General features: G+C 44.0%; 46 protein-coding genes, 1 tRNA gene and 2 pseudogenes (2 of these 49 cut by a window edge). 20 read left to right on the forward strand and 29 right to left on the reverse strand.

Features of this window, described 5'->3' with window-relative positions; translation table 11 throughout:
• Window positions 1-504, forward strand: the 3' portion of a protein-coding gene (locus KVT36_RS15735; protein WP_217604432.1) for an MBL fold metallo-hydrolase. Its footprint begins 375 nt before the window's first position; only the last 504 of its 879 coding nucleotides appear in the window; its start codon lies off the left edge, out of view; the stop codon is at window positions 502-504.
• An 11-nt stretch (window positions 505-515) separates the two neighbouring features.
• On the opposite strand, the gene KVT36_RS15740 is transcribed toward KVT36_RS15735, so the two are convergent.
• The 7 genes from KVT36_RS15740 to KVT36_RS15770 all read right to left on the reverse strand — a co-directional run bounded on the left by KVT36_RS15740 (window position 516) and on the right by KVT36_RS15770 (window position 12,040).
• Window positions 516-3,077, reverse strand: coding sequence for a GH116 family glycosyl hydrolase (locus KVT36_RS15740; protein WP_217604433.1), 2,562 nt, complete (start codon window positions 3,075-3,077; stop codon window positions 516-518).
• Window positions 3,078-3,229: 152 nt separating this feature from the next.
• Complete coding sequence (locus KVT36_RS15745) at window positions 3,230-3,895, reverse strand: SDR family NAD(P)-dependent oxidoreductase (RefSeq protein WP_217604434.1); 666 nt, start codon at window positions 3,893-3,895, stop codon at window positions 3,230-3,232.
• Window positions 3,896-3,909: 14 nt separating this feature from the next.
• Window positions 3,910-4,377 carry an ester cyclase gene (locus KVT36_RS15750; RefSeq protein WP_217604435.1) on the reverse strand — a complete coding sequence of 156 codons (468 nt, stop codon included), beginning with the start codon at window positions 4,375-4,377 and terminating at the stop codon, window positions 3,910-3,912.
• A gap of 144 nt (window positions 4,378-4,521) precedes the next feature.
• A complete protein-coding gene (locus KVT36_RS15755; protein WP_217604436.1) occupies window positions 4,522-5,691 on the reverse strand; it encodes a TlpA disulfide reductase family protein in 1,170 nt (389 codons plus the stop codon).
• Window positions 5,692-5,704: 13 nt separating this feature from the next.
• The gene (locus KVT36_RS15760; RefSeq protein ID WP_217604437.1) at window positions 5,705-7,117 is read right to left on the reverse strand and encodes a RagB/SusD family nutrient uptake outer membrane protein; all 1,413 of its coding nucleotides are present in this window, start codon (window positions 7,115-7,117) and stop codon (window positions 5,705-5,707) included.
• A 27-nt stretch (window positions 7,118-7,144) separates the two neighbouring features.
• Window positions 7,145-10,654: a SusC/RagA family TonB-linked outer membrane protein gene (locus tag KVT36_RS15765; protein WP_217604438.1), complete on the reverse strand. Its 3,510-nt coding sequence runs from the start codon at window positions 10,652-10,654 to the stop codon at window positions 7,145-7,147.
• A 213-nt stretch (window positions 10,655-10,867) separates the two neighbouring features.
• Entirely contained in the window at window positions 10,868-12,040 is a 1,173-nt protein-coding gene (locus tag KVT36_RS15770; protein WP_217604439.1) for a FecR family protein, read from the reverse strand.
• 162 nt (window positions 12,041-12,202) lie between these two features.
• On the opposite strand from KVT36_RS15770, the gene KVT36_RS15775 reads away from it, so the two are divergent.
• Entirely contained in the window at window positions 12,203-12,859 is a 657-nt protein-coding gene (locus tag KVT36_RS15775; protein WP_256449967.1) for an RNA polymerase sigma factor, read from the forward strand.
• 114 nt (window positions 12,860-12,973) lie between these two features.
• On the opposite strand, the gene KVT36_RS15780 is transcribed toward KVT36_RS15775, so the two are convergent.
• The gene (locus KVT36_RS15780; protein ID WP_217604441.1) at window positions 12,974-13,399 is read right to left on the reverse strand and encodes an SRPBCC family protein; all 426 of its coding nucleotides are present in this window, start codon (window positions 13,397-13,399) and stop codon (window positions 12,974-12,976) included.
• Between the two features lie 166 nt (window positions 13,400-13,565).
• On the opposite strand from KVT36_RS15780, the gene KVT36_RS15785 reads away from it, so the two are divergent.
• Window positions 13,566-14,132, forward strand: coding sequence for a chloramphenicol phosphotransferase CPT family protein (locus KVT36_RS15785; RefSeq protein ID WP_217604442.1), 567 nt, complete (start codon window positions 13,566-13,568; stop codon window positions 14,130-14,132).
• 70 nt (window positions 14,133-14,202) lie between these two features.
• A tRNA-Pro gene (locus KVT36_RS15790) sits at window positions 14,203-14,276 on the forward strand.
• Between the two features lie 196 nt (window positions 14,277-14,472).
• On the opposite strand, the gene KVT36_RS15795 is transcribed toward KVT36_RS15790, so the two are convergent.
• The 8 genes from KVT36_RS15795 to KVT36_RS15830 all read right to left on the reverse strand — a co-directional run bounded on the left by KVT36_RS15795 (window position 14,473) and on the right by KVT36_RS15830 (window position 19,651).
• Window positions 14,473-14,649 carry a hypothetical protein gene (locus tag KVT36_RS15795; protein ID WP_217604443.1) on the reverse strand — a complete coding sequence of 59 codons (177 nt, stop codon included), beginning with the start codon at window positions 14,647-14,649 and terminating at the stop codon, window positions 14,473-14,475.
• Window positions 14,646-15,047, reverse strand: coding sequence for a DUF6036 family nucleotidyltransferase (locus tag KVT36_RS33195; RefSeq protein ID WP_217604444.1), 402 nt, complete (start codon window positions 15,045-15,047; stop codon window positions 14,646-14,648). Before KVT36_RS33195 ends, KVT36_RS15795 begins: the two co-directional genes overlap by 4 nt.
• Window positions 15,048-15,097: 50 nt before the next feature.
• On the reverse strand, window positions 15,098-15,979 hold the full coding sequence (locus KVT36_RS15805; RefSeq protein WP_217604445.1) for an AraC family transcriptional regulator: 882 nt from the start codon (window positions 15,977-15,979) through the stop codon (window positions 15,098-15,100).
• A gap of 5 nt (window positions 15,980-15,984) precedes the next feature.
• Window positions 15,985-16,497 (reverse strand): nucleoside deaminase, encoded by a 513-nt coding sequence (locus tag KVT36_RS15810; protein ID WP_217604446.1) that lies wholly within the window; start codon window positions 16,495-16,497, stop codon window positions 15,985-15,987.
• A gap of 56 nt (window positions 16,498-16,553) precedes the next feature.
• Window positions 16,554-16,919, reverse strand: a complete 366-nt coding sequence (locus tag KVT36_RS15815; RefSeq protein WP_217604447.1) for a DsrE family protein — start codon at window positions 16,917-16,919, stop codon at window positions 16,554-16,556.
• Window positions 16,920-17,019: 100 nt separating this feature from the next.
• Entirely contained in the window at window positions 17,020-18,108 is a 1,089-nt protein-coding gene (locus KVT36_RS15820) for an NADH:flavin oxidoreductase (protein ID WP_217604448.1), read from the reverse strand.
• A 99-nt stretch (window positions 18,109-18,207) separates the two neighbouring features.
• Window positions 18,208-18,468 carry a carboxymuconolactone decarboxylase family protein gene (locus KVT36_RS15825; protein ID WP_217604449.1) on the reverse strand — a complete coding sequence of 87 codons (261 nt, stop codon included), beginning with the start codon at window positions 18,466-18,468 and terminating at the stop codon, window positions 18,208-18,210.
• Window positions 18,469-18,748: 280 nt separating this feature from the next.
• Window positions 18,749-19,651, reverse strand: a complete 903-nt coding sequence (locus KVT36_RS15830; RefSeq protein ID WP_217604450.1) for a helix-turn-helix transcriptional regulator — start codon at window positions 19,649-19,651, stop codon at window positions 18,749-18,751.
• A 260-nt stretch (window positions 19,652-19,911) separates the two neighbouring features.
• Between KVT36_RS15830 and KVT36_RS15835 the strand changes: the two genes are divergently transcribed.
• From KVT36_RS15835 to KVT36_RS15860, 6 genes and pseudogenes are all read left to right on the forward strand, one after another.
• The gene (locus KVT36_RS15835) at window positions 19,912-20,583 is read left to right on the forward strand and encodes a DsbA family protein (protein ID WP_217604451.1); all 672 of its coding nucleotides are present in this window, start codon (window positions 19,912-19,914) and stop codon (window positions 20,581-20,583) included.
• A gap of 335 nt (window positions 20,584-20,918) precedes the next feature.
• A complete protein-coding gene (locus tag KVT36_RS15840; RefSeq protein ID WP_217604452.1) occupies window positions 20,919-22,007 on the forward strand; it encodes an NADH:flavin oxidoreductase in 1,089 nt (362 codons plus the stop codon).
• Window positions 22,008-22,161: 154 nt separating this feature from the next.
• Window positions 22,162-22,767, forward strand: coding sequence for a TetR/AcrR family transcriptional regulator (locus KVT36_RS15845; protein ID WP_217604453.1), 606 nt, complete (start codon window positions 22,162-22,164; stop codon window positions 22,765-22,767).
• A gap of 79 nt (window positions 22,768-22,846) precedes the next feature.
• Window positions 22,847-24,046 (forward strand): efflux RND transporter periplasmic adaptor subunit, encoded by a 1,200-nt coding sequence (locus KVT36_RS15850; RefSeq protein WP_254640031.1) that lies wholly within the window; start codon window positions 22,847-22,849, stop codon window positions 24,044-24,046.
• A gap of 11 nt (window positions 24,047-24,057) precedes the next feature.
• Window positions 24,058-27,255: pseudogene (locus KVT36_RS15855) on the forward strand (efflux RND transporter permease subunit).
• Window positions 27,256-27,318: 63 nt separating this feature from the next.
• Entirely contained in the window at window positions 27,319-28,725 is a 1,407-nt protein-coding gene (locus KVT36_RS15860; protein ID WP_217604454.1) for an efflux transporter outer membrane subunit, read from the forward strand.
• A 1,402-nt stretch (window positions 28,726-30,127) separates the two neighbouring features.
• On the opposite strand, the gene KVT36_RS15865 is transcribed toward KVT36_RS15860, so the two are convergent.
• A complete protein-coding gene (locus KVT36_RS15865; RefSeq protein ID WP_217604455.1) occupies window positions 30,128-30,454 on the reverse strand; it encodes a winged helix-turn-helix domain-containing protein in 327 nt (108 codons plus the stop codon).
• A 201-nt stretch (window positions 30,455-30,655) separates the two neighbouring features.
• Window positions 30,656-31,048 (reverse strand): hypothetical protein, encoded by a 393-nt coding sequence (locus KVT36_RS15870; RefSeq protein WP_217604456.1) that lies wholly within the window; start codon window positions 31,046-31,048, stop codon window positions 30,656-30,658.
• Window positions 31,049-31,224: 176 nt separating this feature from the next.
• On the opposite strand from KVT36_RS15870, the gene KVT36_RS15875 reads away from it, so the two are divergent.
• The 6 genes and pseudogenes from KVT36_RS15875 to KVT36_RS33210 all read left to right on the forward strand — a co-directional run bounded on the left by KVT36_RS15875 (window position 31,225) and on the right by KVT36_RS33210 (window position 34,716).
• Complete coding sequence (locus KVT36_RS15875) at window positions 31,225-31,755, forward strand: hypothetical protein (RefSeq protein ID WP_217604457.1); 531 nt, start codon at window positions 31,225-31,227, stop codon at window positions 31,753-31,755.
• An 11-nt stretch (window positions 31,756-31,766) separates the two neighbouring features.
• Complete coding sequence (locus tag KVT36_RS15880) at window positions 31,767-32,096, forward strand: hypothetical protein (RefSeq protein ID WP_217604458.1); 330 nt, start codon at window positions 31,767-31,769, stop codon at window positions 32,094-32,096.
• A 315-nt stretch (window positions 32,097-32,411) separates the two neighbouring features.
• Entirely contained in the window at window positions 32,412-33,059 is a 648-nt protein-coding gene (locus tag KVT36_RS15885; protein WP_217604459.1) for a YceI family protein, read from the forward strand.
• 172 nt (window positions 33,060-33,231) lie between these two features.
• On the forward strand, window positions 33,232-33,546 hold the full coding sequence (locus tag KVT36_RS33200) for a serine hydrolase (RefSeq protein ID WP_217604460.1): 315 nt from the start codon (window positions 33,232-33,234) through the stop codon (window positions 33,544-33,546).
• A 12-nt stretch (window positions 33,547-33,558) separates the two neighbouring features.
• A pseudogene (locus KVT36_RS33205) lies at window positions 33,559-34,353 on the forward strand (serine hydrolase domain-containing protein); the annotation flags it as partial.
• The gene (locus tag KVT36_RS33210; protein ID WP_368670028.1) at window positions 34,345-34,716 is read left to right on the forward strand and encodes a DUF3471 domain-containing protein; all 372 of its coding nucleotides are present in this window, start codon (window positions 34,345-34,347) and stop codon (window positions 34,714-34,716) included. The pseudogene KVT36_RS33205 and the gene KVT36_RS33210, both read left to right, overlap by 9 nt.
• A gap of 147 nt (window positions 34,717-34,863) precedes the next feature.
• Here KVT36_RS33210 and KVT36_RS15900 read toward each other — a convergent pair whose 3' ends face one another.
• The 3 genes from KVT36_RS15900 to KVT36_RS15910 form a co-directional block, all read right to left on the reverse strand.
• Entirely contained in the window at window positions 34,864-35,451 is a 588-nt protein-coding gene (locus tag KVT36_RS15900; RefSeq protein ID WP_217604462.1) for a class I SAM-dependent methyltransferase, read from the reverse strand.
• A 184-nt stretch (window positions 35,452-35,635) separates the two neighbouring features.
• Window positions 35,636-36,532: an alpha/beta fold hydrolase gene (locus tag KVT36_RS15905; protein WP_217604463.1), complete on the reverse strand. Its 897-nt coding sequence runs from the start codon at window positions 36,530-36,532 to the stop codon at window positions 35,636-35,638.
• A 358-nt stretch (window positions 36,533-36,890) separates the two neighbouring features.
• A complete protein-coding gene (locus tag KVT36_RS15910; RefSeq protein WP_217604464.1) occupies window positions 36,891-38,042 on the reverse strand; it encodes a class I SAM-dependent methyltransferase in 1,152 nt (383 codons plus the stop codon).
• Window positions 38,043-38,258: 216 nt separating this feature from the next.
• Between KVT36_RS15910 and KVT36_RS15915 the strand changes: the two genes are divergently transcribed.
• Both KVT36_RS15915 and KVT36_RS15920 read left to right on the forward strand, forming a co-directional pair.
• Window positions 38,259-41,447: a two-component regulator propeller domain-containing protein gene (locus KVT36_RS15915; protein ID WP_254640032.1), complete on the forward strand. Its 3,189-nt coding sequence runs from the start codon at window positions 38,259-38,261 to the stop codon at window positions 41,445-41,447.
• Between the two features lies 1 nt (window position 41,448).
• Entirely contained in the window at window positions 41,449-42,213 is a 765-nt protein-coding gene (locus tag KVT36_RS15920) for a response regulator (protein WP_217604465.1), read from the forward strand.
• 230 nt (window positions 42,214-42,443) lie between these two features.
• Here the strand turns inward: KVT36_RS15920 and KVT36_RS15925 are convergent, their stop codons facing one another.
• From KVT36_RS15925 to KVT36_RS15935, 3 genes are all read right to left on the reverse strand, one after another.
• Window positions 42,444-44,366 carry a RagB/SusD family nutrient uptake outer membrane protein gene (locus tag KVT36_RS15925; protein WP_217604466.1) on the reverse strand — a complete coding sequence of 641 codons (1,923 nt, stop codon included), beginning with the start codon at window positions 44,364-44,366 and terminating at the stop codon, window positions 42,444-42,446.
• Window positions 44,367-44,406: 40 nt separating this feature from the next.
• A complete protein-coding gene (locus KVT36_RS15930) occupies window positions 44,407-47,697 on the reverse strand; it encodes a SusC/RagA family TonB-linked outer membrane protein (protein WP_217604467.1) in 3,291 nt (1,096 codons plus the stop codon).
• A 430-nt stretch (window positions 47,698-48,127) separates the two neighbouring features.
• Window positions 48,128-49,306, reverse strand: coding sequence for a glycoside hydrolase family 105 protein (locus KVT36_RS15935; protein WP_254640033.1), 1,179 nt, complete (start codon window positions 49,304-49,306; stop codon window positions 48,128-48,130).
• Window positions 49,307-49,724: 418 nt separating this feature from the next.
• On the opposite strand from KVT36_RS15935, the gene KVT36_RS15940 reads away from it, so the two are divergent.
• Entirely contained in the window at window positions 49,725-50,642 is a 918-nt protein-coding gene (locus tag KVT36_RS15940) for an alpha/beta fold hydrolase (protein WP_217604468.1), read from the forward strand.
• A gap of 105 nt (window positions 50,643-50,747) precedes the next feature.
• Here the strand turns inward: KVT36_RS15940 and KVT36_RS15945 are convergent, their stop codons facing one another.
• Entirely contained in the window at window positions 50,748-51,689 is a 942-nt protein-coding gene (locus tag KVT36_RS15945; protein ID WP_217604469.1) for an NAD(P)-dependent oxidoreductase, read from the reverse strand.
• A 115-nt stretch (window positions 51,690-51,804) separates the two neighbouring features.
• On the opposite strand from KVT36_RS15945, the gene KVT36_RS15950 reads away from it, so the two are divergent.
• Window positions 51,805-52,947 (forward strand): serine hydrolase, encoded by a 1,143-nt coding sequence (locus tag KVT36_RS15950; protein WP_217604470.1) that lies wholly within the window; start codon window positions 51,805-51,807, stop codon window positions 52,945-52,947.
• Window positions 52,948-52,959: 12 nt separating this feature from the next.
• Here KVT36_RS15950 and KVT36_RS15955 read toward each other — a convergent pair whose 3' ends face one another.
• The 4 genes from KVT36_RS15955 to KVT36_RS15970 all read right to left on the reverse strand — a co-directional run.
• Entirely contained in the window at window positions 52,960-53,598 is a 639-nt protein-coding gene (locus tag KVT36_RS15955; protein WP_217604471.1) for a class I SAM-dependent methyltransferase, read from the reverse strand.
• 1 nt (window position 53,599) lies between these two features.
• Window positions 53,600-54,607, reverse strand: a complete 1,008-nt coding sequence (locus KVT36_RS15960; protein WP_217604472.1) for an NAD(P)-dependent alcohol dehydrogenase — start codon at window positions 54,605-54,607, stop codon at window positions 53,600-53,602.
• A gap of 250 nt (window positions 54,608-54,857) precedes the next feature.
• Entirely contained in the window at window positions 54,858-56,642 is a 1,785-nt protein-coding gene (locus tag KVT36_RS15965; RefSeq protein WP_217604473.1) for a RagB/SusD family nutrient uptake outer membrane protein, read from the reverse strand.
• 25 nt (window positions 56,643-56,667) lie between these two features.
• Window positions 56,668-57,671 carry the 3' portion of a TonB-dependent receptor gene (locus KVT36_RS15970; RefSeq protein ID WP_254640034.1) on the reverse strand. It continues 2,359 nt past the right edge of the window, so only the last 1,004 of its 3,363 coding nucleotides appear in the window; its start codon lies off the right edge, out of view — the gene reads right to left on this strand; the stop codon is at window positions 56,668-56,670.

The raw sequence follows: 57,671 nt of genomic DNA on the forward strand, positions 1-57,671 counted from the left end.
CATGTGCCGGCAGAAAAAGATGTTTTTAAAAGTTTCGGTTACCAGGTTTACCAGGTAAAAAATAAATTGAAAAAAGAATACGCCGGTTTATCACAGGAAGAGATCTTACAGCAGATCGCAGAAATTGGCAAGGAGCGCATGACAGAGCAGATCAGAACCAATATACTAACCTATTCAGGTGATACGCCGGTGGATGATCCTGAACGATGGAACAACACAAAAATACTGATCCATGAAGCTACTTTTTTAGGAGAACAAGAGCTGAACCATGCAAACACCCACCGGAATAAACACAGTAATTTAGAGCAGGTTTTAACAATGGTTTCCCGGCTGAATATTGAAACCCTGATCGTGGGACATTTCTCATCCCGCTATTCAAATGAAGAAATTGACAAGAGCATAAAAACGTTATGCGATCAGCTAAAAATAAAAATACCTGTTTACCGTGTGCTGCCTGGTGAGGTGCACAGGAATATACTGGCAGGAGAGCCGATTAATAAATAACGTAGATAACTCTATGCCGTTTGCTCTTTGCCTGATACCACGATCCTTTTTATATCCAGCTTACCGCTTACTGCATTAAACCGCACCTTTCCATTCTTCTGGCTTACATTCCCGAAACCGCTTTCTGTGCTCAGGAAGCTGGTAAAGTCGCCCACCTTTGAATCCACATACAATGTTCTTTCAACTGCATCATAACGTACGCCGGTTAAAGCCTGCAGCAACCCGTAGCTGGACATTGCCCTTGCATACCAATGCCCGCATTCATATTCATTGAACGGGTTACGCACTTTGCCATTATACCGGTCCCGGCAGGTTCTTACAATATCCAGTCCTTTTTCCACCTCGCCCATAAAGATCAGGTGCGATGCTACCTGGTATTCTATACCCGTCCATACTTCATTGCTGTAAACAAAAGGCAGTGACAGCTTTCCTCCTTTAGGCCAGGAGCACAGCAGCAGGCCACCCTCTTTTCCCAGCGCATACGTAGGCCTTTGCGGGTTAGCATGTGCGGAAAGATCCTGCCGCAGGTTGTATTTATGCACCGCGTTTAAGTGGCTTTTAATTTTACCCGCATCCATAATATTATCCAGCCCGCAAACCCGTGCTATCCAGGCTCCCAGCACGCCATCAGATAAACAGCCGGTGCCATACTGATATTTAGGACCTTCTTTTTTTAACAGCTCCAGGGCTTCCGGTGAATAACCCGTGCTGAATGATTGCGCCTTTACCGGATCAGGCGCATTCAACCCTGTCCACTGGATCTTCTGAATAAAAAATTCACCGTTATAAAGCTCCGTTTCCAGTTGCTGCCGGCCTTTATTATACAGGTCTTTATAGGCTGCTGCATCCTGTTGCAGGTGTTCCGACATTTCAGTAAACGCGTGTAATGCGCCCAGGTAAAAGCTGGTGCACATGCCGGTAGCGCCCCAGAACTCTATATCATAGGTGTTATGATGTGGCTCTTCTATTACGCCTTTTTTCCGAGGGTCCCAGGTTTTGATACAATAGTCCAGGCTTTTTTTCACAGCAGGGTACATGGTTTGCAGCCACTGGTCATCGCCCATGATCCTCCATTCCCGGTACACTTTCATAATGCCTCCCAGCTGCCCGTCTGCAGCGGAATGAAAAGTGTGTTTCACTTTTGTAATGGGCATATTTGCGCGGAACACCTGGTGCCCTGCTTCATTCTGATCTTCATTAAACTCTGTTTCCCGCAGGCTTCTTTCCAATACCGGGAACAAATGGGGTACTGCCTGTGCATAGTTCCATACATGTGTGCAGGACCCATGGCAGCTTCCCCAGCTGTCGCCGGAACCTTCCCAGGCCCAGAACCGGCCTTCATAGGGCCGCATCACCGTAGTAGATTTTAAAATGGTAAGGTTGGCTGCTATTGCTTCTAAAACCTCCGGCGGCAATGTTGAATTATAAAATGCTTTTTGAAACAGTAACGACTTTTGCTGCAGTGTTTCGTAATTCTTCTTCCAGTAATCCGCAATGTTTTGCACACTATCGAAACGGTTGCTATACCAGGGGCGGTAATACCTTGCATCTGTGTGATCTGCTTCAGCCTGTTCGTCAAACTCACCCACTCTTAACGTGGAATGCGGCACATACCAGGCCATCATTAAGCGGATGGTTTTCTGCTGCCCCGGGGCCAGTGTAAAAGGCACATACAGGGACGCGCCGGGTGCATCTGCATTCACGGGCGGTGTGTTCCTCAGCTGCCCATCGCTTATGGTGTTCCATACCATAGAAAGCGGATCAAACCAGGCGCCCCTGAACCAGCAATGATCTACTACTGTTGCCCCCTCATTGGTGAAGATGGCAAAATGGCCTTCTTTTGAAGGCGCCTGCTGTGTACCTGCAGAAGATAGTATAAAACCATTGCTGATAGCGCCTATACTATTGGCAGCACCCTGCTGCTGCATAAAGTTGCGGGAGTGGTAAGAGAAGATCAGCTCCTGCGCGCTGCTGCCGGTATTTTTGAAAGTATATTCCAGCCCGCCTACCGGCAATCCTGAATGATTTTCGTCATTGGGTATAAAAGGATTCCAGGCCTGCATGCTTACGGAAAGCGGTAAACTTTCATCTTTCATGCTTACTTTTCCGAAAGGAAATCTTGCTTCAAATTCAGCGGCTGCAAATCTTGGCAATCCCCAGGTAGCCCCGCCCCTGCCGCCTAAACCGGAATCATGCTGCCCGAATTTTTTCCAGTCCGGCACCTTCCCTTCCAGCACCCGGGGTGCATGGCCTTTTATTTTTATTGCTGCAAACATGGCCGGCTCATGATAAATTTCCGGCACATGCCTTACGGACATATGAGAAATGGCGCCTGTACCTTCCATGCAAAACATGCCGGTACCAATACCACCTACCGGAAAGGCGATCATATTATTGAACGCACCGGTGTAAGCGCTGTTATACCTGCGCTGCGGTGAAGGGTTCTCTTTTTTTGTTTGTTCCCGTTCTGTTCTATGGCTTTCAGCATGCAGGGTTAAGGGTGCAAGCCCGGCGCCAAGGCCGCCAAGCGCAATATTCTTCAGGAAGTCGCGGCGCCTGTTGGGTCTTTTCATAACGCAATGTTTTAGTTCCTGAACTAAACTTATGCAATAATGATGTGAACTGCAATTGCGCAAACAGGTAAAGCCAACATCTTATCAGAATTTGTATTTTTTTTACTGGTTCCGGGAAAATTGCCGGTAGTGCGGCGGATAATAGCGGCCCATTAGTTAGCGGCCGCCGTTATATCCCAAAGCTTACCGCTTTGCGTGCTTGTTAAAATGCCCTGGTAAATGCCTGCAGCCGATTGCTCCGGGGTTAAGGGGGCCTGGTCTCCGCCCAGTTTAGTTTGTACCCAGCCCGGGTGAACCGGCATTACGCGGATGCTGCTATCAGCCAGGCGGGTGGCCAGCATGGCTGCGTACATATTAATAGCTGCTTTTGATAAGCGGTAACCAGGACCGTTGGGCGCTGCATTTTCCGGCAGGCCCATATTGCTGGAAATAAAAATTACCTGTCCGCCTTCATTGATATGCTCCAGTAACGGTTCTGTAAAAAACACAACGCCGGTAATGTTGGTGTTGAGTGTTTGTGTAAAGGCATGGTACTCCGGCTCCACGGCAAATACATCCGGCGCAGCGCCGGCATTGTTGATCAGCAGATCAATACCGCCTGTTAATGTAAGGATACGTTCAACAGCCTGCTGACTGCTTTGCCGGTCGGTGACTTCTAAGGCAATGATCTGCAGACTGGGGTGTGAGAGCTCTTTTAATACCCCGGACCTCGTAGTGCCGATAACGTTATAACCTTCGTTCAAGAGCTTTTTAGTCAGCGCTAAACCTATTCCGCTGCTGATACCCGTAACTACTGCTGTTTTATTTAACTTATTCATGATGCTGTTATTTTTTAATTACCGCCTAAACATTTTGCTGACCAAACACCGCTTTGCATCAGTAGCCCGAACCAATCTTCCAGGTGCCAGGTATGCGTAAGCCTGCCATCCTTCAAGTGGTGGAACTCATGCAGGGCCAGGGCTACTTTTTTCCCGGTAGCCGGAATGCCCATTAACTCGCTGTTGTGCGTAAATACAAAGGAGGCACGCACACCGGCGCGCTCATAAGTGCCGTAAATTTCATGGATCACAATTTCCACATCCGGGAAGGTGGTTGAAAAACCGCTGATGATATCCTGTAACCCTTTAGGACCTGCTGCCTGCCCGGGTCCTAAGGGAATGTCCTGCCAGTCAGGGGTGCATACTTCATCCAGCAGCTCCGGCTGTTTTTTCTTCCAGGCGCTGTAAAAAACTGTTATAGCGTTACGTTCTGCTGCCGTTAGTGCTTTAACCATTTCCGGCCCTTCATGTTGTACTGTCATAATTCATTTGTTTATGCGTACAAAGGTCGTCCGCCGGTGAGGTATAGCTATGGTGAGGTTTTCAGTTTATAAAAATTCCCCTGAAACCTTCCTTTACATTCAGAAAGACTTCAGGGGAATATAATTCCTGGTGTATGACCGTATTTAGTTTTCTTTCATTTTTGCCTGGATCTCTTCCAGGGTTAAATTCTCTCCTACTACAATTCCTTTTTCATCCAGTAAGAACATGGCGGGGATGGCCCGGATCTTCCAGGCATTGGCAGTTTTACCTTTATCCAGGAAGCTGGGCCAGGGCAGCTGTTCTTCTTTCTGCGCCTTCAGCCAGTCTGCCTCTTTTTTGTCGATAGATACACTCACGATCTGCACGCCTTTAGCCTGCAATTCTGCATAGGAATTTTTCATAGCAGGAATGGCTCTGCGGCAAGGGCCACACCAGGAAGCCCAAAAATCAACCAGCACATATTTATGGCCTTTGGTCAGTGAGGCAATATCCGTAGGTATGCTGGTGCTTGCCTTTAGATCCAGCAAGGGAGCGGGTTGCCCTGCAAAACCTTTTGGGTTCAGCTGCTCGTCCAGCAGCTTACCATAATAACTATCTTTTGCTTCCTGGGAGAATTGCTCGTACATCGGCTTATCCTTTGGGGTAAAGTAGTTGTACAGGTCCAGTGCCATGAAAGGCCCCCACCAGGTATCTTTATTATCGTGGATAATTTTTTCAAACGTAACTGTAACCTGCTTAAAGAACGCGGATTCCCTTTCTTCCATTTGTTTATAGGCTGCTGTTTCCTTCAAAGACGTCAATAATACGGTGTCTTTGTTTTTGGCAGCTGCGTTTAACTTTTCCGAAATTTCCTTACTGGCATTCGTGTTAGCCATGTAAACGGAATCCAGCATTTCCCGCGGCGCTTTTATCTGAAGGAATTTTGTATGGGCATCACTTCCCTTTACTACTACATGCTCAAATTCATAAAATTTATTGCCGCCGTTTCCTGAGAGCCGGGCTTCACCTGTCAGGGTGATCTCCCCGCTTTGTACCATCAATGAATAATAACCACGGGGCTCAGTTAAACGTATATAAAAAAGGCGGGGCTCAGGCAGCTCTCCTTTTAATTCAAATTTACCCTGGCTCACCGTTGCTGTTGCCACGGGTGCTTCATCCTGATGGGTGGCTCCGGGAACCAGCTCTACTTTGGCCCCATCCGGCAATCCTTTTATAAGACCGTTAATGGTAAAGGGTTTTGACTGGGCATATCCGCTGTATGTAAATACTAACAGCAATAATATTAACGGGGCGATTCTGAGATTGAATTTCATATGTTTTGAAGTTTTACTTGTTTACGTTTTGTGTGATGGTTCCATTTCCGGCGTTCTTAATAGCGCCCTGGGGAAACGGCATGGTCCATAAATGAGAGGCTGGCGAAAGCGAAAGGCTGGTGCCATTTTCTTTCTTGGTTAATGTGCGTGCATAATCCGGATCTTTATTCAGGCGGCGCATGTCTGCAAAAGGCATAATACCCAGGATCAGCTCATTACCCTTGGTGCGCTGGATCAGCTTTACTGCATCCTGCACCGTGGCGGCAGAAAGCGCTGTATAATACTGCGGCAGGATCCGTTTTACCCTAACTGCATTTAAGGTATTCATAGCGCCTGAAATATCATCCTGGCGGGCCTGGCATTCTGCTTTGATCAGGTATACTTCTGTGGTGGTAAGCCCGCCATAATTATAAAAACCTATGGTAATGCTTTTGTAATACGTATCTGCGCCCACGGTCCTTAACTTCCAGCGCGAGTTAAACCGGGCATCTCCCTGTTCAAAACGTGTTGCACGGTCGGTACGGATGTTTACTTCTGTGCTGGCATACTCCCTTACGCCGTGGCGGAAGCTGTAGTTCTCCACAAAATCATATCCCATTGGGGAGGGCGCATTGATATACTGGTCCGGCGCTTCAATCTGTGTTTTGTATTTGTTGTAGAACTCCGTCCAGTCGTAGAGCTTATCATTTTGCTTCAGCGCTTCATTAGCTGCACTGAGGGCCTGGGCGTATTGTCCCATTTGCAGATGGATACGGGCAGCAAGCGCATAGGCACTGCCCAGGTTTGCATGTAGGATGGTGGCGCCCTGTGCGCGCAGATCCGGGAGGGCTTCTTCAATATCTTTCAGCATAAAGGCATATAGCTCTTTAATGCTCACCTGCGTGTAGGCGGCGCCGATATCTGCACTTAAGATCAGCGGCACAGATAATTTGCTGGCTGCTGTAGCTTCCTCATAGGTATCAGCATAATAGTTAGCCAGCACAAAGTAGTTCAGCGCTCTCAGGATCTTAGCCTGTGCAATCAGCTGCTTCCGGTCGGCATCACTGCTTTCTGTGGCGGTTCCTGCGTTGGTAATGATCAGGTTACTGGTAGAGATGGCGGCGTATGCATTATAATATGTGCCTTCATCGCTATTATTAAAAGCAATACGGTCTGCACTTTCATCCCAGTTATAATTGGCATTATACAGCTTGTAGTAGCTTAGGTTTGAGGAAGTCTCAAATTTATCATTCAGCAAAAGAATAGCCTGGGTAATATCCATGCGCTGGTTGCCATATTCATCCCGCAGCAGGGCGTCAAAGTCGGCCAGGGTGGCCGGGATCTTCTTCCCCTTGGGCACAATGTCCAGGTATTTTTCACAGCTGCTCAGACCTATTACCAGCAGCAGTGCAGCAATCTTGATCGTATTTAACAGTATACTTTTCATCGATAATATTTTTAACGGCCAGTTTTTTTAAAAATTCAGATAAGCACCCATCACATAATTGGGCGGATAGTAACCTCCCAATAAATATTTGGCAGTTTTATTTGCGGCGATCATAAACAGGTTTTCCGCATTAAACTGCAGTCTTACATGTTCCACACCGGCTTTCCGGCTTACCCTTTCCGGCAGGTTATACGCCAGGGAAATGTTGCGCAAGCGCATGTTAGACGCATTCAACACATTAATGTCCGCGTTCTTATAAATATCATAGCTCTGGCTGTTGTAATCCGGGTCTTCTGCAAATACGGCCCGGGGCACCTGGGTATGGTTCTCATCGCCGGGGTTGCGCCACCTGTTCTCAATATCTTTATTAACCACACCTATGACTGATACATAACCAAAAAGGGCTGAATTGTAGGCATTGCCCAGCATGGGCAGGAAAGTATTCCTTATTTTATGGCCTCCTTCAAAAGTCAGTAAAAAGGACAGCACAAAATTTTTGTACGCTACTGAGCTGTTAAATGAACCGCTGTATTCAGGTACGGTAGATCCGCTGTATACAATAGATTCCAGTGTGGCAGGGGAATTAGGCACTTTTCCGCCTTTTTCATCATATACCTGCGGCAATCCTTTTTCACTGAGCCCTGCCCAGCGGTAGCTGTAAATGGCATTATAGGGATTACCGATCCGCGGGTAAGCCTGGGGATAATCCAGCTGCAGGAAATAAACCGGCGCCTCCACATTCACATAGGTAACCTTGTTCTTATTACGGGCGTACTGCATCGTAACATTCCAGGTAAGGTCCTTGTTGCGGATCACATCTGCAGAAAGGGATAATTCAATACCCTGGTTAAGCATGGCGCCATTATTAATGGAATAGGTTGAATAACCAAAACCTTCCGTTGGTACACCCATGGTGTTGGCCAGCAGGTCGTTGCCCTGTTTATGATAGTAATCTACTGTTCCGCTCAGGCGGTTATCAAAAATAGCGTAGTCCAAGCCCACATTAGTAGTGGTGGTTTTTTCCCAGGATAATAACGGATTAGGACGGGAAGCAATCGTGCCCTGCAAGCCGCCTACCGTGTTATTGGTAGAGTAGTATGCCGTCATGTAAGGAGCGGCGTCTTTGGCAATGTTACCGCTGATACCATAGGATGCACGCACCTTCAGCAGGTTCACCCAATTCACATTAAAGAATGATTCCTTATAGATGTTCCAGCCCGCACCTGCCGACCAAAGCGGTTTATTCTGGTACTTGGAATTGGTGCCCCAGAGGTTAGAACGGTCCCAGCGTATACTCCCGGTGAGCAGGTACTTATTATCGTAGGCATAACCGGCATTGGAATAGATGGATATAAAGCGGTTAATGATCTCATGCTGTGTGGCCACATCACTTGCGCTGAAACTACCTCCGCCCAGTATAGCGCCCTGCACGTTGGTCAGCGACCTGGCATCAATGAGGTCATAGGTCAAAACCTCCGGGTCATAATTATACAGGTACCGTGTATTGTATTCCAGCTTGGTTTGCCGGGTTTCCGTGCCTACTATGGCGGTAAGGTTATGTTTATCTGAGAAGGTTTTATCTATATTCAGCTGCTGGCGGAAGTTATAGGCTACGTTTCGCTGGTTTACTGAATAATTAATATTGCCGTATGGTAAATTAAAAACCGTTGCGCCCCCTCCTGTGCTCCCGGCAAAGCTATTCACTTTACTGCGTACATAATAGGAGTTCTTGTCGTACAGCTGATCTAACTGGTCATTTGCGTATTCATACTGGAAAGTAGATTTATAAGATAACCAGCTGGTAATATCCGCATTCAGCTTTATATAGGAGCGGTTGCTGAAACCCCTGTCCTTTCCCAGGTTCATGGCCTGCTCATCCAACGGGGTAATGTCCATATTGTAAAGATGATAGTTATTGATCAGCGACATGGTATTCTTACTCAGGCGGGAAGCAGCAGCGGAAGTAAAATGGCTGCCATCTGCATTTACCAGGCGGTCGTAAGGCTGAAAGGCGTATCCCGGCGACAAGGGCGTATTCTGCTGCGTGCTTGCATCACTATACTGCAGGTAATTGCTCAGCTCAAGGCTCAGCCATTTATTTACTTTGAAAGTATTATTGATGTTCAGGCCCAGCACCTGATCCTTCGCAAATTTATTTTCATAATTGTTATGACGATAGGTAACCGAAGCATAAAATGAATTTCTCTCAGTAGAGTTGCCCACGCTCAGATTATGCTGCTGGTAAAAGGGATTACGCTTAGCGTATTTTTTAACATCATCATAATACTGGTACCCGCCGGATGCCAGCTGGTTCAGCTTTGTATTAAGATCTGCTTCTGAAAGCGTGCCGGCATAATAACGCAGCAGCGCATTAATGCCCTGGCTGGGATAAGCCATATTATCCAGCAGGGAGCTGGCATAACCGGCGGCACCCGGTCCTTTTAAATTCGGGTTAGCTGTAGCCCATTCCTTTTCCAGGTCAACGATATCTGCGGAGTTGGTAAGGTTACCAGTATACAGGTATGGTTTGGAAAAAGTGAACGTAGTGGATGCAGAGATCTGCGGTTTCCCTTTTTTACCTTTACGGGTAACGATCACCACCACTCCGTTAGCAGCTCTGGCGCCGTAGATGGATGCTGCGGCGGCATCTTTCAGCACGGTAATGCTTTCTATATCTTCCAGGTTTAAGCCGGGCACCGCTTCTGTAAGCGATCCCGTTTCTGTGTAGCGTGTATTCTCTACCGGGAAACCATCTACCACATATAATGGAGTAGTTACGCCATTCATGGAGGTGGTGCCCCTGATCAATCCATTATTATAACCCGGTATACGGCCTTCCAGCAGGGAGCCTAAGCTGCTTAAACGCTGCTGCTGCAGCTTACCGGCCGATATGCTGGAAAAGGAACCTGTTACCCGTTCTTTGGAAAGTGTTTGATAACCGGTAGAAACGGTGATTTCTTTCAGCTCGCCTGTTTGCACGTTCAGGGCTACACTGCCTAATTCCGCGGCGGCGTTTATGGCGATGGTTCTATAACCTACAAAGGAAACCAGCAGCACCGCATTTTCCGGCACATCCGGCAAATAAAAATCCCCGTTCTCATTGGCAAAAGTTTGCTTTGGGCTGCCCTTTATCCTTACGGTGGCTCCCGGAAGCGGGGCGCCGTCCCCTCCTACTACCTTTCCCTTTACATCAAAATTAACCGTTGCTGTTACGCCATTCCCCGGATCTGTTAATTGTGCCTGTTCCTTTTGTTTTACCAGCACTGTTTTATTCCTGATGGTAAATTCAAGCGGCTGGCCTTTAAAGATCAGTTCCAGCACATCTTTGAGGGCGGCATCCTTCACCTGGATATTTACTTTGGATGCTTTTTTAAGAATAGAGCTGGTTACCATAAAGTCATAACCGCTCTGATCACTGATCTGGTCAAAAACATTAATAAGCTCCTCATTTTTGGCTGATAATGTAATTTTTTGCGCATAGGTACTGGCGCTTACCTGCATGAGCCCTGCAAGTAAAAGCAAAGTGATTAGCTTCATAATTCTACTTCGTTTGTATTGTTCCTGTAAAATGCACCGCATTGGGCTGCATGATCTGATCATTATTTGGTTGATTATTTGTTCCTCCGTTTGTCATGCTAAACAACCAGCCTGAATGCAATCAGGCCGGTTGTTCTATTGGCGTAGATTAATGGTTGGTGGTGATCCTACGACCAATTTCTCCTTCTTAGATTAGATCCCTGTCAATAACTTTTAAGGCATTACAGTTACTATCCTGCCTTCTACTTTAAACTTTACGGCATTTGAATAACTAAGCATATCCAGTACTTCGCTGATATTCTTATTCCGGGAAATGTTACCGCTAAACCGTTCTTCTGATAACTTTCCTTCGTATCTCACTTCAATATTATACCATCTGCCAAGCTGCAGCATGATCTCATTTATAGATCCATTGTTGAAACGGAAATAACCATTCTTCCAGGCCATGGCTGCCTTAATGTTTGCCGGCATGATCATGATCCGGCTGTTTTCTTTCACAATGGCCTGTTGCCCCGGTTTAAGGATCTCACCTTTGTTGGGAAGTGCATCTGCTACCCGTACGGATCCATCCAGCAAAGTGGTAACCGTAACATCTGCATCCTTGTAGCTATTGATATTAAAGCGGGTACCCAATACCTGTACCTCCTGCTGGTCTGTTTTAACAATAAACGGATGTGCTGCATCCGGGGCGATCTCAAAGTAAGCTTCTCCGCTCAATTCTATTCTGCGTTGTTTTAACGATGCAAAAGATGCGGGGAACCTGATGGAAGATGCTGCATTCAACCATACTTCGCTCTGATCCGGTAAGCGCAAACGATATGTTTCCCCATTGGCAGTAGTGAGCGTATTCATTACATTCATACCGGCCGTTTGCTGGTCTTTTATTTCATACACCAGCTGGCCGCTATCGGTTTTACTAATGTTTACCCCTGCCTGTTCTGCTAATTTACCATTGGCTGCATCAGACAATACGATCTTTGTTCCATTGGCCAGGGTGAGTGTGGCAGAATTTTTTCCCGGCGCTATATCATTGGCATACCTGGCTACGGACTTATGCCGGCCTGTTTGCAGGAACAGGTAGTATGTGCTGCCCAGCATCATTACTATTGCGGCAGCAGCTGCAATACGTTTCCAGCTGATCTTTCCGCGTAATTTATGCACTGCTTTCTTCTGCCGGATCTGTTGTGTTACTTTGCTATAAACGTTTGCCAGCCTTTGATCCACATCAGGTACCGGAACGCTAAGCTCCTGCTGTTGCAGCAGCTCCTGCAGGATCAGCTCCTTTAAAGCCATTTCATTGCCCGGAACTTCAAAATACTCCAGGAGGTTTTTTATTTCCTCCGCGGAACATTGATCCCGGAGATATTTTTCAAATAATTCTTTCATGAACGGTGGTTAATAGCTAATACACCGCTGCGTGAAATTCCAATGACTCCGGCTCTAAGAAAATTCATATTAATTATTTTATTATACATATATTTATTACTGGCAAAAGATTGCAAATCTACTGACAGGCGATAATTTAAGCAAGCCCCTGCTGCGCCCCATATGAAAATTGGAGCGAATTGTTTTAAATTTGGTTATAACTTGCTGCTGTTGGTGAAAATTGTAGAGGAAACATATCAGAAAAAATTACTTCTCCGGCTCAACCAAGGTGATGAATCAGCATTTAACGAGCTTTACCAGGCCTATAGCAAGCCATTGTATTTGCGCATATTAAGGATGGTAAAAAGTGCTGACATTGCGGATGAGCTGTTACAGGAACTTTTCATTAAGCTCTGGAATGCACGTACGACTGTTGACAGCGAAAAGTCTTTCCAGTCTTACCTGTATACTATTGCTCAAAACCTGGTATATAACTATTTCCGGAAAGCAGCGCACGACCAGGCGCTGATAGAATCCCTGATCATAAATGCCGCCAACTATTACCTGAACGGACAGGAATTACTTGAAAATAAGGAAACCGCTGCTATCTTAAAGCAGGCCATAGAGCAGCTGCCGCCGCAAAGAAAAAGAGTTTTCCAGCTTTGTAAGATCGAAGGTAAGAGCTATGAGGAAGCCGGCCGTATTATGGGTATTTCACCGGCCACGGTGAACAGCCATATGACAAAATCTATTCAGGCCATAAAAGATTATATTCTCAGGAACCGGGATATGGCGATACTGATTATGACTACGTATGCGGTTTCAGGGATAATGAAATAATGCTGAATGCTTAACGCTGAATGCTTAATGCGTTGTGAGTGCAGCAGTACACCAACATAAGGCTTCTGAACAAAAGGGCTTCAGCGTTAAGCATTCAGCGTTCAGCGTTCGGCATTAATTAGCTTCCGTGTATTTCTTAAAATTATCCAGTATAGCCTGCCAGCCCCCACGTTGCATTTCTACAGGATTAGTGCTCTCTGCTTCAAATGTTTCTGTTATCTGTGTGCTGCTGCCCTGGGTAGTAAACATTACCTCTACGGTTCTGCCATCGCCCATGGTGTAGCGGATAAGCTCATGATCTTTAACCTCATCATATACACCTCCGAAGTCGAAACCAAAGCTGCCATCCTTTGCTTCCATCCTTGAGTTAAAGGTGCCGCCTGTACGAAGATCGTTTTCAGCACGGGGTGTGTGCCAGTCGTCTGATGCAGCACTCCAGCGGATAATGTGTTCCGGCTTTGCCCAGTATTCCCAGATCTTTTCAATGGGTGCATTTACGTTGGCTTCTACAGTAATAAGTGTTTTTTGTTGCGTTTCCATTTTTATAGGTTTGTTTTGTTAATACGTTTGTTTTACAATGCAAACATCCGGCATTTAGCCAATATAGATGATGGGTAATTACGACTTTGAAGAGGGGGGATTTTGCGGCTGCTTTTTTGATCCCGGAAAAACCTGAAATAATATACGCTATTCTTTATTTTTAAACATGGCCATACAGAATTTTCCCGGAAAAATAATCCTGCTCAATGGCGCTTCCAGTGCAGGCAAGTCCACGCTTTGCGAAGCATTACAAGCTGAGTTAACAGTTCCCTTTTTACAATTTTCATTGGACTTCTTTATGTTCAACTCAAAGGTTTTGCCCAAACGCCGTGATCAAACAGGCCCGTTTTCATGGCCGGCCATCCGTCCTAAACTCTTCGAGGGATATTTTAATTGTCTGGCAGGGCTGGCCAATGCAGGCAATAATGTGCTTACGGATTATATTATTGAATCGCAGGAACAGCTGCAGCAGCTGATCCAAAAACTAAGGCACCTGGACGTATTCCTGGTGGGGGTGCATTGCCCGTTGCCGGAACTGGAACGGCGGGAAAAAATCCGTGGCAACCGGGGAATTGGCGATGCAAAAAGGGACCTGGAAACGGTTCATACCTTTACCAGATATGACTTTGAAGTTGATAGTACTAGGCCGCCGGATGAAAATGCCAAAGCCATTGCAGGGGCCTGGGAGTTAAGGCAAGGGCAGGGAGCTTTCGGGAGTAACGCATTGTCATAAAATAATATATGAATGAAAGTTGGTAATAAATAAAAAAGCTTCTTACATTTGCGTTCCCAATTGGGGACCTCGGGATGTAGCGCAGCCCGGAAGCGCGCGTCGTTCGGGACGACGTGGTCGCAGGTTCGAATCCTGTCATCCCGACTTAGAATACAAAATGGGAATAAATGGACAGAGATAGTCACATTTGTTCCCATTTTTGTTTAAATGGAATAATCTTTAAGCCAATACAACATTAGCTAAACTCCTTCCTAGTGGGGTATATATTTTTCCTTCTTGCTTAAACATTTCAACTTGGAAAATCTACCAGATGAATACGACTAGTGTTGGTTATTCTTATCTATTGATTTAACCGATGGACAGGGATGGAAATTGGCTCTTTTTGTTTTTTAGCCGCTGCCCAAAAAGAATTTAAGGCAGTATTATCTTCCATCATCTGTTTTAGCCTTTCTATTGGGGATTTGGAAAGCCAGATTTTTAGTTGCAGTTGTTTTATGTGAACAGGAGTATCTGTCATATTTCAAGAAGATTAAAAGTACTTAGATTAAGTTTGCTAATCCAGGTTTTAATATAGTTCCAATCCAGGTTTTCGAGCGAAGCCAGATTTTTGATATCCTCCATTTGTATCGGAGATTGATAAGTTTGAATCCATATAAGTTTAGAAATAAGCAGATCTTCAACCGAAACGACATAGACAACTTGACCGTAAAAATCTATTTGTACTTTTCTGCTGAACTCCATTTGTCTGAACGGATCAGACTTCAAAACAACAAAGTCTGCTTTAAAGCCAGAGGCATGATCAATAATATTAAACATGCTTCGGCGATTTATTGCATCTTGTATGGCATCTTTATCACAGTAATACCCAACTTCAAAATTTACAATAAAGCGACCGATATCTTTAGATTCAAACACTTTACAACTGCTGTTATTCCATCTTCAACATCCATTTTGAACAGAATTATTTACGATGCTCCCTTGTTAAAACCTATCGTCTCTCTGTAAATCTGCGGCGAAATCTCTGTTTTGACCTTAAATACTCTGCTGAAGTAGTACTCGTCGTCGTAGCCAAGTTCATAGGCGATTTCCTTAACTGTTTTATCTGTAAGGTATAATTCCCTTTTTGCTTCAACGATGATCCGTTCGGTAATCAGGTCCGAAAGTGTTTTATTGAAATGATTTTTAGTAACCCTGGCAAGGGCAACTGGTGTTACGTGCAGCATATCCGCGTAATCACTGGCAGAATGCATCATCCGGAAATTTTCCTCAATAGCATTTCTTAAATTTTGTACAATGGCCTGTTGTTTGCCGCTAAGCGCCTTTGTCTCCTGGATAGACTGCTGCTGGACTTTTATCCTGGTGGCAAGCACTAACATTATCTTCAGATAAGAAACAAGGACTTCATCTCTTCTTAAAGCGTCTGTTTTCAGCTCAGCTACGATTTCTCTGACGATATTTAACAAAGCTATCTTTGCATTTTCATCCAGGATGATGAATGGTTGCTCATAAACATTGTTAAATAATATACCATTGGCCGCGATCTCTTTATGGTGCCTGTATATGCAAAAGAAATCATGATGGAACTGAATGGAAATCCCAACTAATGGTCTTTTTGAAATCAGCATGAATGGCTGATAAGGGTAAAAAGCGAACAGGGTATTTTCCTTAAACGGATACTCACAAAGATCTACTTTGGCCAATCCCTCACCTGAGGTAATAATGATCAGGGTGAAATAATTGTTTCGCTGAATATGATCAAAATAACTGCTGTTGTCAAACTCAAAAACTTTGAACGACAAGTTACCATTCTGTTTATTGACAAGCGTGTAAACGGATTGTGACAACATCGTGTTTAGGTTTTATTTAACGTTTTTAAAAATTGATCGCTAAGTGCATTGCACTCCTCAAGACAGATGCCACTGATCACTTTGGGTTTGTTTCCCCATTTCGGTACCGCTTCAGTTGCAAGAACACTAAACTGCGAGGTCAATCCACCAATATACGGCACGGATGTGCCAAAAATGATTTCAGGTATCCTGTGGTGCCGGATCATATAGGAACACATGATACAAGGTTCATGTGTAGTATACATTTTCGACATTGCTAACTGTTCTGCATATCCGTTTCTGATCGCTGAGCGGACCGCCAAAATTTCTGCATGATTGGTGATATCACCAGTTGACTTACCAGCCTCCTGTCCTGTGCCAATCACCTTGTCTTCAAAAACAACAATAGCACCCACAGGAGGGTTACCCGCTGCCAGTGCAGCTTTAGCGATTTCCAGACACTGGCCCATATAATATTGATATTCTGCCTGCATAACTTCCCTTAATGATCCTGTTAATTTACTCAAAAAATTCACCATAGTCCTGGAATTAAAAACTGTCCTTCGCGGAAGCAAAGGACAGTTCAGACACCTATTTATAAAATCAAAAGATCGTAACCTTCGTTTCTCAGGTTCAGGAAACTCGGCAAGCCGGCAGTACCTGGTACTTCGTTATCGTTCAACAAATCATAACCGGAAACTTCAGTACCAAACACCGCAACGCAGCCTTTAGAAAGACCATGAACATGATCTTTAACTTCCGAATAAAGTCCATGAACCGGGTGTTCAGATTTCTCCAATTGTTCAGGCCATCTTACACCTGCTCCCTGAAAAATGATCTTTACATCTTCACCTGCATGTTTGAATTCATATGCCGATGCCAAAGCGTTAAATACGCGTCCAAGTGCTTCTTCTGAACCAGCCTTGGGGTCAGAAAGAATAATAATCGCTGTTTTTTTCATATCAACCATTTTTTATAGTGCAAAGTTGTGGCAATAATGATGCTTAGAGAATGGATGATCTTTACTATATCATGGAGACTTTTTATACTAAGGACATACCTTAAAGAGAACCCGGACGAACGAAGGTCTGCCATCCCCGCATGGTTTCGATAAAACGCTCGCTTAATCCCCCCTGGCGCAGGTATTCGGCCGTCACCGGCATCTTGGGGCTTTCGTAGATCGGGTTCGCTTTTACCTGAAGTGGGAAGTCCCGCTGCAAAATGCCAGCCCGCGCGATCAGCACAAAATCGCAACCTTCATTCAATAGCTCCGCGGCACGCTGTCCACTGTAGATCTTTCCGGCTGCCCCTAAACGAACACCCTTACGGGTGAGTTCTGTAAAAACACTGAGCAGGGTCTTCCCCTTGAATGTTCCCTCCCGAACAACCTGGGCTGAATCCCACAATGCCAGGTCCAGGTAGTCAATGAGCTCGCGATCAAAAATATCAGCGGTGATCTCACGCAGTTCCTCCAGGCGAAGTCCGTAGCGCTCAATCGATAAGCGCCAGCCAATCTGAAAATCAGGGCCACATGCCCGGCGAATGCCTTCAATCACCTCGATGGTTAGCCGTGCACGGTTCTCCAGGCTGCCTCCATATTTGTCCGTCCGGTCGTTTAAATTCGGAGACAGGAATTCTGAAAGGATCCATCCGAAAGCACCGTGTACCGATACGCCATCAAATCCTGCCGACTCAGCTCTCTTTGCTGCAGCTATAAAGCTATCGCGAATTCGCTCTACCTCTTCGGTCGTGATCGCCTTTACACCCGATACCGTTTTTCCTGACGCAGGCGACTGTATACCTCCCCATTGAGGAGTAGCACGGTGCCCGGCATGGTGTAACTGCACCGCGGAAAGCGCCCCCCCCTCACGAATGCTTGTCGCCATCCTTGCCAGGCCCGGCAAATGGTCATCGCTGTGGATACCCAGCTGCCGCTCAAATGCGATGCCTCCTGCTTCTACGGTAGCGGCACTGGTTTGTATCAAAGCATAACCGCTTTGTGCTAGCTGCTGGATCCAGAGTTGGTCGAACTGGGAAGCAATACCATCATGTTCGCTCTGTTGACTGGTGAGCGGCGCCATCATAAAACGATTTCTCATTTCAGGCCCGTGCAGCAAAGTGAGCGGCTTAAATAGATCAGGAACAGACATTTTTTTTAGTTTTTATGTATATAAATTTTTGCCTGTCAAAGATGGTTAGATACTCTTCAGGGAAAAATGGATATTTACTACAATCTCATGGATGTTTATTTATGTCCAATTAGCGGTCGGTAAAGATTCTTCCGGCGCTTTCAGCCTCTTTTGACCAATGACCTTTTCAATGATAGAAAATACTTCTTTAAGCTGGACAGAAGTAATGCCTACGTTCAGTGATCCGATGATATGTTTGCTGATAAAAGGATGATGCAATGCTGCCAGAACCGAAACCGTAATGATCTCGCGATCCGCAAAGCTCAGGATAGCCCTATCGGAAAGATGATCAAACATGTGCTTTTTAAGGAAGATATCCATGTCTCTGCCGGATCATCATTTTTTCCGGCTACGGCGCGCTGGGCAAGAACCTGTTTAAAAGTATGTAGGCTTAAAAGACTGACAAGAAACCCCGCATAGGCATGCACATGAATAAGTACTTCTTGATTGCATTTATATTCAGAGCTGCATCCAGTACTTCATGCTGGGTAAAGCTGGAAACTTCAACGTCATTTTCCGCTGCAAAGGCGGCAAGTTTAACCAGACATTGGTAACGCTCGTTTAGTATGGGATTGCTGTTCATGGTGTAAAATATCGTTTTCTAAGCGCCACTACTAGCCACCAGCTTTTGCTGCATCTGTTTAGGCGTATTACCGTATTTTTCCCTGAAAGAAGCGATAAAGTGTGCCGGAGTTTCAAAACCTACCTCGTAAGCGATCTCGGTAATGTTCATTTCTGATCGCAGCAACCGGTAAGCCTCCTCCAGCCTGCGCTGCATGATCCATTTTCCTGGGTTCGTCCTGAAGGTCTGATTGAACCTGCGTTTAAAGGTGGAAAGACTGCAATTGGCAAGGAAAGCGTATTGCTCCAGGGAAATATTCTCTTTATAATGACTTTGCATCAGCAGCAACAGGTCGGGATCTACAAAGGTGTCCAGGCTGCGCAGCTGCGTTTCAAAATGTTGGCCTCCGGGGCCGGATACTAACACTTGTAACAGTTCCCGTATTTTGACAGGTAAGAAGGATTGTAAGCGCTCAGGATTTGCATCCACTGTAAAACAGGATAATAGTTGCGATGTCAATATGCTCATCAGATCATCTTTTGGAAGCAAGGACATATCACGACAGGCTTGATTTAACGTGGGTGATGTTGCTCCGTTGGAGCATGCCAGAATACTCTCGGCCTGCGAGCGCAGCCATGCGTCTGAGAAAAAAATGATAATGGATTCATAACCACTATCCGGATCATCAACTTTATCAGAAACTACATAGGAACCTCTTTTCATAAAAAAGCCTGAGCCTGTGGGGACGATCATTTTACTGCCGTGGTCAAGAATTTCTTTTGTTCCCTGCAAGACGATACTAATCAGGTTCATATGCACACACATGTTAGCCCTTTTTATTTCCTGCGGCTGCCTGTAGTGCATGACATAAATATCTTCGTTCCAGGATAAAACTTCAGGATTCTCCTTAATGATACTACTACAATTAAGATCTATCATCATATATGAGTTGCATTAGATTCACCAAATATTGCTCGTCAGTAAAGATGGTATTTACGATCCGCAATCTTCCGGTATTTAAACAGGTGATAAATATGGAGATTCCGTAAATAATAAGCAATGGACAAATGCGATATTATCATGGATAATTTTTTCTTACTGTCTGCTCAAATGACACTGAACTCTATCCGATAGTTTTTGACCTTTTCAAGAAATTGCCTCTTTAAAAACGGGTCTAATTTTGTCTTATTAAAGATAGAATTATGAAAATGTTTTATTTCACAGACCCCATGTGTTCATGGTGTTATGGGTTTAGCCCTGCGGTAAAAAAATTAAAAGAGAACTATCCTGACATTGATCTGCAAATTATCTCCGGTGGATTTTCACCTTATAGTCAGCAAGTTGTTGATCAGGAGTATAAAGATTTCCTGGCATTTCATTGGAGAAATGTAAACCAACGAAGTAGACAGTTTTTCGACCATTCGATGAAATTCATTTCTGAAACCTTCCGCTATGATACAGAACCGTCAAGCCGTGCACTTACCGTCATGCAGGAATTATTGCCAAAACAGGATTTCGAATTTTTGAGCCTGATGCAAAAATCATTCTACGTGGAGGGTAAAGATATCACAAACGATGTTGTGCTGGCGCGGCTGGCCGAAGAATTTGGAATTGAAAAGAAGATCTTTTTAGAAAAGTTCCATTCCGAAGAAATGAAACGAAAAACAAATCAAGGGTTTCAGTTTAGCAGACAGCTGGGCGTTCAGGGATTTCCAACGATGCTCACTTTGGAAAATGGAAATACTAAAGTGATTACTCGTGGATTTCAGGATTATGACAGCCTAAAAGTAATTGTCGACAATTGGTTGAGTAACCTAAATGTTTCCCCAGCTAATAATGGGCAATCCTGTTCAGGCGACACTTGTGAATGCTGAAATTAAGAGAGGCTAAACTTACATGGAAAGCTATTTTTCTGATCCAAAGATCGCAGGGTGCACCTAAATCCGGATACCTGGCGATGTGGTCTTGACACCTTATCACGAGTTGAATGGTTATAAAGCCTGGGGAGCTACAGCCATGATGATCCGTGAATTGTTGACTGTTACACACGATGATCTTCCAGGTACCGAAAACTGATTAATCCGCTTATTGAAATGATACGCTCCACGACCACCTAACATCCCTACATCTCATGAAATAGAAGCGCTAAAAGGGAGGCTAATTTTTCCCCATTCAAAGCGCATAACAATTTCAATAAAATTCAAATCAAATGTCCGTTTCCAATTTATTTAAGCCACTCCCGCTGTTGCATGGCCCGGCAATGAGAAATCGCTTCATGATGGCGCCGCTGACCAATCAACAAAGTGAATATGACGGCACAGCATCCGAGTTCGATCAGATTTGGATGGAACAGCTTGCCCAAGGTGGTTACGCATTGATCCAAACCTGCGCTACGACTGTGGAAGCTGAGGGGATCGCGTTCGCGCGCCAGTTGGGTATTCACAGTGATGACCATTTGCCTGGCCTGGCAAAGATGGCATCAGTCATCCGTCAGGGTGGCGGATTGTCTGCGGTACAGTTACACCATGCGGGACACCGTGCAAATCCGCTGCTGGGGGGAGTACCGGCTCCTGCCTCGAGCGGGACTTTGCCGGGTATAAGGGCAATCACCACCGAAGAAGTGGAGCGAATCCGCGACAGCTTTATCACTGCTGCAAAAAGAGCACAACTGGCTGGGTTCGATGGCGTAGCCGTACACGGCGCCTTCGGATGGATACTCTCGGAATTCATGTCACCCTATTTGAACGACCGCAAGGATAAGTATGGAGGCAGCCTGGAGAACCGTGCACGGCGAACCATCGAGGTGATTGAAGGCATTCGCCGGGCATGCGGCCCTGATTTTCAGATTGGCTGGCGCTTGTCGATCGAGCGCTATGGACTGGTCCTGGAGGAATTGAGGGAAGTCACTGCAGAATTCTTTAATCGCGAGCTGATCGACTACCTGGACCTGGCGCTGTGGGATTCAGCCCAGGTTGTTCGGGAAGGATTATTCCGGGGAAAAACCATGCTTAGCGTCTTTACAGAAATACCGCGCAAAGGCGTCCGGTTAGGGGCAGCCGGAAAGATCTACAGTGGACAGCGTGCCGCAGAGCTATTGGATGAAGGTTGCGATTTTGTGCTGATCGCGCGGGCGGGCATCATTCAGCGGGACTTCCCGCTTCAGGTAAAAGCAAACCCGATGTATCACAGCCCCAAACTCCCGGTGATGGCCGAATACCTGCGTCAGGGAGGACTTAGCGAGCGATTTATCAATCACTTAAGAGGATGGCAGACCATTGTGCACCCAAACTCTCCGTGAGATGTACTGAACTTTATACGATAGTTTTTGAGCTTCTCATGAAATAGGCTCTTGACAAACCAGGGTAAATTTGCCTTATCAATAACAAATAAGAATATGAAAACAAAAATGACCACAGCTACCCTCGCTGTTATGCCCTTAACTAGTGTAGGTAGTGGGAAGTAAAGAAAGAATACTTCGTCTGAAAGACGAAACCAGGACAAACATTCTGAATGCTGCATTATACATTGCCCAGGTTGAGGGTTGGCAAGCGCTGAGTATGCGCAAAATTGCAGATCAGATTGAATATACAGCACCCATTATCTACGAATACTTCACCAACAAAGAAGGCATTTTGCTGGAGTTAACCAGAAGAGGTTATCTGATTTTGACCAGGGAGATACGTGAGGCCCGTGACAGATACGAAAAAGCAGAAGATAAAATGGAAGCCATGTGGATTGCCTATTGGAACTTCGCTTTTACTCACCAGGAATTTTACCGGCTAATGTACGGAGTAGACATGGTTCGCTGCAGCGATAGCAGTTCGATACCTGAAATTGACAACCTCTATGCAATGCTGTCCGAGGTCATCGAATCCCTGTTCAGGAAAAAACCGATTGCTGAAGAGAGTATCTGCTTGAAATATCATACCTATTGGTCGGTCATTCACGGACTGGTATCCATCAACTTAGTTCACCTGAATGGAAGAACAACCGATCAGCTAAACCAGCAAATTTTAAAAGACGCCATCAAGGGCATCACCTTATCCATAAACAGTTAATTTTTTTTACCCGATAATTTAACGCTGTTAAAATTTATCACACATAATCCATTAAATAAATATTAAAATATATAATCTCATGAATGTTACTAATTATTTTTTTGAGTCGCTTAACGCCGTTAAACGGCTTAAGCGGTCCAGACATTTGGTCGTTTTTATGTTAGCGGTTATCAGTCTCGTCAGCTGTAAAGCTTCAACTGATCACTCAGCCGCTGCGCCTCCGCCTGCGTTACCGGTTGCCATGGTTAATGAAAGCCCCGAAACCACTTTCGCCGAATATCCTGCTTCTATTAAGGGAACAGTGGACATAGAGGTGCGTCCGCAGGTGAGCGGGTATATACAAAGCGTACTGGTTAACGAAGGTGCCTATGTATCTGCCGGGCAAACGCTATTTCTAATCAATGCCCTACCTTATAAGGAGGCGTTAAACAACGCCAAGGCAACCCTGCAGGCCGCAGAAGCTGCGGTTTTAAACGCACAATTAGAGGTCGATAAATTAACTCCGCTGGTTGAAAACAAAGTCGTTTCAGAATTTCAGCTGCGCACAGCGAAAACCGCTTATCAGATCGCGCGCGCAAATGCAGAACAGGCCAAAGCCAGTGTGGCTTCAGCCCAGATTAATTTAGGCTATACCAATGTCAAGGCGACAGTAAGCGGCTACATCGGCCTGATCCCTAAAAAACAGGGAAGTTTGGTTTCACCTGCCGATCAAACTCCATTAACCCAGTTGTCCGATATCGACCAGGTGTATGTTTACTTTGCCCTGGCGGAAAATGATTTCAACAGTTTCAACAAAAACTATCCCGGAAAAACCCCGGCCGACAGGATTAAACATCTACCGCCTGTTGAATTACTGTTATCCGATAATTCTGTTTATCCTCTTAAAGGAAAAATCGATGTGATCAGTGGTCAGTTTGATAAAGGTACTGCTGCGATAACTTTAAGGGCTACTTTCCCCAATGCCAGTGGGAATTTACGTTCAGGAAATACCGGTAAGCTTCGCTTAGGTCTGATACATGACAAGGCGATTTTAGTTCCGCAGTCAGCAACATTGGAGATGCAGGACAAAGTCTTTGTATTTGTCCTGAGTAAAGGCAACAAAGTAACCAAAACGCCGATTTCGGTGATCGGAAAAACCGGAACAAACTATCTGATTAAAGATGGTTTGAAACCTGGCGACCAGATCGTGCTGAGCGGCCTTGACCGCTTGCAGGAAGGACAGGTGATCCAGCCTCAACAAACAGCCGCTATGGCTGCTCAATTAATTAGCAACAAATAAGTTCTACGACCATGTTCAAAATATTTATACAAAGACCTGTACTGGCCACCGTTATCTCCATTATACTGGTGATATTGGGTGTAATCAGCCTTATTAAGTTGCCCATACAGCAGTTCCCTGATATTGCGCCTCCTTCGGTAGTCGTCAGTGCGCTGTACCCGGGGGCAAATGCCGAAACGGTTCTACGTTCGGTAGCGCCATCGCTGGAAGAATCGATCAACGGTGTTGAAGATATGACCTACATGAATTCAACTGCCAGTAATGATGGTACCTTATCAATCGCCGTTTATTTTAAACTGGGTACGGACCCTGATCAGGCAGCGATCAACGTACAGAACCGCGTGTCACAGGCATTGAGTCATCTGCCTGCCGAAGTGGTTCAGCAAGGGATCACCACATCAAAACAACATGTTACTTTTATGATGGGTATCGGTTTGTATACCGAAGATGAATCCAGGTATGACCAGACTTTTGTAGGAAACTATGCCGAGATCAACATCATTCCGGAGCTAAAACGTATACCGGGTGTTGGTCTGGCAAGTTTATATGGCGGCTCAAAAGACTATTCTATGCGGATTTGGTTAAACCCATCCCAGATGGCAGCCCATCAGATCAGCCCTAACGAGGTAACGCAGGCCATTCAGGACAAAAGCCTGGAAGCAGCGCCCGGTAAATTTGGCCAGCACAGTAAAGAAGTATTTGAATATGTGATCAAATACAAAGGCAAATTTACCAAGCCGGAAGAATATGAAAATATCGCGATCAGATCGAACGCTGATGGTTCGGTACTTCGCTTAAAAGATGTAGCGAGAGTAGAACTGGGCACCTTTTCTTACAACAGCTTAACCCGTTTAAGTGGTAAAAAGGGTGTAGTTATTGGTATCCTTCAGTTATCAGGCGCAAACGCCAATGAAACACAGATAGCGGTACGAAAAGCGATGGAAAAGGCCTCAAAAAGTTTTCCGGCCGGAATAAAACACCAGATCTTTTTTAGCACTAAAATAGCTTTAGATGAATCCATTGCGCAGGTACAGGATACATTGATCGAAGCCTTTATTCTGGTATTTGTTGTGGTATTCCTGTTCCTGCAAGATTTCCGCTCAACTTTGATCCCTGCAATTGCTGTTCCGGTAGCCATATTAGGTACCTTCTTTTTCATGCATATATTTGGTTTCTCGATCAATTTACTAACCCTGTTTGCCCTGATCCTGGCCATCGGCATTGTGGAGGATGATGCGATTGTGGATGTCGTGGCGGTTCATGCCAAAATGGTGCATAAGGGCCTGTGACCGAAAGCGGCTACCCATGAAGCCATGCATGAAATTTCCGGGGCGATCATCTCTATCACTTTAGTAATGGCAGCGGTGTTCGTGCCGGTGGGTTCTATGGAAGGTTCTACCGGTTTGTTCTACCGTCAGTTTGCCTTTACCATGGCCATAGCTATCGCTATCTCGGCTGTAAACGCCCTGACTTTAAGCCCTGCATTGGCAGCTTTGTTCCTGAAAGATGTCCATGGTGCTCATACAAATGGAGAAGAAATACCGGTTAAAAAAGGGTTTAAAGAAAAGTTCTTCATCGGGTTTAACAGCAGTTTCAATGCGTTAACCAACCGTTATGTGGGCGGCTTAAAATTCCTGATCAATCATAAATGGTTAGGCATGACAGGTTTGGCCCTGGTAGCGCTAGCTACGGTAGTGATAGTAAAATTTACACCCTCAGCATTTATACCCACAGAAGACCAGGGATTTATCGCTATTGCATTAAATACGCCATCGGGAACGACACTGGATGGAACCCAGAAAGTAATGAAAGAGGCGGAAACCTCCTTAAAGAGAATGGAGGCTGTACGCTTTGTGACCGCCATTTCCGGTTTTGACGTGCTCACCAATTCCATGAGTCCGTCTAAAGGGATCATATACATTTTATTAAAACCCAGCAAAGAGCGGGGTAAGGTAAAAAATCTCGATGCTATTATGGATGAGGCAAGAGGTAAAATGAGTGAAATTACCGGGGCTGGTGCATTCGTTTTCAGTTTCCCGACAGTTCCTGGTTTCAGCAGCGTGGAAGCTTTGGACTTGGTCTTACAGGATAAAACAGGTGGTAAACTGGATAAATTCAGTGGTATTTCCCAGCAATTTATTGCAGCATTAATGAAACGCCCTGAGATTGGTGTAGCATTTACCAGCTTTAAAGCTGATTATCCACAATTACAAATGGAAATTAATGATGATAAAGCAGGCCAGCTTGGAGTCAATGTAAAAGATATCCTGGAAACCATGCAGGCTTATTTCGGCAGCGCCCAGGCGTCAGATTTTAACCGTTTTGGTAAATATTACAGGGTGATGGTTCAGGCTGATATTATTGACCGCGCAGATCCTTCAACTATAGACCGCGTTTTTGTTAAGAATAAGGCAGGTGATATGGTGCCGATGAATACCCTCGTGAAACTAAGCCGGGTATACGGTTCGGAGACGGTTTCAAGATATAACATGTTCAACTCGATCTCTGTCAACGCGATACCCAAGCCTGGCTTCAGTTCGGGTGCTGCCATCAAAGCGGTCGAGGAAGTGGCTGCACAGCAGCTGCCAGAGGGATACACTTACGAATTTTCCGGTCAAACGCGTGAAGAGATAGCTTCCGGAGGACAGTCAACCCTCGTTTTTATCTTATGTCTGCGATTTGTTTATTTCCTGCTAGCAGCGCAATAAGAAAGTTATATCCTTCCATTGGCGGTGATCTTATCTTTGCCCACCGGAATATTCGGTGTCTTCGTAGCCATTGGTTTAACTGGTATTTCCAACAGCATCTATGTTCAGGTAGCGCTGATCATGCTGGTAGGTTTGCTGGCTAAGAATGCGATTCTGATCGTTGAATTCGCGGTGCAGCGAAGAAAGGCCGGTCTGTCTTTATTCGATGCGGCAATAGAGGCAGCGAAGCTAAGACTCCGTCCAATCATCATGACCTCACTGGCTTTTGTGGCCGGTTTATTCCCGATGAGTATTGCCACCGGACCGTCTGCACAAGGTAATCATTCGATTAGCATCGGCGCTGCCGGAGGCATGGTATCCGGTGTATTATTAGGACTTTTCATTATCCCGGTCCTGTTCGTCATATTCCAGCACCTGCAGGAGAAAGTCAACGGTACACCGGTCGAAAAAGATCCGGACAAAGCTGGCCACGAGTATAATGAAACCATCATGATTTTTTAGTTCATACAATGAAATGAATAAATCTGACAGCTTCATCACAAGTAAAAAACGAACTACAAACAGATGAAAAAGATATTAAGCGCAGCAATCTTATTAATGATCATAAACGCCTGTAACGTTTCCAGGAACATGGAAACTCCAAAACTAGCATTGCCTTCAGCGTTCAGGAATGCAGTTGCCACTGCCGATACGAGTAGCATCGCTAACATACAGTGGAAAGACTTTTTTACCGATGAGATCCTGCAAAAGCTGATCGATAGTGCGATCAAAAATAACTTTGATATGCAGATCGCATTAAGAAACATGGAATCCTCACGACTGCTGTTCAAACAGATCAAATTTAACTATACGCCTCAGGTAAGTTTAAACGTTTCTGCAAATACCAACCGCCCATCAGACAATAGTTTGAATGGCCTGACCCTGGGACAGTTTTTAGGCACTAACCATATCGAAGATTACAACGCCAGCCTTTCCTTGTCATGGGAGGCCGATATCTGGGGCAAGATCCGCAATCAAAGCAAAGCTGCGCTGGCAAAATACCTGCAAACCGCCGAAGCCAGGAAGGCGATCCAGACCAATATTGTGTCATCTGTATCACAAGGCTATTATAACCTGTTGATGCTTGATGAACAGCTGGATATTGCCCGGCGCAACCTCAGGTTGAACGATAGTACACTGAAAATTATCAAATTGCAGTTGCAGGCAGGACAGGTCAGTTCGCTGGCTGTTCAGCAGGCAGAAGCACAGCAACTGGCAGCTGCCGGCCTGGTGCCTGAATTTGAGCAGAACATCGCCATACAGGAAAATGCCCTGCGCGTTCTTACCGGCGCTTTGCCGGATCATATTGAGCGCAGTACGCGTTTAAACCAGCTTACTGTGGCGGAAAGCATATCTGCTGGTCTGCCATCAGCGGTAGTGAGCCGCAGACCTGATGTTCGCAGTGCCGAGTTAGCGCTTAGTGTGGCCAACGCAAATGTTGGCTTTAATAAAGCCAGCATGTATCCGGTACTAAATATAACAGCCACGGGTGGCGTAAATTCATTGAAAGCCAGCAATTGGTTCAATATACCGGCATCATTGTTCGGAACTGTCGCCGGAAGTGTTTTACAACCGGTTTTAAACCGCAGAAAACTGAAGACCCAATACGAAGTATCAAAAATTGAGCGCGAGAAGGTGGTGCTGCAATTCCGCCAGTCAGTGCTCAATGCCGCCAGTGAAGTATCCGATGCATTGGTTAAAATTGAAAAGTTGAAAGCACGGCAGGCTATTATTGCCAGCCGTGTACGCACCTTACAGCAGGCCACAGGCAATGCCAATCTGTTGTTTAAAAATGGCATGGCTAATTACCTGGAGGTCATCACCGCCCAAAGTAATGTATTGCAAAGCGAACTGGAACTGGCCTCAGTAAAGCGCCAGCAGCTTAGCGCCGTAGCTGAGCTTTACCGCTCCCTTGGCGGTGGTTGGAATTAATACTCACAGCCGTTGCAGTCAGAAACAAAGCAACTATTTTGATCACAGATTGAATTTTCCATATAAGACATAAAGTCAATTAGCTTATGTGTCTTATATGGTTTAATCCATTCATCACCCCGTAATGTAACCACAATTCACCTTGAAGTAACGATCACTTAATTATCACTTAAGGCGCCCGAAAAAAAGGTATTTCAAGGTAAGGAGATGCCTTTAGCGCGCATTTAGATAAGTTTATTTGCTTTTATTTTACGCTATCTAAATCTTTAGACTGTTACTCGTGCTCATGTAAACCGGACGCTACCTTCACACTCGTGAATCTCATCTGGCTTTCACCTATTGTTCATAGATTTGCGCACGTCACAATTGAAGATTAAAAAGTGCTCGGGGAGCCCTCGGCCTGGACTGCTTTCACTGCAATTCAAATTAGCGATGGGGAATCTCAGTTACTTAAACGGAAAATCCGCGACGGTGTCGCGGATTTTGAATTTACCCAATTTGAAACCATGGATTGTTTTAGCATCATTTTATATCATTTGGAATGATCACCGCTAATTTCTAACTTAGCCGGGTAAACGTTTTCAGCGAGGTCGACTAATCGGTTGGTACAGAAATTTCCAAAATTAGTTGCAACACTCATGTTTTAGGGTTGAAATAAATCCTATTTCACAATATACAATAATTTAATGTATAGTGATGATGCCGCCATTTTCTATACTAGGTTTTCTACGATGAATGCATACTGGATTGTGGGCTCCTGCATCTATGCAATTTACGAAGAATAGAAGAAGACATTTGACCAGTTGATAAAGTTTGAACAGAATAAATTTTATAGCGTAATTGGTCCAATCCGAATAACAATTGCAGATAAAGGTCAGGCTGACAGAGCCTGACCTTTATATTTGGCGCCTGTTCTAAATTATATCTAATAAAATGACGATATAAAATACGAGAACCGAAGAGTTGCGACCTATTGGAATCAAAATATTTCCGTTCCGACCAAAACCGCCAATAGGCGTACAAAATCATATCAAATTGTATTATCTTAGCTACGCAGTTCTTTACAAAAAAGGCACAGGGACTAATTGGCAAATCCAACTGGTTATTGGCTGCAAATTATTGACTTTTATTTTTTTGAGAATACATTGGTCGAACTGTCGTCCTGACAGAAAGCATTTCAAGGAATGAAATTCCAAAAATTCGTTTTGACTTTACCAGCTTATTTTAACACAAAACGTGCAGGAACTAACTGGTGAACCAAATGCTTTTTTCGGCGCAAACCCGCTCCTGAGTGGGTCCTCGGTCGTCCAGTCATCCCGACCAAAGCAAAACGGCACCATTTGTCTTCAAATGGTGCCGTTTTTATATCCTAAAAGATCTGTTTTGAGTTAGGGGATTCTTTTTAAGAGCTAATTTCCAGCTTATAACCTTTGCCGCGTATAACAACAATCTTGATGTTCGGATCAAATTCCAGTTTTTTTCTGAGTTTTGATATGAACATAGCGAGGCAGCGGCCTACTATAACACCTACATCTTCCCATATCTCTTTTTGTAGCTGGCTTCGATCTATAGCCTTGTTAGGCGACAGCGCGAAAATGCGTAGTACACGGGTTTCAGTCCTGGTCAGCTCTATGGTGTTTCCATTTATCATGAGCTTACGGGCCTCTGTGTCGAACGACATTGAGCCCAAAGTGAACATATCAGTATGCCGGCTCTCAGGTGTTGACATATCAGTATTCCCACTCTCCGGTAAGGCCTTCCGCTGCTTAACAGGTCTCAAAAAAATAAATCCGGCTAATGCTAAAAATGACATTGTCCCCAGGAAATATTTAGTCTTTGCTGTAATGATAGCCGTTGGTTTAAATTTAATGTCGATCAGGTAACATGCTTTGGGTTGCTTCCTTCCTAAACAGGCTACAATATCATCTTCCTAATCTTTGGATATGGCATATCCATAAGCTACACTGCCATCTGCACAGTTCAGTATGTTAACAACATAATCACGTGTAAGCGGGTCTCCGGCTAACAAACGCTGGGTAGTATTCACCAGGAAGCCGGGTTGAAAGGTAAGATCATTCTCAAAACTGACCTGGTATTCATTTTCGGCGATCTTTTTTACCGGAAGTACCCGTGATGTACTGTCGCCGGACTGCAATAATATTTCATGGCCGATCCGGCGGAGTAAGATTTCTCTCCGGGCGACATCATAGCCGTCACTGCCAGCCAAACTGAAAGCCAGGCCGATTATAGAGATAAACATGAGTAGTAACAATCCACCCACGTACTTACGTTTTCCGGACAGGAGATTTCGGATATCAGGCATAATGTCAAGATATTATTTACAAAGGTTACATTTTAATTTACAATCCAGGTGCCTTCGTCTGAATATTATCAAAGTATTTTTGTTGCATCAACTTTAAAAGGATACGAAAACTAAAAAGATGCCTTAAACGGATCTGATTTATCTGGAGATCTATGTTAATTAAAACTATGAAAAATATGAAAAAAGTTATTTATGCGCTGACCTTACTGCTGGTTGTGGTAAGCGGACTAGTATTTGCCAATCGCGAAATCAAAAATGAAACTTCTAAAAAACCGGCCCCAAAGCCACTCTCTGCTGCTGAAAGGGAAGCCGCATTGAAACAATGGGAGGCTACCCCTGGTGGGCTACTGTTCAAAAAATGGGAAGCGTCTCCTGAAGGTAAAAAAGTGTATGCCGCTGAAGCTAAAATAAGGAAACACATTAATGATTATACCAATATGACGGCAGTTGTAACCTCTCTTTCTCTTCCGCCAGGCTCACGATTAGGTTTCGGAGTAATGGCCAGAATTAATGGTGACGATTATATTCTCAGGTTTGACGATGAGCCTCAGCAGCTACATAGTCTGAAGGTTAACGACAAAATAATTATAAGAAGCCATAGCGTATCGCACGCGCCCAAGTATGCATATTCAATAGTATCGGGCGAATATGCAGAACGGGATAGTAAAATAATTTATAAACATCCCCCTCGCAAAGGCGGTTGCTGAGCAAGTAAATTATGAAATACATACAAGTATATGCTTTGTTCCTGGTGGTTGTTCTTCATACCGCCTGTGGACAAACGCAAACTGAACCACATAAAGATAATATCAATAACGATATCAAAGACACCGTCACTACCTACGGGCCTCACACGATGGTTCGGAATGTAAAGCAAGATAAAAACGGAAACATTTTGTTTGCTGCATCATGGGATGGTGTTTTCCGATACGATGGAAAACTGTTTACCAAAATCTCAAGTAAAATTGGTTCGCGCAGATTCTGGGATGTTGGCGTTATGACGGCAGTGCCTTTACAAAGGTATCGCAGAGGGGTGCTTCTGCAATAATCGAAGATAAAAAAGGAAACATCTGGACTACTGGTAAAGTAAAACCCAATAAACCGAACATTGGGAATGATTGGGTACTTCAATAAAAAGCTAACTGTAACCGGGGTAAAGTCAAAATATGAAGGAAGTAAAGGAATGCTTTGTGGGATGTTAGAAGCTAATGACGGAAGTATTTTATATAGATCTCTTTTCGGAGTGTATTGTTATGATGGAAAGACCGTCACGGATTTTAAAAGCAAAAAAGGTTAGCAATAATGTGTATTGCTGATTTTAAGATCATTTGTCAATTATTATTAATCAACGTAATCCTATAGTATGAACAACAAGCTGTCAACCGCTTACTTAATTTTAATTATTGCTCATTTATTCTTCGGATGTGGTGGACCTGTAACAGGGGAAAATAAAAACAGTGCATCGGCAAGCTCCTTACCCTTACATGTTGTGGATGAAAAATATTTTATAATAGATACAAAGGAAAGTGTTGTAACATGGACCGGTTCCAGCGTCCAGGGGAAGCATGACGGGTACGCCTATATATCAAAAGGAGAATTGATGATTGGAAACGGTCAACTTATGGGTGGTACAGTTGAAATGGACATGAACAAAATTGAGGGTCCTGGCCACGGGACTGGTAATAACCTTATTAATCACTTAAAAAGTCCTGATTTTTTTGATGTTAAAAAATTTCCCATTTCTACAATCGTAATTACCAAAGTTGCAGCAGTAAATGATGAGAATAAAACGGTTACCGGGAATTTAACTATTAAGGGTATCACACACCCGGTTACTTTTCCAGCCAAAACAGAAGTTAAGGGCGGATTTGTGAATGCGTTTGGCAAACTGATCATTGATCGGACACTATGGGATGTCCGTTATAATTCAGGGAAGTTCTATGATAATTTAGCTGATCAAACTATTTCGGATTCCGTTGAATTCAATATAAAGATTGTAGCAAAAAAGTAAACACCTGGATCTTTAAAAGGCTTTGATCAAATCAGATCATGTTATTCTATCCCAGTACAAGAGCTGGTGGTGGCGGCCTTTCTCACTACACTATCCCTGTAATGGATTAACAAAAAACTTTCGGTCTGCGCGGGGTCTTGTCAGTACAATAGATTTTTTATAATACATTATTATGACTAAACACACAAAAGCCTTTACACTACTTTTTTTATCCCTATTCTTTTGTATCCAAACAAATATTCTGCTTGGACAAAATAATAATACAACCTATTCTAAAGAAGTACAAGCAAAAATTAAACAGTTCGAAAACAATTTAGGTTTATGGGTGCAAATAGGAAATCAGCAATTTACACTTGCCGACAGAATGAAAAGTAATCATATAAATGGAGTAAGTATCGCATTGATAAAAGATTATAAAATCGAGTGGGCAAAAGGATATGGTTGGGCAGATAGTGCGGAACAACGGCCTGTTACTACAAGCACATAATTCCAGGCAGGTTCAATCAGCAAATCATTAAACGGGGTTGGTATTTTAAAATTAGTACAGGAAGGCAAATTGAACCTTGATTCAGATATTAATATTTATTTGAAATCATGGAAATTCCCCTATGACTCTCTATCAAAAGGAAAAAAAATAACGATAGCAAATCTGTTAAGTCATACAGCAGGATTAACCGTACACGGATTTGACGGTTATGAAAAAGGAGATACCATACCTGCACTCATACAAATTTTAAATGGCGAAAAGCCGGCTAACAATAAAGCGATCCGGTCAATGTATGAGCCATCTCTTAAATCTCAATATTCAGGTGGAGGAACAACCATATCACAGCTGATATTGCAAGATGTAACAGGGCAACGGTACGATACATACATGTGGAACAATGTGTTAAACCCAATGGGAATGAGCAATAGTTTTTATACCCAACCGCCGCCTGCGGATAAAGAAAATTTATTAGCAACAGGTTATTATAATGATGGGGCAGCCGTGAAAGGGAAGTATCATATTTATCCTGAACAAGCTGCTGCGGGCCTATGGACAAACCCAACAGATCTAGCTAAATATATTATAGAAACGCAACTATCCTTACAAGGAAAAAGCAATAAAGTACTTTCCCAGGAAACAACCAGGCTTAGATTGACCCCTTATATTGATAGCTCTGCAGCGCTAGGAGTGTTTATTATTAAAAAGGGAAATGAAAAATATTTTAATCATGATGGTTCTGATGAAGGCTTTGTGGCGGCATACTTCGGCAGCATGGAAAACGGGAATGGAGCCGTAGTGATGGCCAATACCGATAATTGGAGTCTGTTAAGCGAAGTAGTCAATTCCCTGGCTGCTGTTTATAACTGGAAAGATTTTTATACTCCGAAAATTAAAAAGGTTGTTACCGTAAATAACGAAATATTGAAATCATACGTAGGAAACTACAAACTACATAGGAATACCCTTACTGTTACACTGCAAAAAGAAGGTTTGATGATAAGGTTGGACAGTAAAACGAAACACAAAATTTATTTTACTTCTGATACTGATTTCTTTATGTTGGAAATGGCTGGATCAGAAGTAAAATTTATAAAAGATAAAAACAATAAAGTAGTAGGCTTTGACATTGATGATAACGGTTATAAAATGCAAGCGGCAAAAATACAATAGCCAACCTGCCACTAACCTCAATTTGGCATTGCGGGCGTGACAATCAAATACTGAACTTTTGTAATTTGGTGGACTTTGGGGTCGATGTTCGCGAAATTCAGCTGGGCGCTTTTAGAAGAATCTCCTATTACCGTTCAATAGCGTTGCCTAACTTGGCCGAATACCACTGAAATAATGGTTCCCACCTTCATCATCAAACTCTTCACCGATGGATAATCCCGAAGTTGAAATTAGCTTTCTATATTGTCCAGCTCCTAAAGATCTCGAGGCCTGTTCCGTCATCGCATCTTTCCACTCAATTTTGTCAACAGGAGCGGTGAACAATAATTTTCCGCCGGGATTCAAAGCCGCAGCCATTTTGTGGATTAAGGCCCGCTGAGTTTCTTCAGAGAGCAGAAACATCAATCCAACGGAAATAATGCCGTCGAAGGTGCGATTAAAAAAAGGAGACCGCTCAACTGATTCACAAACAACAGACACATCGGGAAAATTCTGCCGGAAGTCTTCAACCATTTTGGGAGATGCATCCACTGCATAGGCGTTCAATCCCGCCTCAAGCAGGATCTTAGTGACCGGAATGCCGGTTCCGCATCCAAGATCCAGCACTATGGAACCTGCCTTTAAAGTTCGGGCCCAAGCGCGGGCAGTTGACGCACCTATTCCATTAATCGCCCGGCCTCTCCCATTAATATATATTTCTGCAATACTTTCGTAACCATTTGATTCGTCTATCATAGCTAGGTTTGAGTTTAAAATAACTGATACAAATTGATTTCACTAACATGCTAACATCCATGAAATCCCATGCACATTCCGCCGCTATCGAATGTATTGATTTCTGTATTGTCTCTCCATTTTTTTTTGTTTAATTATACAGTCAATGGAAACAGCATATTGGTCATTTTGCATTGGAGATAAATTATTCTTTCAGACTTTCAACCAAAAGTTTAATACTATTAATTACTGATCTGGGATCATCCCAGTGTATATAATGCCCAGCATGAGTAAGGTAAATAAGCGCCCCGCCTTTACCTGATGAATACATTAGCTTTTTCCATCGTTCCATGTTTGAGTTGTTCTTTATATGAAAAAAAGCTTCGTGGTCATAATCTTTACTTCTTTGCGCAGGAGGAACTTCAAATTTTCCGCCAACAAAAAAGTAAATCGGCACATTGGGTAATGGGAGTTTCGAAATTTCTGAAAAATCTGTTTTTCTCAGATCATTTAAAACCTGCCTTTCGCTCCAGGGTCCAAAATTTGCTGAATCAATGCTGGTTCTTTGCTGATAAAGACGATTGTATAACATTTCGTCAATTTTCTTTTCCGGAACCCCCATTGTTCTAAAAATAGCATTCCAATCATTTTTGGTTTCCGTAAAATCGGCGGGATCGATAAACACCAGGCCGGAAATTTCATTGGGGTAAAAACCTGCAAAGCTCCTGATATAAACACCTCCAAGAGAGTGCCCCACCAGTATATATGGAGGTGCTATTTTTAAAGTATTCAAAATATCATGCAGATTTTCAGATACAAATTTTGCGGTAGGCATTTTGAAAATTTTACCGGTTTTGCCTATTCCGGCACGGTCATATGCAAAAACAGGTGCAAATGATGACACATGATCCAATATTTTCTTCCAATTCCCCAGATCAACCCCCATCCCATTTTCAAAGATTATAGCCGGTGCATTTGCCACTCTGTTTTCAAATCCTTTTACAAAAACATGGTAATTATTGCCATTTACATTCACTGATCTTTCCTGCCCATAGGAAACGGAGGAAAGCGCAAACAGATATAGAACGAAAATTGTCTTCATTGGAGCTTAGCATTGGGTTTCTTTAAAATAAGCAAAATTCTTTAAAAATTCAGCCCTTAATAAAATAGCAAAAGGATATAAGGACGCGGCTCAAACAGCATCCGTTGATATTGATTTTCCGCTGGAAAATATTGATGGCGCAGGAACAGAGTATTCAACCACCGGAGATCTGTATAAATTAGACCAGGGACTTTATGCAGAAAGCCTCCTTTCTGAAAAGATGAAGGAACAGATGCTCAAACAGCATGTCCCGGGGAAGTATGGCTATGGCTGGTTCGTGAGGAAAAGAGGCGGGTGTTTGGGATGTAACGCCTTGATATTACCGGCATGAGTTCCTATTAGCGGGGAAATACGCTGCTTATATTGCCATCCTGATAAGTGAAAACCCCATTAATTCTTTCGGCGTCACCCCTTTTCGCTGGATGAAAATTTTTAGCTTAGTCCCGATGCCGTTTAGAAGATAATGGATCGCCGCCGCCTTTTCAGGACTGGAAGAAAAGTTATCTTCTTTCTTTTGTTCCTCCGTTCGCAAATAATCCATCAGGCCGAGGGATCGCAGGAAATGACCTTGTTCCGTGAATCCGCAGCATTCCAATCCACTTATTGAACCCCAGTGATCTAATGCAGAAAAGTTAACATGAGAGGTGATATCCTGCTCCCCTATATGGCGATAAGGATCCACATTTATCCTGTGTTCATGATAACATATAAGTGTACCATTGCATTGGTACTGGCTGTACAGTTCTGCAGAAGGGTAACCATAGTCAATAGTTAGTACAAATCCCTTTTTTAAGGACCAGGCAATTTCCTTCATCCAGTCTATTGCCTGCAAATTGACCTCTGTTCGAAAACCCTTTGACAAAACTATATGTAGCTCCTTCATATAACTCTTAAGTGCTTCCGAAGCCGGGCGCAGCAATTCAAAAAAACCATTTTCATAGCCTACATACACTTCCATAAGTTCGTCCGCCATAACAACCTCATGAACGGAGAAATTATCCAGCAGTTCATTAGATAATATGCAGCCGGTAACTGGGCCAATTGCAGCAATGGAATCATACCAGCTTACCTTCTCGCCTGGGAGATAGGCTTTTTCGGTCTTGCGCATGAATGGGCTCTTTTCAATGATACAATACCTCAGCTGATCATAAAATAGCTGGTTGCCTTTCAGGTACTGCAGCACGTCATGGCAAAGTGCACCCGTTCCCGCTCCATATTCTACAATGGTGAATGTTCCCCGCCCCATCAAATTCCACATTTCTTCGAGCTGACGCCCGATCATGGCCCCAAAAACTGTACTTAAATTGGTACTGGTGTAATAATCTCCCTTGGGGCCAATTTTATCCCGGTCAGAGGTATAATAACCTAATTGCGGGTAATACAACGCCATTTCCATGTACTCCTGGAAGGCAATAGGCCCATTCCTCCAGATCTTTTCCTTTATGATTTCGGAAAGTTGTGTACAGGCTCTTTCTGCGCTAGTGCAGGCTGTTATCAACTGTTTTTCCATGTGGGGTGCTTGATCTTGATTACAGCGACACAAAAACCATGCAAACAGCAGCTCTATGTTTTAGTACTTCCAACACCAAATGGATGGTTTCCTGACCGGCTTTTCTAATATTGTTCAATGTTTTGACCTATCGTACCAATATGTGGAAGGTTCTGCAGCAGGTGATACAATTAACCTATCATATTTTGATCTCATTATTTATATTTGGATTTAGTAATGATGAGATCCTTCGGTTATATTATTTTGCTGAGCTTACTATTCCAGGTTACCATTTCTTCATGTTATGGACAATATTATTTTAAGCATTACCAGGTGGATGATGGGTTAGTGCACAATTCGGTAACCGCTGTAATACAGGATAGTACAGGTTTCATATGGGTAGGAACCCGTGGTGGGCTGAACCGTTTTGACGGATACTCTTTTAAAGCCTACAAAAACAATAACGATAAATTCGGCAGCTTAGGGAATGATGTTATTAATTGTATAGCCGAGGATAAAAACAGGATGATCTGGATAGCTACCGGCAAAGGCATTTTTAAATATAACCCGTACAAGGAAGTTCTCACTGAGCTGGAAACCGTCCCGAAAGAATATACCAACAATATTGTAATAGACAAGGATAATAACCTATGGTTCCTCATTCAGTTTTCCCTGTATAAATACATACAGGCAGAGAACAGGGTTGAGGATTTAAAAACAAAGGCATCCTGTATTGCGCTGGATTCAAATATGAATTTATGGATGGGAGATAATGATGGCAATATTCATATTTACAATCCCAAAACAAAACCTGCTGCCAGGATAAGGGTCGTTAATAAAAATTTGCCTGCAAATGCCCGGTCTATTAGCAAAATATACCCCATCCGTAATAGCGAACTATTGATAGGTTGTTTTAAGCAGGGATTAAAAAGCTATGATACTAAAACCGGCATCGTCAGATCCTTATCACTGGATGCGGATAAAAATAAAGACATATTTGTCCGGGACATTGCAGCGGGTAACGATGGACAATACTGGATCGCTACCGAATCGGGAATTTATATTTATGACTTAGCCACCCATAAAAGCATAAGCCTGAGAAAACGGCCAGGCGATCCTTATGCCCTGGCAGACAATGCTGTTTATGCAATATGCAGGGATAACCAGGGGGGGATGTGGGCAGGTACTTTTTTCGGCGGGTTAAATTATTATTCAAAGGTCAATGCGCGATTTGAAAAGTATTATCCGCTGCCGGGGGCTAATGCTATTTCAGGAAATGCGGTAAGAGAGATCTGTTCTGATAGCAGCGGCCACTTATGGATCGGCACTGAAGATGCCGGCATCAGCAAATTGGATTTAAAAACAGGAATATTTACAAACTATACCGCTACCGGCAAAAAAGGAAGTATCTCTTACGATAATATACATGGGCTGTTTTCCTGGGGGAACGAGTTATTTATCGGCCCTTTTTTACAGGGTTTGGAAATAATGGATGTGCGTACAGGTTTGGTTACAAACCGGTTTAAACTTATTGGCGACAGCACCGGACCGGTAAGTGATTTTGTGATCTCAATCTACCGGACAAAAAACAATAAGCTGCTGGTGGGTACCGCATATCGTAATGCCGGATTGTTTGAGTATGATACGCATCACAAAACATTTAAGCGTATTAGCCAGATACCATACAACACTTATATTTACGATATATTTGAAGACTCAGCCGGGAATATCTGGACAGGCAGCGTAAAGGAAGGTGCATTTTATTATAATCCTAAAACCGGCCGGCGCGGGAATTTACATTTTGGCGATACCACCAAGGGAAAGACCATCAACGAATTTCCTGTGTACAATATTTTTGAAGACAGCAACCATGTTTTATGGTTTGCCACAACCGGCTGTGGCCTTATAAAACTAAGCCCTGACCGGAAAACCATCAAAAGATATACAACCGCAAACGGGCTGCCCAGCAACGTATTGTACAGCATCCTGGAAGACCAGTCAAAACATTTGTGGATCAGCTCCTCCAAAGGCCTTATTTGTTTTGACCTGCATACAGAACGGGTAAAAGTGTACACACAAGCCAACGGGTTGATAACGGATCAATTCAACTACAACTCAGCATATAAACATACTGATGGTAAGATGTACTTTGGCTCCGTTAAAGGAATGATTGCTTTTGACCCGGTTTTATTTAACCAAAGGGAGCCCAGCCCGCCTACCTATATTACAGGTTTCCAGATTAATAATATAGAAGCAGTACCCGGTGGGCATAACAGCCCCCTTTCCAAATCTATTTTATACACAGACACGGTTATATTGAAGTACGATCAAAACAATTTTAGTATTGAATTTGCCGCGTTGAACTTTTCGTCGCCCGGAGCAACGCGGTACAAATATCTGATGAAAGGCATTGACCAACCCTGGACCTATCTCACTACTAACCGTAAAGCCTATTTTACCGATCTTACCCACGGCACTTATGAATTTACTGTTCACGCTGAAAGCAACACAGGAAGCTGGATGGGCAGGGAGCGGCGGCTGTTCATCAAGATCCTGCCGCCTTTTTGGAAAAGCAATTCCGCTTATATTTTATACCTGCTGCTTTTAGGCACTATTATATTCATCACGGACCGTTTATACCGTCAGTACCTGGAGCGTAGAAATCTGCGGAAGCTGCAGTTATTTGAACATGAAAAGGAAAAGGAAATTTACCAGGCCAAAATCGAATTTTTTACCAATATCACTCATGAAATACAAACCCCGCTTACGCTTATAGCAGGACCTATTGAGTGGTTGAGCAAAAAATTTGACAAAGAACCGGATGTTAAAAAAAGCCTTGCAATAGCTGAAAAAAACACCCGGCGCCTGATAGAGCTGGCCAGCCAGCTACTCGACTTTAGAAAAACTGAGGCGGACCAGTTCAGCCTGAATTTTGTAAAAACAGATATTGCTGCGCTGATAGCTGATCTGGTAACGGGCTTTAAAGAACAGGCTGCACGAAAAAAAATTGACCTGAATGTAGTATTACCGGAGAAACACTTTATGGCTTTTGTAGACCGGGAGGCGCTCAGTAAAATATGTACCAATTTAGTGTCAAATGCTATTAAATATGCGGCTGCCACGGCCACCATTAATATAAACACTGTCAACGATTCCGATGAATATTTTACGATCCGGTTTAACAACGATGGCAAAGGCATACCGGAAGAGTTTAAAGACCAGATATTTGAGCCCTTTGTAAGGTTACGTGGAGATGATACACCAGGAACCGGTATAGGGCTATCGTTGGCCAAATCGCTCACAGAGCTGCACAACGGATCGCTCCGATTGATTTCCGGCAAAACTGATTTAGTTATATTTGAACTGCAGCTGCCGATACACCAAAAATTTGAATTTCAATTAAGCAGTTGGAAAAAGATAAAATAGTATGACCGAAAGTATTCTTATTATTGACGATAATGAAGATATCCTGGATTTCTTATCTGTAGTTTTGGGAGATTCCTACCAGCTGCACCTTGCAACCAACGGAGAAATTGCACAAACCGTTTTGGGCGAAGAAATTATACACCTCATCATATCAGATATTATGATGCCGGGAATTGACGGGTTTGAGCTGTGCCGGCTAATTAAATCCAATGTTGAATACTGCCATATCCCTATCATTTTATTAACGTCTAAAAACACCTATAAGGCCCACATCGAAGGACTGGAAGTAGGGGCAGATGCTTATATACAAAAACCTTTCTCATCAGAATTGCTGCAGGTACAGATTTCCAACCTGCTTAAAAACCGCCGTAAGATAAAGGAGCATTTTGCCAGCTCGCCTTTTGAAGATGTAAGGGTAATGGCGCATTCAAAAACAGATGAAGCCTTTTTAAAGAAACTGGATGAATATATCAGAACAAATATTAAAGACCCCAACATTGATATTGATATGCTTGCCGGACACATGTTCATGAGCCGCACTACATTATACCGCAAGATCAAATCCCTATCCTCACTATCTCCAAAAGAATTAATTGACATCACGCGCCTTAAACAAGCTGCCAGCTTAATTGCCCAAAATGAATTTTCATTTTACGAAATTTCAAAGATGATAGGTTACAGCTCGCAAAGCCTTTTCAGCCGCAACTTTCAGAAGTATTTTAAAATGTCGCCCATCGAATATTTTGATTCATTGCCAAGAGAGTAGGTTTTACAATACTACAATTGGTATCCACTTAGCCGTACTTGTTGAGCTAGTATTAGAAATAGCATCTTCCCCAGCCTCACAAACATAAGTATCTCTTATCCCTGGCCTGCGATCTCTCACCCACAAAAAGCGCTTCGTCCGTGTTTTTCCATTCCGATTTGTATTTTTTTCAGATTCATTGTTTAACTTTTTAATGTTATACCTAACGGATCCTCCAGCACGCCTCCTCCTTAATTTTTGTCCTCATCATTAACCGCATCTTCCCATTTCGTCCACATTTCCACACCCGGGGCATAACCGTTATAACCGGGGTTTTGGCTCAGTTTTCCGTACAGGTTTGCATCGATAGCCGATTGAGGAATTGGCCAGTAGATATTATGTGGCGCTATGGTATAGGATCTGCCCTTAACAATTACTTTGTGTTTGTTGTAATAATTGCTGTAATGTTGTATGCGCTGATACCAATAGCTGTTATCTGAAAGGGTATTTACGTTATAGGTATTTCCCCATTCATCTGGTTTACCACTTAAGGCCAGGCTATAGGACATACGGCTTAGTTCCATATGCCGCCATTCTTCCATCCATAATTCACGGGCACGTTCATTGGCAATGTCACCAATAGTAATAGTAGTGTATAATTGCTGGCATTTTGCTCTTTGTCTTACGATATTTACATCTGCTATAGCTGCGCCCGTATTCCCTTTATAAAATTGGGCCTCAGCACGAAGCAGATAGGTTTCTGCAAGACGGTAACAATACCAGTCGGCCGATCCGCCCCTATTGTTATTACTCGCAGGATTGCCGATATGATCAGGATCATTTGCAAAAACCTTATAATGCGGCCAGTCGAACCAGCTACGTACCGTATCGGTACACAAAAGCCTGTCGCCATTATAAAGTCTCACGTTTTTACCGAAGTACAGGGCATCTGAAGGATCATTATATTTCAGAGAATCCATTACTGCCCAATTACCTACCCTGCTGTTATGACGCAGATCTGCAGTGTCATTAATTCCGTTTACGTCCCAAAGATCATGCTCCGCAAAATAGGTAGGCCTGATCATTCCAATACCACGGCCCACAGCTGAGTTAAAATCCAGGTTAACCCGGTAAGAATTGCTTGATGAAGCGTAACATTGCATAAATTTTCCTGCAGGTGAAACTAATGCAGAAACATTCCACATCGGGCCCCAGTTCCGCATGGTACGCATTTTTATTGCGGCATCCGTATTATCACGGTCGGGCATTGCAAGAATGGTTTCTTTATTTGCCGGGATACATTTGTTCACAGGACGGTGCAGGTCCCATATCACGTTCCGCGTAATATGCCAGGTGGATTCCAGCGGGCTTTCAAATGTACCAAACGTATTTGTCATTAATGAATAACCTGAATTATTAATTAATATATCGGCTTGCGCAATAGCTTTGTCCCATTGACCAGTGGCAAGGTAACATTTGATCAGCAGCTGACGGCAGGCGCCTTTATTGATCATTCCTACATAAGCCATACTGGACTGATCAGGTACCCATTGCACGGCATCCTCCATATTTTTGGTGATCATTTCTAAAATAGCTTCACGGCTGGTGCTCTTATAGTTTTGTTTTGGAGTAGATGGGATCTGGGTTATTAAAGGCACATTGTTAAACTGAAAACATAAGGCCAGGTAACGGAATGACCTGTGAAAGTAGGCCCTGCCGATGTATTCATGTTTTGTAGCTTCATCCAGGCCGGGAACTTTATCAATAAACGAGGTGATCGTATTGGCATACTTAATGCCATTATAAGTTTCTCCCCAGAAATAGCTCAGCATGTTCACATCATTCGTGTACATCCCGTCTGTTGGAGTAAGGCGTGTAGCCACATCTGCAAAAATACTTCCATCGTCCGTTTTACCGGATACCGCCATGTCTGACAACATATACTCGGTGTTAATGGGAACCGAAATATCCCTTGTTGTAATGTAGCTCCAGTAGCTCCGCAGATGCTTGTCACACATTGCTATGGCAGCATCAAGCCCTGATTTGGTAGAGAAAGTAGCTTCAGGCTCATAAAAAGATAAAGGATCCGGATTAAGATATTTCTTACTGCAGGCGCTAATCATTACTAATGCAATCGCCACCAGAAAGATCTTTGTTGTATAATTGTTTTTCATCTGAATGTTTTTACTTGATTTTAGCCACATGTAGTTCGCGTTAGAATGTCAGGTTTAATCCAAGTGTGTAGATCCTTGGTGCAATATCACCGGTTTCTATGTCCCAGTAATTCCAGTTCTTATCTTTTTTCCACACAGCCACATTGCGAACCGTAGCATATAATTTCAGGTTTTCAATTGCTGCCCGTGAAATAAGCTTGTGGGGCATTGTATAACCAATTGTTACATTATCAAGCCTGATAAAAGAACGATCAAATACCCTGTTGGGGGCGGAAACTCCGGAAGGTCCTCTCGCATCCAGCCGCCCAAAAAAATCGCTCGGTTTATCAAGCGTCCAATAGGTTTTTTCATACGTATTGGCATTGTACGTAACCTGCGAAACGCCATTATCCTGGTTCAGGTAAGAAGTACTTGTGCTTTTATTGCCCCAGTAAGAATAGATGTTGAATGAGAAATTGAAGTTTTTATAGGTAAAATCATTTCGCAATGACCACATAATGGGTGCTGTAGTCTGGCCCAGGAATTCCTTATCCTTATTATTATAAACGGCCGTTGTAGTTCCATCCGTGTTTTTAATATCATCTGCCGTGTAATTATTAGCTACTTTAGGATCGCCGGGCCGTTGGCCGTATTTGGCAGCTTCAGCCGCCTCATTTACCTGCCATATTCCTGTTACACGGTAGTTCCAGATGCTGCTGATCGGTTGTCCTACAAACCATCCGTTGGATATATCATCAGATTCTTTTGTGGCTACTATATTTCCATTGGCATCTAACACATCCTCATACTGATAATAAAGATGCTTAACCGTGTTTTTATATTTCGAGAACCCCAAAGTAGTATTCCAGCTGAAATTGGGCGCTCTTATATTTTGTGCGCTGACTGAAAACTCGAACCCCTTGTTTTGTACTTCTCCTAAATTGGTAGTGATACTTGTAAAACCGGAAAAATCAGGCAACGACTGGCTCATGATCATATTAGTGGTGGGCATGTAATAATAATCGAGCGTAGTGCTGATCCGGTTATTTAAGAAAGCGAGATCCAGCCCGATATTATATGCGGTGGTTTTTTCCCATTGCAAATGAGGATTTGCCATGCGGTCAATTCTTAAATAGTAATACTGGATATAATTACCGTTGGCATCTACGTAACCCTGGGTGGTTGCGCCATTAGCAAGATTGGCCAATGCGATATAAGGATTGGCGAGCGACCTGTTCCCGTTTTGCCCATAGGATAAACGCAATTTACCATTGCTTAATACATTCCATTTAAAGAATTTTTCATTGGTAAATGTCCAGGCCAAAGCTGCTGAAAAAAAGGTGGCCCGCGGATTCGAAGTACCGAAAGCAGAGTAGCCGTCACGGCGCACAGAGGCCGTTAACATATAACGGTCATCATACGAATAAAACAAACGTGCAAGCATACCATCAGCCGTTTCACGGGAATCGTCCGTATTAAAGCTGCTGTTAAGCGGATCGCCGGTGGAAGTTTCATGGAATCCCAATGCATCACTTGGCAAAATATTACGTGCATTAATAACATCACTCCAATACTGCCGTTCTTCTGCTTCCTGAACCAGGGTTATATTTACCGTATGCTTTTCGGCGAAAGTTTTTTCCCAGCTGAGCGTATTATTCAAAGACCAGTCAAAACGTTTTGCCCAGTTCCGGTCTACACCATGATTAATTGGCAGCCAGTCGGGGTTCTCCGCCGATTCAAAATAGCGGTTATTATACCACTGATACCTGGGAGAAACATTGAAAGAGTACTTGATATTAAAAGGCAATTTTACTTTGGCGGAAAAAATGGTATTCAGAACAGTATAACCTCTTTCAAGTTTCATATACTGTTTATTGAAATCAAAATTATACCCTTTGCTGGCAGTCATTTCATCGCCCATAGGATGTATTTCCAGGTTTCCTTCCTCGTCTTTGTAAGATGCAAAAGGGCTGTTATTAGTAATCTGCGATCCCCAGTTAACTGCAATATTTCCGTCGGACCGGTCCTGGAAATTAACATTGGCGCTGATATCCAGCCAATCGGTAACCTTGCCATCTACTTTTAAGTTGGAGCGTACTGCCCTGTAATTATCACCCACAACCACTCCCTGGTTAGACAGATAACCTGCCGACAAATAATAATTGATCTTATCACTGGCGCCGGATACGCTGAGGTTATAATCCTGGTTAAAACCGGTACGGAAGCTATGGTCATACCAATCGAAGCTTTTACCTTTCAGATAGTTATCCAATGTTGTAAATTGAAGACCTAATCGTCTGGCCCGGATTTCGTTATCAGATGCATTAGCTGGATTCGTTGAATAGGCTCTCCAGTCGTCAATAGTGATCCCATATTTGTTCAGCATATCACCGGTTGGCATTTCATAGTATCCTAATTTACCCGCTGTTGCCGTTTCTGATATATAAGGTTCATAAGCTCCGGTTGTTGTATTGATGCCATACGTAGCAGCCTTATACCAGTCCTCCCGGTATTGCATATAACCTTCGGGGCCAAAAACCTTCCTGTTTGCGGCCATATCAGCAAGCCCAAAATTGGCCGTCATACTAATAGTAGGCTTGCCCTTCTTCCCTTTTTTTGTAGTTATGATAAGAACCCCGTTGGCTGATTTTGCCCCATAAATTGCAGCAGCTGACGCATCTTTAAGGATATCGATCTGGTCAATATCATCGGGATTAATTTCAGACAGCTCTCCATAAAAGATCATACCGTCCAGTATCAGCAAAGGATCATTATGCCCGCCATCCGTATAAACCGAACGCTGGCCCCGGATCCGTATTGTACCACCTCCTTTTGCAGAAGCATCAAAGCCTACGCTCACACCAGGTGTTCCGCGTATGATGTCCTGAACCGTTTTAGGATTCTCGTCTGCAATCTTATTCGGGCGGATAGAAGTTATTGCCCCGGTAAGGTCTTTTTTCCTCATGGTGCCATAACCAATAACAACCACATTATTCAGGTCGTTGGTAGCTTGTTGCAGTATAATAGTCAAAGGTTTACCATCCGGTATCACCTCCCTGCTGTTATAGCTTATGTGTGATGCTCTCAGGCTTACTCCTTTACCGGCCTGAATACTAAAGTTTCCCCAAACATCCGTTTTTGCAACCACTGCTGTTCCCTTAGCGGCAATTGTAACACCAGCTATGCCATTGCCCAGGGAGTCAGTAACCCGGCCTGTTATGGTCTGATTTTGTGCGTGGGCACAAAAGGAAAACAGTAAAAACAATAAGGCCGCGGATAATCCAGGCAATAAGAACCTCTTACAGAAAGAAGAAGCCTGGGTTTTCTTGGTTTTTGTATAGTTTTTCTCCATAATGATCATTTAGTCGTTATCGCGATGAAATTTATATTAGCATGTATTTGGTTGATGCACATAGGATACCAGTCTGCCCATTAATGAGCGGAAGGTTCATATTGGCTGGTGCAATCTTATAGTTGTCTACTATTGAGTAAATCCCCGCCTCTCTGGGTAATTCATAAGTGGACGTGCCTTTTTCCTTTAGCGGGAAACTGATCAACGTGGTCTATCTTTGTGGAATCATTAATCTAATATTGTAGTACGAAGTAAAAATTCTTTTCCCGTACGGTTTATTCAACTTTTTGTCGAATCGTTCCAAAATCGTGGAGTGTAAAAGGGAAGCTATCAGATCACAGGCAAGGGAAACGGGTATTCAGGCTAAGCCGTTGGTGTTCTGGCCTTTGTGGAAGGTCCTCAACACCAACGGCAGCATAAAACTTCGCAGCTATTTCCCTAAAAGTGCAGCTGCGCACCACAGATAGGGTGCCTGCCCATGAAGGTCTCCCGCATTACGTGGGCGGTCATGGTAATATTGTTTATCATTCTTTTTGCCTGTGCCGGTACAAACTTCGGTTACATTATTACGTTCATCAATATACGAGATCATAGTCATCCACGCTTTTCGTGCTGCCGGAGCATACTCAGCCGCATCTAACCACCCTTGCTGAACGCCCATGATAAATGCATAAGTAAACATTCCTGTACCGGATGTTTCCGGCCAAAAATCTGCTTCATCAATAAGCTGGTTCCACATTCCATTTGGTCTTTGGTGCTCTTTCAGACTTTTCATCATGGTAAGGTAACCTTGCATAATACGCGGGCGGTCTTTATGATCTTTAGGCAGCTCACGAAGCAGATCGGGCATACCTACTGCCATCCAGCCAGCTCCTCTTGCCCAATAGTATGGAACATCCGGCGCGTGGTAGAAAAGCCCGTTCGGGCGTTGCAGCTCATCCAGGTATAGTACCATTTCTTTTGCGGCTCTGTCAATATATTTGCGGTCGCCGGTTACTTTATAGGCCGCGATCTGCACAACAGTGATCATATACATATCGTCGATCCACAAACGGGTTTGCCATGAATACCCTTTATCCGCCCAGGCTTTTTCATCCGGTTTCGCATCCTTCGGCACTTCCCATTGTGTATCGGCATAGGCCAGCCCCATTTTCTTATAACGTTCGTCTTTAGTTACCTGGTAGAATTTCAGGGCAATGCTGCCAAACATATTGTAGTCCACATGGTTCATGGGAGGCAGTAATGGTTTTTCCCGGGTGAAGAGGGGTTCAAATTTATCTTGCAAAAGTTTGATAAGCTTTTGATCTTTTGTTTTTACAGCGTAGTCCAAAGCACCATTCCAGGTGCAAACTTCAGCATAGTGAATGTACCGTCCTGCATAGAGTTCATGCCGGCCGTCCACGAAATGGTAAGCCAATCGTTTGCCCACATCGTTGGGTGCAAATCCCTGTGGAAATTTGGTTAGAGAATTCTGCTGGGCAAATAAGAATTGAAAAGATATCATTGCCAGCAACGATAAGAATAATTTACGCATAACGCTTTTTGTTGAACTTATTTGAATTTTAGTAATTATTTCTAACGCTATGAACGACCGCCTCAATACGTTCATCCGGTGAATGCGCCTGGTAAAATGAAAGGATCTATTACCTGCCTCAGAAGTAATCACAATCATTTCCAGCGCTGAGATCGTAGCCCTGCGAAGAAATAAAATATCTTTCTTAAATTTTGTTCAGTTTTTTGTCGATTTGATCCAAAAAACAAGAGTGAACAAAAAGGGTTCCGGCAATTATGGGGGTCTTTTAAAGTTGACAGATCCATTGCAGGTAAAAGGTCTGTACATTATGGCTACAAAATATAGCTAAATTTGTCCAGGAGCGACTTAAACGAATGCCAGTCCAATATTGCTGCATTGAAAAGTATATTAAATTGGTTGGTATTATACCCATATTTACATTTGTCCATAAACGTTTTTAGTGCGGAGCTTATACAAGACGTAACCATTTCACAAAGCAAGTAAAATTTACCAATTGAAAAGCAAGATCTTCAGCGGCTTTGACGCACTGTTAATTCCTGTGGGGGATACGCAGATCTTCATCCGGAAAGCAGGTTCCGGTTATCCCGTTTTATTGTTGCACGGTTTTCCTCAGACGCATGTGATGTGGCGGGATGTAGCCCCCCTTTTGGCTGGGCATTTTACGGTTATCTGCGCTGATCTCACCGGCTATGGTGAGAGTGGTTGTCCCGGATCAGACCCCTTCCACAGCAGATACAGCAAACGTGCAATGGCAAATGATATGGTGGCTTTAATGAAAGCACTTGGCTTTGACCGCTTTGTTGTCGCAGGCCATGACCGGGGCGGGCGTGTGGCTTATCGTATGGCGCTTGATCATCCCGGGGCAATCAGCAGCCTGGCTGTGCTGGATATCATTCCCGGACTGGAAGTTTGGAATAGGATTAACCCGGAGCTAATGCTTGCCTTCTGGCCATGGTCTTTTATGGCGCAACCAGCTCCATTGCCTGAAGAACTGGTTGCATCTTCTGCCAGTACAATCATTGATCATACGCTTACGATGTGGGGTTCTTCATTTTCATCTTTTGATCCGCTGGTGCGCAGTACATATCAGAAAACACTGGAAGATCCCGCCCGGGTCCATGCAATCTGCGAGGAGTTCCGCGCAGCTGCTACTGTAGACCGTGACCATGATCAGCGGGATCGTGAGATAGGGATAAAGATTAAATGTCCTCTACTTGCAATCTGGTCAGCTGAGGGTGGATTAAACCGCTGGTATGAGCCGCAGGGAGGACCGCTCGGAATATGGAACCTATGGGCCGATACCGTTGCAGGCGGGCCTGTAAAAGGCGGGCATTTCTTTCCGGAGGAATTTCCAGTGGAGACAGCCGAACAATTGATAACGTTTTTTCTAAGCCGTGAACATAAATCTTAGGAGTTATCCGTAACGGAAAGCGCCACCACCAGCTTTAAACTGTTTAGTGACTTGAATCAGATGCTCAATAATATGTTTTTGTACTCAATGGAATATGGGCTAAAATCAATGCCCCTCTCCCGCCCAACTTAGGGATTCCTGAATTGCTTCCAACGAACTATACCGGGGACGGTAATCCAGTAACCGGCGCGCCTTTTCAATGCTGCCAATTGAACTATGCAATAAATGATCCCAGGAAAGACGGGCATCCTCTTCTGATACTGACTGACGAAATTCCTCCCAGGGAACAAAGCGCAGGTTTGCTTTTTGGCCGTACCATTCAGCCATAGCTTCCGCATATCCACGCCAGGTCATAGCTTTCTCTGACAGGATATGAAAATTTTCCCCAATTGCCTGCTCCCCGTTTATCAACGCCTGCATAAAACCTGCAGCAACATCATCGGCATGAACATGATGCAGCGTCTCCAAACCTAAGTTCGGGATCAGTACTTCCTGGCCATTGGCTAATTGAGAAAAAACCTGCCGGTTAAGGTTTCCCAAAGGATTAATAGGGTTCCATCCCGGGCCCACAATATGGCCGGGATGCAATACCGTAGCGGGAAAACGATCCTGATCTACTTCTTCTAATAAATAAGCTTCAATTGCTGCTTTCTGAATGCCATATTCGCCCAAAGGACGCCTTGGGTGCGATTCTTCAGACGGGGCTTCAACTTTATGCCCGTGTACCCAAATGGTTCCGCAATGCAGATAGTGCGCCAAACGATCTTGCAAAGCGTCAACTATCTGACGCGCACTTTCCAGCTTAAAACAAATGAGATCTATAACAACCTGTGGCGACAAGTCTGCTACAGCCTGGCCAAAAGCGCCATTTTCTTCGAGTTGTGTGCGGTCTAAAGTTACCCATTGAACATCCTGCCACGCATCATGCATCTGGTAAGGGGTTTTCTGTTGGCGGCTCACTACTGTTACCTGATGGCCAGCTTCAATCAAGCGCGGAATTAAAAATGTGCCTATATGTCCGGTACCGCCAATTACTACTACTTTCATACTGTTATAATTAAGTGTTGTGAAATACAGTTGTTATTTTATATCTAAATAATGAAAAAAAAGCTGAATTCCTAACCAGATTAGTGTATATTATTCTTTAGACAAGCCGCTCACTATGACCGTTATTATGACCAAAAGCAAAACAACCCTCTTCCTCCATTCAATTTTATACGCTGTACTTGTGCTGACTGTTTCCTTTTGCAGCGGACAGCAACGGGCAATACCAGGCGACAACCCGCTCCTAACCAGGCTGGATTCATTAGTTGATGAAAGCGCACGGCGTTATTTCCATGATAAAAAAGCTGTAGGGCTATCGATAGGAGTTGTGCAGAAAGGTACCGTTCACTTTTATAATTACGGAGAAACAAAAGCCGGCAACAAACAGCTTCCGGATAACCATACTATTTATGAGATCGGGTCAACTACCAAATCATTTACAGGCATCATACTAGGACAAGCGATATTAGACAAAAAGATCCGGCTGGACGATGATATACGCCTCTACCTGAAAGGGGATTATCCGAACCTGAGCTACAAGGGAATACCCATCAGGATACGTGACCTGACCAACCATACCTCAAGGATAACACGCATTTTTCCCAATATGTGGCAACGGCCGGATTACGATTCGCTTGATCCGCTGCACAATTATAACCGGCAGCTGCTTTATGAGGGCCTGCACCAGATGAAGATGGATAAACAGCCGGGCAAGGTCTATTCCTACTCCAACATGGCAGTGGCCTTGCTGGGTACTATATTGGAGGATGCTTACGGGCAGGGCTACTTTACACTGGTATCAGATAACATCCTTACCCCTTTGCAGATGAAGGACACCCGCATCGATATACGATCATTGCCGGCCAGCCGCATTGCCTGGCCGCATGACGAGCAGCGAAAAGTGGTGCCCTTATGGGATGTATCCCTGCTGCCTGCAATGGGTGCATTACGGTCTTCCACAGCCGACATGGTTAAATTTATCAGCGCCAACAACAAAGAGATTAGTCCCGCTATAACACTGTCCCACCGTGTTACATTCGGCACCGAAAAGGAAGGCATGGGCCTGAACTGGTTTATTCACAGTACACCTGAAGGTTATAAGGTGCTTGAACATAGCGGCGGAACAGGCGGTTCGCGCAGCTCGCTGGAATGTTTCCCGCAGCTTAACGCCGGTTTTGTGATACTCACCAACAGCCTTGCCAATCGTAATAACCTGGAAGATGAGCTGGCTGAAATTGTGGTTGCACAGTCAAAAGATTGAATCACACCCACCTTATTTTTTCCCGGTCCAGATATAGGCCCGCCTGGTTTGGTATTCCATATCCTTATGCGGGCGCCTCTCTATGGCATCAATAACATTAAAACCCGTTTCATAAAGTAATGCTACTATATCATCTGTCTTAAAAAAGAATAGATCAATATCTACTTCTTTATCATGAGCTTTGTCAAAGTGAACGATCTCATCCCCTACGTGATAAGAAAACAAAAAATCTCCCCCGGGCTTCAACACCCTGTTTATTTCTCCGAAACAGGTCTTCACCTGATCAAGAGTAAAATGTACGATCGCGTAGAATGCAAGCGCGCTTCCAAGATGTGCTGACGGATAATCGATATTCAACAAGTCCCTTGTTTCAAATTTAATCTGAGGGGAAAGTTTCCGGGCTACATTAACCATCGCAGGCGACAGGTCAGTACCAACAATATTTTTCATGCCATTGTCGTACAGGAATTTTGTTGTTTGTCCGGGACCGCAGCCAAAATCGGCACAGAGGCCCTTGTCTTTATTGGCAGATGCAAATTCCTTCAATAATAACCGGTCTACATGTTTTTTGTTGAGCTCATCAAAACGCTCAACTGCATAGTCGCCGGCTACCTGGTTATAACAGTCTAATACTTTTTCCTGTGAATTCATATTATTCCTGGTTTTTCAATACTAAGCGGATCTTTACTTCTCCTGTCCGTACCTTTTCTATTGCTTCATTCATTTCAGAGAATGACATAACCTCTACCATGCTCTCAATATTATGCTTTGCTGCAAAATCAAGCATATCCATCATATCCTTGCAGCTACCTACATAATTTCCATAAATAGTCCGCTGGGCATAATCGTATAACAAGCCAATGCTAATTGACTGCTTTTCCAGAGGCGAAGCCACCACGCAAAACTTCCCCTGCGGTTTAAGGGTCTTCAAAAAAGCGTCCAGGTCATACCCGGCATTCAAGGTGGAGATAATAAAATCAAATTTCTTATCCAGAGCTGATAGGCTATCCGGGTTTGAGCTAAGTATAAATTCAGCTCCCAGCTGGTTAATCATCTCTTTCTTTTCCAAAGAATGGGAAAATGCATAAACCTTATGCCCCATTTTATGTAAGAACTGGATTGCCAGCTGACCAAGGCCACCGGCTCCCAGAACGCCCACAACGGAATTGGCCGGCAATTGTGCTTTCACAATTCCTGCATACACGGCAAGGCCGGATGATAACAAAGGAACGGACTTTGCCGAATGAAGCGCCGGTGAAAGCTTGAAGGCAAACCGGTTATCAACAACAATATGTTCGGCCAGGCCGCCATAACAATGCACACCAATTACTTTTTGCTGCGCGCAAAACTGCTCATTACCCGCTTTACAGAACTCACACTCAAAACAAGCCTCCTGCTGATAACCAACACCAACAAGATCGCTCACTTTTAACGCTGTTACCCTGGAGCCGGTTTCTTCAACAGACCCCACAATTTCATGTCCCGGAACAAGCGGATATTTTGTATCGCCCCAGTCATTACTGATGAATTGAACATCTCCTCTTGCAATAGAACAGTAAAGGATCTTTATCCTTACCTCATTCTCACCAACAGATCTTTCATAGTAAAAAGGTTCCGCCTTTCCACCTTCCTGTTTAATTCCATATGCTTTTATTTTCATAAGCAGTACAATGAATTTATAGGTCTTAATGTAGATGCCGCTTTTCTTAAGAAAATTATCAGGATAGCTGTCTGTTATGGAAGAGTAGATCTTTTGTCAAAATGTCCAACTTATCTACTGTTTATCCTAAACGAAAATAACTATAGTAATATAGGTAAAAACTATCTATTGCCATTAATAGCAAATAAATCTCTAAAGCAAAAAAAGTTGCAGGGATGACCTGCAACTTTTTTTAAATGAATATCTTCACTCAATATCCAGGGTTTTGCACAAGTTTCGGATTCCGGTCTCTTGCATCCTGTGGCACCGGGTTCAGATACATCTTCGCGGTAAACACATGCGGATGGTTCAGTGGCACAACTTCGTACTTCCACACGCCTGAATTGTTATTGGGTACCGTATTCGAGATCTTCATAGCATGTTTGTCCACATTCATCACGGTGCTGGCGGTTTTCCAGCGGATGATATCATAAAAGCGTTTCTGCTCAAAGCAGAGCTCTACCCTCCTTTCGTGATAAATAGCGGTCCGCATCTCTGACTGGGATAGTCCGGGCGCCAGGTCGGGCAGACCCGCTCTTTTGCGGATCTGGTTAATGGCGTTGTATACGCTGGCATCAGGTCCCACGGCTTCGTTCTGTGCTTCCGCATATCCCAGCAATACTTCCGCGTAGCGGTAATAAATAAAGTTAGCGCCGCTTACTGCGCCACCGCCGGGCCGTACCAGTGGGTTAAGCCGCTTCTTAAAATAGTAGCCGGTGTTACCTACATCATCAGTTCCAAAATCAATCTGGTTTTTGGAAGGACGTACTTTATCTATCCGGGTGTATATGGTATCGCCTTTGTCCATCCAGGTCATTTTATAGGGTGCGCCGTCATATACGATCCAGTCGTAAAAGCGCTTCTCACGGCCTATGTAGGGGCGCTGTGGATCATAACCGGAAGTGGGGTCGGTGATGGATTTTCCATTTGCCATAAAAAACTGGTCTACCAGCTCCTGCGTGGGGCAGTAGTTACCCCAGGTGTAGTAGGCGCCGTTGATCCACACCGGGCCGCCATATTGTTCAAAGGAAGATCCCATTATGTTGGCCACTACCTGCCGGTCCCACACCACTTCCGAATGGTATTCATTGGCTTCGTACCAGATGGAGGAAGGATCGGGAAACAGCTCATATGCTTTGCCGTTGCCATAGCTGTCAATGAACTGTTTGAATGTAGCAGCGGCCTTGTTCCAGCGTTGAGCATCGTAGTCATTATAACCGGCTACTTTATGGGGGTCATTGCCTGCGGCGGGTTGTGCAGCGTTGAAAGCAGGGCTGGCGGCATAGAGCTCCACCCATCCCTTTAAGGCCAGCGCAGCACCAAGGGTGGCCCGGCCGGCATCTGCATCACCTTTGTTGTATTTAGGCGGCAGGTGACCATCTTTCGTGATGGAATCCAGCTGCGTGGTGATGAAACTTACTGTTTCAGCAAAGGTGCTCCTGGGAGTATAAATGGCGGCGCTGTCCATCGTACGCCTGTCTGCGGGAACGGTAATAATGGGCAGTCCGCCAATGTGCATCCACAGCTCACTGTAAAAAAAGGCGCGGAGGAACCGGGCTTCATCCAGCCGTTTGTTCAGCCACTCCGGTGTGAAGTTGGCTGCATTATTACGCACTTCTGTAATAAAAGTGTTGCATTTGCGGATGTTGGTGAAGGTAGTTGTCCAGTTGGTGAGATCCCCGGAACCGGTAATGCCCCCCCATACGGTATAGTCGTTGGAGGAGGCTTCTACAATGCCCTGTTTCCAGTTATAGGATGTATAATAAAAGCCGGCGTCGTTATCGTCGGTGAAGTTATCCAGGTTTTCCGGCTGGTTCCAATAGTTAGGTAATGCGCTGTAGATATCATTGAGGAAAAGATCGGCATTCCCTTCGGTGCTCCACTGGATGGCATCCGTAAGTTTTGTCTTATCGGTATTTTCCAGGAATTCTTTTTTGCACGACAGGATACTGAGCAACAGTATAACAGCGGGCAAGAGACGTATGAATCGGGTCATAATATTTTAGTTTAACGGGATGAATCTAAAAATTCACATTTAGTCCAAACACAAATACCTTCTGATTAGGATAGGCAGTTTCCAGATCAGTGTAACCTACTTCCGGGTCCATGAATTTCATTTTGCTGAAAGTGAGCAGGTTTTGCCCGGATACATAACAACGGACGCTCTGCATCTTCATTGCTTTGGAAATATTGGCAGGCAGCGTGTACCCCAGCACGGCAGTTTTTAAACGGAGATACCCCGTTTTCATCATCCAGAAATCAGAGTTCTGGGTGTTATTGGCGTAGGGCGACTGGTTTGCACGCGGATACTTTCCATCGGGCGTATTAGGTGTCCAGTGGTTGTTATAGTATTCGTAGGCTGAATTACTATTGTTGTTGTTAAAAGGCACTGTTTGAAAACCACGGAAGTTCAGGCTGGCCAGTGCAGCTCCCTGGAAGAATAAGCTGATGTCAAACCCTTTCCACGAGGCGCTGGGTGTGAAGCCGTAGGTGATGAAAGGGTATACCGGGTTACCGATCACGGTTTCATCATAGGAGTCTATTTTTCCGTCTGGCTTGCCATCGGGGCCGCCTATATCTGCATAGCGGATATCGCCGGGATGCAGCACACCAAACTGGGCAACGTTGTATCCGTCATTGCTGTCAATAATACCATCGCTGTTCTTATCATCTGCCAGGGAAAACAATCCCAGCGCATGATAGCCGAATTGCGTGCCGGTGGGCCTGCCTGTTCTGCTGCGGTTGGGATTATCGTGTGTGGCGGCAGTCTCAAACACCTGGATCATTTTGTTTTTGGCGTAGCTGAAATTGCCGTTCAGGTTTACCTGCAAGCCATTGGAGAAACGATGGGTAGTACCGGCAGAAATATCGACACCATGGTTTTCCATGATGCCCTGGTTTTCATCGGAGAGGTTCAGGCCGTATTCTACCGGCACTGTTACTGCCGGTGGCAGCAGCATGCCTGTTCTTCTTTCATGAAAATAATCTACTTCCAGTTTGAGCAAACCTTTCCATAAAGTAGCGT

The organism is Chitinophaga sp. GbtcB8 (genome assembly GCF_019091455.1).
Classification (GTDB): domain Bacteria; phylum Bacteroidota; class Bacteroidia; order Chitinophagales; family Chitinophagaceae; genus Chitinophaga.

Bases quoted from the DNA above. Each gene is read 5' to 3' on its own strand.
- KVT36_RS15835 (WP_217604451.1), top strand. From the start codon at position 19,912: ATGAAAATGTTTTATTTCACAGACCCCATGTGTTCATGGTGTTATGGG.
- KVT36_RS15850 (WP_254640031.1), top strand. From the start codon at position 22,847: ATGAATGTTACTAATTATTTTTTTGAGTCGCTTAACGCCGTTAAACGG.
- KVT36_RS15815 (WP_217604447.1), bottom strand. From the start codon at position 16,919: ATGAAAAAAACAGCGATTATTATTCTTTCTGACCCCAAGGCTGGTTCA.
- KVT36_RS15865 (WP_217604455.1), bottom strand. From the start codon at position 30,454: ATGTCAACACCTGAGAGCCGGCATACTGATATGTTCACTTTGGGCTCA.
- KVT36_RS15965 (WP_217604473.1), bottom strand. From the start codon at position 56,642: ATGACCCGATTCATACGTCTCTTGCCCGCTGTTATACTGTTGCTCAGT.
- KVT36_RS15760 (WP_217604437.1), bottom strand. From the start codon at position 7,117: ATGAAAAGTATACTGTTAAATACGATCAAGATTGCTGCACTGCTGCTG.
- KVT36_RS15880 (WP_217604458.1), top strand. From the start codon at position 31,767: ATGAAATACATACAAGTATATGCTTTGTTCCTGGTGGTTGTTCTTCAT.
- KVT36_RS15920 (WP_217604465.1), top strand. From the start codon at position 41,449: ATGACCGAAAGTATTCTTATTATTGACGATAATGAAGATATCCTGGAT.
- KVT36_RS15745 (WP_217604434.1), bottom strand. From the start codon at position 3,895: ATGAATAAGTTAAATAAAACAGCAGTAGTTACGGGTATCAGCAGCGGA.
- KVT36_RS15930 (WP_217604467.1), bottom strand. From the start codon at position 47,697: ATGGAGAAAAACTATACAAAAACCAAGAAAACCCAGGCTTCTTCTTTC.
- KVT36_RS15785 (WP_217604442.1), top strand. From the start codon at position 13,566: ATGGCCATACAGAATTTTCCCGGAAAAATAATCCTGCTCAATGGCGCT.
- KVT36_RS33200 (WP_217604460.1), top strand. From the start codon at position 33,232: ATGACTAAACACACAAAAGCCTTTACACTACTTTTTTTATCCCTATTC.
- KVT36_RS15915 (WP_254640032.1), top strand. From the start codon at position 38,259: ATGATGAGATCCTTCGGTTATATTATTTTGCTGAGCTTACTATTCCAG.
- KVT36_RS15830 (WP_217604450.1), bottom strand. From the start codon at position 19,651: ATGATGATAGATCTTAATTGTAGTAGTATCATTAAGGAGAATCCTGAA.
- KVT36_RS15795 (WP_217604443.1), bottom strand. From the start codon at position 14,649: ATGACAGATACTCCTGTTCACATAAAACAACTGCAACTAAAAATCTGG.
- KVT36_RS15955 (WP_217604471.1), bottom strand. From the start codon at position 53,598: ATGAATTCACAGGAAAAAGTATTAGACTGTTATAACCAGGTAGCCGGC.
- KVT36_RS15780 (WP_217604441.1), bottom strand. From the start codon at position 13,399: ATGGAAACGCAACAAAAAACACTTATTACTGTAGAAGCCAACGTAAAT.
- KVT36_RS15810 (WP_217604446.1), bottom strand. From the start codon at position 16,497: ATGGTGAATTTTTTGAGTAAATTAACAGGATCATTAAGGGAAGTTATG.
- KVT36_RS15860 (WP_217604454.1), top strand. From the start codon at position 27,319: ATGAAAAAGATATTAAGCGCAGCAATCTTATTAATGATCATAAACGCC.
- KVT36_RS15805 (WP_217604445.1), bottom strand. From the start codon at position 15,979: ATGTTGTCACAATCCGTTTACACGCTTGTCAATAAACAGAATGGTAAC.
- KVT36_RS15870 (WP_217604456.1), bottom strand. From the start codon at position 31,048: ATGCCTGATATCCGAAATCTCCTGTCCGGAAAACGTAAGTACGTGGGT.
- KVT36_RS15945 (WP_217604469.1), bottom strand. From the start codon at position 51,689: ATGAAAGTAGTAGTAATTGGCGGTACCGGACATATAGGCACATTTTTA.
- KVT36_RS15770 (WP_217604439.1), bottom strand. From the start codon at position 12,040: ATGAAAGAATTATTTGAAAAATATCTCCGGGATCAATGTTCCGCGGAG.
- KVT36_RS15910 (WP_217604464.1), bottom strand. From the start codon at position 38,042: ATGGAAAAACAGTTGATAACAGCCTGCACTAGCGCAGAAAGAGCCTGT.
- KVT36_RS15750 (WP_217604435.1), bottom strand. From the start codon at position 4,377: ATGACAGTACAACATGAAGGGCCGGAAATGGTTAAAGCACTAACGGCA.
- KVT36_RS15925 (WP_217604466.1), bottom strand. From the start codon at position 44,366: ATGAAAAACAATTATACAACAAAGATCTTTCTGGTGGCGATTGCATTA.
- KVT36_RS15825 (WP_217604449.1), bottom strand. From the start codon at position 18,468: ATGGATATCTTCCTTAAAAAGCACATGTTTGATCATCTTTCCGATAGG.
- KVT36_RS15875 (WP_217604457.1), top strand. From the start codon at position 31,225: ATGAAAAAAGTTATTTATGCGCTGACCTTACTGCTGGTTGTGGTAAGC.
- KVT36_RS15905 (WP_217604463.1), bottom strand. From the start codon at position 36,532: ATGAAGACAATTTTCGTTCTATATCTGTTTGCGCTTTCCTCCGTTTCC.
- KVT36_RS15900 (WP_217604462.1), bottom strand. From the start codon at position 35,451: ATGATAGACGAATCAAATGGTTACGAAAGTATTGCAGAAATATATATT.
- KVT36_RS15840 (WP_217604452.1), top strand. From the start codon at position 20,919: ATGTCCGTTTCCAATTTATTTAAGCCACTCCCGCTGTTGCATGGCCCG.
- KVT36_RS15820 (WP_217604448.1), bottom strand. From the start codon at position 18,108: ATGTCTGTTCCTGATCTATTTAAGCCGCTCACTTTGCTGCACGGGCCT.
- KVT36_RS15755 (WP_217604436.1), bottom strand. From the start codon at position 5,691: ATGAAATTCAATCTCAGAATCGCCCCGTTAATATTATTGCTGTTAGTA.
- KVT36_RS15885 (WP_217604459.1), top strand. From the start codon at position 32,412: ATGAACAACAAGCTGTCAACCGCTTACTTAATTTTAATTATTGCTCAT.
- KVT36_RS15765 (WP_217604438.1), bottom strand. From the start codon at position 10,654: ATGAAGCTAATCACTTTGCTTTTACTTGCAGGGCTCATGCAGGTAAGC.
- KVT36_RS15775 (WP_256449967.1), top strand. From the start codon at position 12,203: ATGAAAATTGGAGCGAATTGTTTTAAATTTGGTTATAACTTGCTGCTG.
- KVT36_RS15935 (WP_254640033.1), bottom strand. From the start codon at position 49,306: ATGAACGTATTGAGGCGGTCGTTCATAGCGTTAGAAATAATTACTAAA.
- KVT36_RS33210 (WP_368670028.1), top strand. From the start codon at position 34,345: ATGGCCAATACCGATAATTGGAGTCTGTTAAGCGAAGTAGTCAATTCC.
- KVT36_RS15950 (WP_217604470.1), top strand. From the start codon at position 51,805: ATGACCGTTATTATGACCAAAAGCAAAACAACCCTCTTCCTCCATTCA.
- KVT36_RS15740 (WP_217604433.1), bottom strand. From the start codon at position 3,077: ATGAAAAGACCCAACAGGCGCCGCGACTTCCTGAAGAATATTGCGCTT.
- KVT36_RS15960 (WP_217604472.1), bottom strand. From the start codon at position 54,607: ATGAAAATAAAAGCATATGGAATTAAACAGGAAGGTGGAAAGGCGGAA.